This window comes from Paenibacillus piri (assembly GCF_004354045.1).
GTDB classification, from domain to species: Bacteria; Bacillota; Bacilli; order Paenibacillales; family NBRC-103111; genus Paenibacillus_S; species Paenibacillus_S piri.
Window position 1 is genome coordinate 1 of record NZ_SMRT01000010.1, and the last position, 57,671, is coordinate 57,671.

The 57,671-nt window shown below is 47.9% G+C and carries 49 protein-coding genes and 3 pseudogenes (1 of these 52 running past the window's edge); 17 read left to right on the forward strand and 35 right to left on the reverse strand.

The window, feature by feature from the left end; all coding sequences use genetic code 11:
* Positions 1 to 130: 130 nt before the first annotated feature.
* From E1757_RS19835 to E1757_RS36915, 4 genes and pseudogenes are all read right to left on the reverse strand, one after another.
* Positions 131 to 1,474: pseudogene (locus E1757_RS19835) on the reverse strand (IS1182 family transposase); the annotation flags it as partial.
* Between the two features lie 179 nt (positions 1,475 to 1,653).
* Entirely contained in the window at positions 1,654 to 1,968 is a 315-nt protein-coding gene (locus tag E1757_RS19840; protein WP_133231324.1) for a type II toxin-antitoxin system RelE/ParE family toxin, read from the reverse strand.
* Entirely contained in the window at positions 1,965 to 2,228 is a 264-nt protein-coding gene (locus E1757_RS19845; protein ID WP_133231326.1) for a type II toxin-antitoxin system Phd/YefM family antitoxin, read from the reverse strand. Before E1757_RS19845 ends, E1757_RS19840 begins: the two co-directional genes overlap by 4 nt.
* A gap of 90 nt (positions 2,229 to 2,318) precedes the next feature.
* Positions 2,319 to 2,453 (reverse strand): hypothetical protein, encoded by a 135-nt coding sequence (locus E1757_RS36915; RefSeq protein ID WP_281282512.1) that lies wholly within the window; start codon positions 2,451 to 2,453, stop codon positions 2,319 to 2,321.
* A gap of 109 nt (positions 2,454 to 2,562) precedes the next feature.
* Between E1757_RS36915 and E1757_RS19850 the strand changes: the two genes are divergently transcribed.
* Positions 2,563 to 2,787, forward strand: coding sequence for a helix-turn-helix domain-containing protein (locus E1757_RS19850; protein WP_133231328.1), 225 nt, complete (start codon positions 2,563 to 2,565; stop codon positions 2,785 to 2,787).
* A 112-nt stretch (positions 2,788 to 2,899) separates the two neighbouring features.
* Here E1757_RS19850 and E1757_RS19855 read toward each other — a convergent pair whose 3' ends face one another.
* Together E1757_RS19855 and E1757_RS19860 are read right to left on the reverse strand one after the other, a co-directional pair.
* Complete coding sequence (locus tag E1757_RS19855) at positions 2,900 to 3,217, reverse strand: hypothetical protein (protein WP_133231330.1); 318 nt, start codon at positions 3,215 to 3,217, stop codon at positions 2,900 to 2,902.
* Positions 3,218 to 3,288: 71 nt separating this feature from the next.
* On the reverse strand, positions 3,289 to 3,567 hold the full coding sequence (locus E1757_RS19860; protein ID WP_133231332.1) for a hypothetical protein: 279 nt from the start codon (positions 3,565 to 3,567) through the stop codon (positions 3,289 to 3,291).
* 172 nt (positions 3,568 to 3,739) lie between these two features.
* Between E1757_RS19860 and E1757_RS19865 the strand changes: the two genes are divergently transcribed.
* A complete protein-coding gene (locus E1757_RS19865; protein WP_246079323.1) occupies positions 3,740 to 4,003 on the forward strand; it encodes a helix-turn-helix domain-containing protein in 264 nt (87 codons plus the stop codon).
* Between the two features lie 86 nt (positions 4,004 to 4,089).
* Here the strand turns inward: E1757_RS19865 and E1757_RS19870 are convergent, their stop codons facing one another.
* The 5 genes and pseudogenes from E1757_RS19870 to E1757_RS19885 all read right to left on the reverse strand — a co-directional run bounded on the left by E1757_RS19870 (position 4,090) and on the right by E1757_RS19885 (position 9,318).
* Positions 4,090 to 6,042 carry a DUF2075 domain-containing protein gene (locus E1757_RS19870; protein ID WP_133231334.1) on the reverse strand — a complete coding sequence of 651 codons (1,953 nt, stop codon included), beginning with the start codon at positions 6,040 to 6,042 and terminating at the stop codon, positions 4,090 to 4,092.
* 19 nt (positions 6,043 to 6,061) lie between these two features.
* Positions 6,062 to 6,391 (reverse strand): nucleotide pyrophosphohydrolase, encoded by a 330-nt coding sequence (locus E1757_RS19875; RefSeq protein WP_133231336.1) that lies wholly within the window; start codon positions 6,389 to 6,391, stop codon positions 6,062 to 6,064.
* A gap of 73 nt (positions 6,392 to 6,464) precedes the next feature.
* Entirely contained in the window at positions 6,465 to 6,809 is a 345-nt protein-coding gene (locus E1757_RS35885) for a DUF2726 domain-containing protein (RefSeq protein WP_165972189.1), read from the reverse strand.
* A 188-nt stretch (positions 6,810 to 6,997) separates the two neighbouring features.
* A complete protein-coding gene (locus E1757_RS19880; RefSeq protein ID WP_133231338.1) occupies positions 6,998 to 8,266 on the reverse strand; it encodes a DEAD/DEAH box helicase in 1,269 nt (422 codons plus the stop codon).
* 276 nt (positions 8,267 to 8,542) lie between these two features.
* Positions 8,543 to 9,318, reverse strand: a pseudogene (locus tag E1757_RS19885) (Fic family protein).
* A gap of 125 nt (positions 9,319 to 9,443) precedes the next feature.
* Here E1757_RS19885 and E1757_RS19890 point away from each other — a divergent pair.
* A complete protein-coding gene (locus tag E1757_RS19890) occupies positions 9,444 to 11,003 on the forward strand; it encodes an SWIM zinc finger family protein (protein ID WP_133231340.1) in 1,560 nt (519 codons plus the stop codon).
* Positions 11,000 to 13,927, forward strand: a complete 2,928-nt coding sequence (locus tag E1757_RS19895; protein WP_133231342.1) for a DEAD/DEAH box helicase — start codon at positions 11,000 to 11,002, stop codon at positions 13,925 to 13,927. Before E1757_RS19890 ends, E1757_RS19895 begins: the two co-directional genes overlap by 4 nt.
* Before the next feature lie 69 nt (positions 13,928 to 13,996).
* On the opposite strand, the gene E1757_RS19900 is transcribed toward E1757_RS19895, so the two are convergent.
* The 5 genes from E1757_RS19900 to E1757_RS19920 all read right to left on the reverse strand — a co-directional run bounded on the left by E1757_RS19900 (position 13,997) and on the right by E1757_RS19920 (position 19,734).
* Positions 13,997 to 14,761: an SDR family NAD(P)-dependent oxidoreductase gene (locus E1757_RS19900; protein WP_133231344.1), complete on the reverse strand. Its 765-nt coding sequence runs from the start codon at positions 14,759 to 14,761 to the stop codon at positions 13,997 to 13,999.
* Positions 14,762 to 14,787: 26 nt separating this feature from the next.
* Positions 14,788 to 15,624 carry a carbohydrate ABC transporter permease gene (locus E1757_RS19905; protein WP_133231346.1) on the reverse strand — a complete coding sequence of 279 codons (837 nt, stop codon included), beginning with the start codon at positions 15,622 to 15,624 and terminating at the stop codon, positions 14,788 to 14,790.
* Positions 15,621 to 16,538: a carbohydrate ABC transporter permease gene (locus tag E1757_RS19910; protein ID WP_133231348.1), complete on the reverse strand. Its 918-nt coding sequence runs from the start codon at positions 16,536 to 16,538 to the stop codon at positions 15,621 to 15,623. Before E1757_RS19910 ends, E1757_RS19905 begins: the two co-directional genes overlap by 4 nt.
* 81 nt (positions 16,539 to 16,619) lie before the next feature.
* On the reverse strand, positions 16,620 to 17,936 hold the full coding sequence (locus E1757_RS19915) for an ABC transporter substrate-binding protein (protein ID WP_133231350.1): 1,317 nt from the start codon (positions 17,934 to 17,936) through the stop codon (positions 16,620 to 16,622).
* Positions 17,937 to 18,018: 82 nt separating this feature from the next.
* The gene (locus tag E1757_RS19920; RefSeq protein WP_133231352.1) at positions 18,019 to 19,734 is read right to left on the reverse strand and encodes a hypothetical protein; all 1,716 of its coding nucleotides are present in this window, start codon (positions 19,732 to 19,734) and stop codon (positions 18,019 to 18,021) included.
* A gap of 237 nt (positions 19,735 to 19,971) precedes the next feature.
* Between E1757_RS19920 and E1757_RS19925 the strand changes: the two genes are divergently transcribed.
* Positions 19,972 to 20,967 (forward strand): LacI family DNA-binding transcriptional regulator, encoded by a 996-nt coding sequence (locus E1757_RS19925; protein ID WP_133231354.1) that lies wholly within the window; start codon positions 19,972 to 19,974, stop codon positions 20,965 to 20,967.
* Between the two features lie 95 nt (positions 20,968 to 21,062).
* Here the strand turns inward: E1757_RS19925 and E1757_RS19930 are convergent, their stop codons facing one another.
* The 6 genes from E1757_RS19930 to E1757_RS19955 form a co-directional block, all read right to left on the reverse strand.
* Positions 21,063 to 21,884, reverse strand: a complete 822-nt coding sequence (locus E1757_RS19930) for a carbohydrate ABC transporter permease (RefSeq protein ID WP_133231356.1) — start codon at positions 21,882 to 21,884, stop codon at positions 21,063 to 21,065.
* Between the two features lie 3 nt (positions 21,885 to 21,887).
* Positions 21,888 to 22,772 carry a carbohydrate ABC transporter permease gene (locus E1757_RS19935; RefSeq protein ID WP_220446510.1) on the reverse strand — a complete coding sequence of 295 codons (885 nt, stop codon included), beginning with the start codon at positions 22,770 to 22,772 and terminating at the stop codon, positions 21,888 to 21,890.
* A gap of 89 nt (positions 22,773 to 22,861) precedes the next feature.
* Entirely contained in the window at positions 22,862 to 24,208 is a 1,347-nt protein-coding gene (locus E1757_RS19940) for an ABC transporter substrate-binding protein (protein WP_133231360.1), read from the reverse strand.
* Between the two features lie 227 nt (positions 24,209 to 24,435).
* A complete protein-coding gene (locus E1757_RS19945; protein ID WP_133231362.1) occupies positions 24,436 to 26,181 on the reverse strand; it encodes a cache domain-containing sensor histidine kinase in 1,746 nt (581 codons plus the stop codon).
* Positions 26,181 to 27,740, reverse strand: coding sequence for a response regulator (locus E1757_RS19950; protein ID WP_165972190.1), 1,560 nt, complete (start codon positions 27,738 to 27,740; stop codon positions 26,181 to 26,183). The genes E1757_RS19945 and E1757_RS19950 overlap by 1 nt, the downstream gene beginning before the upstream one ends.
* A gap of 152 nt (positions 27,741 to 27,892) precedes the next feature.
* Entirely contained in the window at positions 27,893 to 28,792 is a 900-nt protein-coding gene (locus E1757_RS19955; RefSeq protein ID WP_165972191.1) for a helix-turn-helix domain-containing protein, read from the reverse strand.
* Between the two features lie 142 nt (positions 28,793 to 28,934).
* On the opposite strand from E1757_RS19955, the gene E1757_RS19960 reads away from it, so the two are divergent.
* Together E1757_RS19960 and E1757_RS19965 are read left to right on the forward strand one after the other, a co-directional pair.
* The gene (locus E1757_RS19960; protein ID WP_133231368.1) at positions 28,935 to 30,212 is read left to right on the forward strand and encodes a DUF455 family protein; all 1,278 of its coding nucleotides are present in this window, start codon (positions 28,935 to 28,937) and stop codon (positions 30,210 to 30,212) included.
* Positions 30,205 to 30,504: a 2Fe-2S iron-sulfur cluster-binding protein gene (locus tag E1757_RS19965; RefSeq protein ID WP_165972192.1), complete on the forward strand. Its 300-nt coding sequence runs from the start codon at positions 30,205 to 30,207 to the stop codon at positions 30,502 to 30,504. Before E1757_RS19960 ends, E1757_RS19965 begins: the two co-directional genes overlap by 8 nt.
* Positions 30,505 to 30,750: 246 nt before the next feature.
* Here E1757_RS19965 and E1757_RS19970 read toward each other — a convergent pair whose 3' ends face one another.
* From E1757_RS19970 to E1757_RS19985, 4 genes are all read right to left on the reverse strand, one after another.
* On the reverse strand, positions 30,751 to 32,109 hold the full coding sequence (locus E1757_RS19970; protein ID WP_165972193.1) for an ABC transporter substrate-binding protein: 1,359 nt from the start codon (positions 32,107 to 32,109) through the stop codon (positions 30,751 to 30,753).
* Between the two features lie 146 nt (positions 32,110 to 32,255).
* Complete coding sequence (locus E1757_RS19975) at positions 32,256 to 33,911, reverse strand: response regulator transcription factor (RefSeq protein ID WP_133231374.1); 1,656 nt, start codon at positions 33,909 to 33,911, stop codon at positions 32,256 to 32,258.
* The gene (locus tag E1757_RS19980) at positions 33,886 to 35,670 is read right to left on the reverse strand and encodes a sensor histidine kinase (protein WP_133231376.1); all 1,785 of its coding nucleotides are present in this window, start codon (positions 35,668 to 35,670) and stop codon (positions 33,886 to 33,888) included. Before E1757_RS19980 ends, E1757_RS19975 begins: the two co-directional genes overlap by 26 nt.
* A gap of 82 nt (positions 35,671 to 35,752) precedes the next feature.
* Positions 35,753 to 36,553 (reverse strand): IclR family transcriptional regulator, encoded by an 801-nt coding sequence (locus tag E1757_RS19985; RefSeq protein WP_133231378.1) that lies wholly within the window; start codon positions 36,551 to 36,553, stop codon positions 35,753 to 35,755.
* A gap of 201 nt (positions 36,554 to 36,754) precedes the next feature.
* Here E1757_RS19985 and E1757_RS19990 point away from each other — a divergent pair, with 201 nt between their 5' ends.
* Both E1757_RS19990 and E1757_RS19995 read left to right on the forward strand, forming a co-directional pair.
* Entirely contained in the window at positions 36,755 to 37,912 is a 1,158-nt protein-coding gene (locus E1757_RS19990) for a mandelate racemase/muconate lactonizing enzyme family protein (RefSeq protein ID WP_133231380.1), read from the forward strand.
* 45 nt (positions 37,913 to 37,957) lie between these two features.
* A complete protein-coding gene (locus E1757_RS19995) occupies positions 37,958 to 38,893 on the forward strand; it encodes a dihydrodipicolinate synthase family protein (RefSeq protein WP_133231382.1) in 936 nt (311 codons plus the stop codon).
* Positions 38,894 to 39,064: 171 nt separating this feature from the next.
* Here the strand turns inward: E1757_RS19995 and E1757_RS20000 are convergent, their stop codons facing one another.
* The 7 genes from E1757_RS20000 to E1757_RS20035 all read right to left on the reverse strand — a co-directional run bounded on the left by E1757_RS20000 (position 39,065) and on the right by E1757_RS20035 (position 46,975).
* Entirely contained in the window at positions 39,065 to 39,364 is a 300-nt protein-coding gene (locus E1757_RS20000; protein WP_133231384.1) for a discoidin domain-containing protein, read from the reverse strand.
* A gap of 237 nt (positions 39,365 to 39,601) precedes the next feature.
* The gene (locus tag E1757_RS20010; RefSeq protein ID WP_133231386.1) at positions 39,602 to 40,585 is read right to left on the reverse strand and encodes a 2-dehydro-3-deoxygalactonokinase; all 984 of its coding nucleotides are present in this window, start codon (positions 40,583 to 40,585) and stop codon (positions 39,602 to 39,604) included.
* Between the two features lie 24 nt (positions 40,586 to 40,609).
* Complete coding sequence (locus E1757_RS20015) at positions 40,610 to 41,509, reverse strand: carbohydrate ABC transporter permease (RefSeq protein WP_246079324.1); 900 nt, start codon at positions 41,507 to 41,509, stop codon at positions 40,610 to 40,612.
* Positions 41,510 to 41,776: 267 nt separating this feature from the next.
* Positions 41,777 to 42,655: a carbohydrate ABC transporter permease gene (locus tag E1757_RS20020; RefSeq protein WP_246079326.1), complete on the reverse strand. Its 879-nt coding sequence runs from the start codon at positions 42,653 to 42,655 to the stop codon at positions 41,777 to 41,779.
* A gap of 587 nt (positions 42,656 to 43,242) precedes the next feature.
* Entirely contained in the window at positions 43,243 to 45,147 is a 1,905-nt protein-coding gene (locus tag E1757_RS20025) for an acyltransferase family protein (RefSeq protein ID WP_133231388.1), read from the reverse strand.
* 465 nt (positions 45,148 to 45,612) lie between these two features.
* A complete protein-coding gene (gene rsiV / locus E1757_RS20030; RefSeq protein ID WP_133231390.1) occupies positions 45,613 to 46,470 on the reverse strand; it encodes an anti-sigma-V factor RsiV in 858 nt (285 codons plus the stop codon).
* Position 46,471: 1 nt separating this feature from the next.
* Positions 46,472 to 46,975 (reverse strand): RNA polymerase sigma factor SigV, encoded by a 504-nt coding sequence (locus E1757_RS20035; RefSeq protein ID WP_133231392.1) that lies wholly within the window; start codon positions 46,973 to 46,975, stop codon positions 46,472 to 46,474.
* Between the two features lie 268 nt (positions 46,976 to 47,243).
* Between E1757_RS20035 and E1757_RS20040 the strand changes: the two genes are divergently transcribed.
* On the forward strand, positions 47,244 to 47,474 hold the full coding sequence (locus tag E1757_RS20040; RefSeq protein WP_133231394.1) for a helix-turn-helix domain-containing protein: 231 nt from the start codon (positions 47,244 to 47,246) through the stop codon (positions 47,472 to 47,474).
* Between the two features lie 65 nt (positions 47,475 to 47,539).
* Positions 47,540 to 47,839, forward strand: a complete 300-nt coding sequence (locus E1757_RS20045; protein WP_133231396.1) for a DUF3955 domain-containing protein — start codon at positions 47,540 to 47,542, stop codon at positions 47,837 to 47,839.
* Positions 47,840 to 47,922: 83 nt separating this feature from the next.
* Here the strand turns inward: E1757_RS20045 and E1757_RS20050 are convergent.
* Both E1757_RS20050 and E1757_RS20055 read right to left on the reverse strand, forming a co-directional pair.
* Positions 47,923 to 48,393 (reverse strand): annotated as a pseudogene (locus tag E1757_RS20050) (nitric oxide synthase oxygenase); the annotation flags it as partial.
* Between the two features lie 10 nt (positions 48,394 to 48,403).
* Complete coding sequence (locus E1757_RS20055; RefSeq protein ID WP_133231400.1) at positions 48,404 to 48,631, reverse strand: hypothetical protein; 228 nt, start codon at positions 48,629 to 48,631, stop codon at positions 48,404 to 48,406.
* Positions 48,632 to 48,829: 198 nt separating this feature from the next.
* Here E1757_RS20055 and E1757_RS20060 point away from each other — a divergent pair, with 198 nt between their 5' ends.
* From E1757_RS20060 to E1757_RS20085, 6 genes are all read left to right on the forward strand, one after another.
* Complete coding sequence (locus tag E1757_RS20060; protein WP_165972195.1) at positions 48,830 to 49,537, forward strand: GntR family transcriptional regulator; 708 nt, start codon at positions 48,830 to 48,832, stop codon at positions 49,535 to 49,537.
* Between the two features lie 104 nt (positions 49,538 to 49,641).
* Positions 49,642 to 50,742 (forward strand): ABC transporter substrate-binding protein, encoded by a 1,101-nt coding sequence (locus E1757_RS20065; protein ID WP_133231404.1) that lies wholly within the window; start codon positions 49,642 to 49,644, stop codon positions 50,740 to 50,742.
* An 83-nt stretch (positions 50,743 to 50,825) separates the two neighbouring features.
* Positions 50,826 to 52,472 (forward strand): ABC transporter permease, encoded by a 1,647-nt coding sequence (locus E1757_RS20070; protein ID WP_133231406.1) that lies wholly within the window; start codon positions 50,826 to 50,828, stop codon positions 52,470 to 52,472.
* A 12-nt stretch (positions 52,473 to 52,484) separates the two neighbouring features.
* A complete protein-coding gene (locus E1757_RS20075) occupies positions 52,485 to 53,576 on the forward strand; it encodes an ABC transporter ATP-binding protein (protein WP_220446511.1) in 1,092 nt (363 codons plus the stop codon).
* A gap of 38 nt (positions 53,577 to 53,614) precedes the next feature.
* Positions 53,615 to 54,565: a ComEC/Rec2 family competence protein gene (locus E1757_RS20080; protein ID WP_133231408.1), complete on the forward strand. Its 951-nt coding sequence runs from the start codon at positions 53,615 to 53,617 to the stop codon at positions 54,563 to 54,565.
* 219 nt (positions 54,566 to 54,784) lie between these two features.
* Positions 54,785 to 57,671: the 5' portion of a DUF2252 family protein gene (locus E1757_RS20085; protein ID WP_133231410.1), read on the forward strand. 2,006 nt of this gene lie beyond the right edge of the window; the window shows 2,887 of its 4,893 coding nt (coding positions 1-2,887); its start codon is at positions 54,785 to 54,787; its stop codon lies off the right edge, out of view.

Here is a 57,671-nt window from a genome sequence, read left to right on the forward strand (position 1 = left end):
GAGGCCACTGAAGAACTTACTGTTTTTCTTCTTCGGCGGCAAATTCATAATCAAAGAAGACATCTACCCAATTTTTTTGGGGAGATGTCTTCTTTTTTTTGATCCTATTCGGGGATATCAACCCTAAATTTCAATCCGTTAATTTCAATATTCGCTTGAGATTCACTGCAAATATGGCCATGGCTCCTTGCAATTGCATACCAAGCAAACCCGAGGATGTGGCTACATCGTACCCGTGTCCGTGTTTGAGTTCACTGTTTTTGGCTTCTATTTTGTAGCGTTCCTTGGCTTTTGCTTTGAAATACTCCGTTTCTTGGAACGCCATTTGTTCCGAATGCTCGTCAGACTTAATGCTCACAGAGTAGGTTTTGCTTTTGGCGCCCTCTTTGTAGCAGCCTTCCTTCAGCGGACAACGCTTGCATTTCTCGATGTCGAAAAAGTAGGTGTCCGTTTGGTTCGTGCCAACCTCTTTCTTGCCTTGCCGAGCCTTTCGGATAGCCATATGACCCGCCTTGCACACATACATGCCAGCATCTTTGTTGAACAGAAATTCGTCCTCTTTCTTGCGAGCTCCTTGCGTAATAAGTGGATTAAGTTTTGCTACAAGTTCAATCTCGTTGTGTTTCGCGTAGGCCAGGTTATCCTTTTCAGAGTATGCGGTATCGCCAATGACGGTTTTGACCTCCATGCCCGCCGCTTGGCTCTTTTCGACCAGTGCCTGCAGTTGCTTGCCATCATTCTTCTCGCCCGTCGTAATCACAGCTGCCGTAATGATTCGTTCTTCGGTCATGGCCAGATGCGTCTTGTAGCCAAAGAATGCGGAGTCCGCGCTCTTGTGTCCCATACGCGCATCGGGGTCGGCCGCCAGGCGAAGCTGCTCCACATCATCCTCGACAGTCTCCTTCAGCAGGTTCAGCGGCTCCGTAATCTTCGGTACTTGAGCGACTCCCGATTCCATCTCGATGAAGGTAATAAGTTTTTGGCAGTACGCAATTTCGTCCTCAAGCACGTCGCTCGTGTTCTTGGCCGGCATGCGAATTTGGACCGATTCATCCATGGCGTAAACGGCCTTCCGCAGTTTCCGTGCACGATCTTGCAGGATTTCCCGCGGYGACTTCTGGTTATAGCGCGCTTTCGAATGCGTAGCGTCAACGATAATAGAGTTACTTTTCATGATTTCCTTCTCGATGGCGAGGGCTACCGTCTTCCCGATAAGCGTGTCTAACAGGTTGATGTCTTTTAACCGCAGCTTGCGAAATTTCGTTAAGGAACTCGGGTCAATAACCGAATCCTCCGGCGCCATCCCCAGGAAATATTTGAACGACAGATCATACTTAGAGCGCTCGACAATGTCTACATCAGAAAGTTCAAAGATGGCTTTCAGCAGGAGATATTTAAACATGCGAATGGGGTCAATGGCGTTACGTCCATTGTCCAAACAATATTTTGCTTCCAGTTCCTCATATATGAACGTGATGCCTTATTTATTCGGCAAAAAAGGTACAGATTCCTTCATTTTCTTGAAGGACTGTACCTTTTTCATATGAATGGACTTTTTCAGTGGCCTCTTGCAGGCAGCAGGTTTTTTTACCTGTCTACCTTATAGGGGACCCTAAACTGTTGAGAGGACAGCCTTACCTCTAGCTCAAAATTTTATAATATTCTGCTCCACTCCCGCTTGCCATATACAATTCTAATGACCGTTACCGAGTCATGGGTTTCAGAAACTACATAGAAAACGATGTAGTTATCGACCAATAACATTCGGATTCCTTGCGAAGCTAACCGTTCATCGTTAACTAACGCATATCTATACGGCATTATCTCCAACTCAAATATGAATTCTCCGATTTTTGTAATCAAATTTTGAGCGGTAGATGGCTCCTTCAATTCTAATGCAATATATTCGGCAATTCCTCGCAAATCGGCCTCAGCAGGCTCAGTAATAACGATATTGTACCTTCTCACTTCGTGAATTCCTTTTGAATGTCTTGAAGGGCATTACGAAAAGGTCTTACTTTATTTTCTTTCATAGCCTCCATGCCTTCATCAAGCAACTTGTATAATTCAAATTTACTGACGAGCTTCTCATATGTCTCTATACTCATAACCGCCAAATCTCCGTGACCATTCTTTGTGATGTAAACAGGCTCATCATACTTATGGCAAAATTCGGAAATTTCGTTGTATTTGTTCCTCAAGTCTGAACTTGGTCTAATTGTAGGCATTTCAAATCACCTCATCGTATACTTTATCGATATTTTATCAAAATTACGATACATCTTCAATGATCTTTTAAAAGTACTCCTTATTGGCTTTCAAATGAACAACTTCTCTATGGCATCTGCCTGACCAACTAATCGGGCTACATCTTCAAAGCGTTCGGCCCGTCCGGCCAACTCATCGAACCTTCGGATCACCGTCTCTCTAATCCAATCTTGCTCAAAGTTCATATGATCCCCCCGTCAAAGATGAATATTATACGCAAATGCGTACCAATATAAAATATAATTGTATGGTACATTATCGCGTATAGTCAACGTTCACTTGGGGAGGTTCCGGATGACAAAGAAGGTCGTAGTAAAAATAACCGAGCTGCTAAAACAAAGCGGCATGTCCTTGAGGGAATTGTCCCGCTTGGCTGACGTTAGACACGCCGCGTTAAGCGAGCTTTCAAATGGCAAACGTTCCAATATCAACTTTGCGCATATAGAAAAAATCGCTGAAGCCTTAAGCATCAGCGATATTGGGGAGATTTTGGAATTGGTTGAGGTTGGGGAGGATTGAAAAAGAGCAGCTGCAGTTACGCAGCTGCCTTCTTACTCCAGAACGAAAATAATACTTTAAATCAATAATCGTTCACAGCTCACCAGGAAACAGCACGGCCGCAATAACAATGTCACTTCCAATGGTTTTGTAATAAATCCTGAACTTCTTGATGAGAACTCGTGAAAGCAAAGTCTTTCGGAGATAAGGTTTTTACCAATTCAGTCGTGGTCATGAACTTCCCTTGATTGTATGCATCCAAACTTTCATTGATCATCTGTTTTAGGTTTGGATTTGCCTCTACATCCGCGGCAATAGACTCATGATCTTCTTCCTGCAGAACAATCGTAAATTTCCCTTTACCAGGAATAAATATCTGACGAACAGAGTTTTCTCTGTTCATGGTTGCAATCTGTTCCATTAGGTCCTCTGTAGTACGAACTTCTTCCATGCCAATCACCACCATAAAATAGAGTGTGGCTACGCAATAAACGTCCGTTAATTAAGCTCCTTTACCACCATTTATCTGGATATCATTATAAAATGGAGCAGCTTCATTCCATCCTGAACCCCTTTAATATAAAGCCATTCCTTCTGCATGGCACAATGCTGCGTAGATAAGTCTAACAAATCTGTGATACATCGCTGATTGGTCCGATCCAATACATCCTTCAATTGCTTCTCTATGGCCTCTGCTTGATCGATTAATCGGGCTACATCTTCAAGACGTTCTGCCATTCCGGCCAGTTCATCGAATCTTCGGATCACCGTCTCTTTTATCCAGTCTTGCTCTAAACTCATATGTAACCCCTCCACCAAAGATGAATATTATACGCAAATGCGTACCAACTCCTCCACAAAGATTAATTCCTTATTTTTCGAATATGTATATTTTTTACATTTTGTTGAATACTTTATCTGTTGTTAGTTATTATATCAAATTGATAATGGTCTTAAAAGGAGAATTTTCCCGTTGAGCAGTCAGCCCGTTATCTTAAAACAGATCATCGGAAAAATCATCAAAGCTACGAGACTTAAACAAGGCATGAGCCAAGAGGATTTAGCTTTCGCTTGCGATGTGGACAGGTCTTACATCTCCATGATTGAGGTCGGCCGGAACGAACCTTCTGTCAGCAAAATATTTGAAATTTGTGAGGGATTAAAGATCAGCCCTTCCGATTTCTTCAAATTAGTTGAGGTAGAGTACAAAGAGCGGAAAAGGATCAATAACGAATAAAGAGCGAAACGGTAAGGGCTATAACCTTAACGTTTCGCTCTTTTATTATTGCAGCATACATACAGCGCGGCGGCAAAATTACTCCGTCACTCTGTCGTCTCATAAATGTTTGATTTCTCTGCTACTTTTAGCGAATTATCCATATATGGCATAAAGATGGTTTTCTGTTTTTTGCGCATTCTCTGAGTAAAATAATGATTTAAATATGGATCAACACAATAAATATAGCAGCCCTTCATCCCCCTCGTCATTAATGTTCGGTAGGTATTCTTGATAATTTGGTCCGCAATCTCAAGCGCTTCTTTCTTATTTTTCTTATATAATGATTTAAATCCGGAAAGTGATTTGTCGGTGTTCGCGCGTTTAAACGGATCTGTTATGATTCTCCCATCTTGGCATCGCATGTCCTCACCTATGATGATCCCAACATAATCAAACTCAAGGCCTTGAGAAGTGTGAATGCAGCCGGCCTGCTCTACAGAATCCGGATCTATCGCCCAGGTGGTTGTGTTGTTTAAATTCCAGCTCATATAAAAATGATGTTCTTCGATCGCTATATCGTAAACCTTGCTGTTCCCTTTGCCTTCTTTTTTCCAATCCCAGCAATATCCGGCGAGTATTCTTGCTTTATTATTGAATCGATTTCTTTCATAAATCTCTTCCCGGAGCTCATTAGGATCATCAAATATTTTAAAATCATATTCAAAATCAAATCCGTCAAAATTAGCCGTCTTTCGAATTTCCAACACATCATCCAACCAAGCTACATATCCGTCCGAACCGTTGCATCGAAACTGAGATTCTAATTCCATTTCCACGACCTCGGCATTATGCAAAAGCGCAAACTGCTTGATCAGTTCTTTATTACCAATATCATGCATCGAAATTTTTTGGTATTCATCAATAAAGAATACTGAAAATTTTGAGGCTCGAATAATTTCCTTCATTTGGTTTTCACCTTTATTTTTAAATAAGCCTGACTTCTCATTGAGTCGATGAGCTTCATCAACAATTAATACATCAAATTCATTCGGTAAAGATTCGTAAAATACACCTGAGCCCTTGAACAAATTATTGATAACAGATTTTTTATAATTTTGCTGTAGCTTTTTAGTGTAAACCTCTCTAGGGGCACTATTTTTGGTAACATATTGGCAAACCAGCTCTTTAGATGTCAATTTCACTAACAAATTAATTCCAAGTACAGATTTGCCGGTCCCTGGTCCCCCCACTACAATAAGCACTTGTTTTTTATCACCAGTTTGAGCTTTGGCAGCCATTTGTACGGCTGTCTCATAGACAACTTTCTGCTCATCAATCATAACAAACTCTTCATTTCCGTCGAGCATTTTCAGTAATGCGTCTTGCAATGATTTGGAGGGTTTGATCTTCCCGTGTTCAATAAGATAAAGCGATTTTTTTCGATCCGTTTTTTTAATATATAAAGAAATAAAGCCCCTAAGTTTTAGTGCATCTCCCTTAGTAAAAACCGGCGCCTCCATTAAATAGTTCTGATACAGCTCATTGGTGAGGGGGTCATTCTCAGCTTGAATATAATTATGTAAATAAGCACAAGGATACAAGAAGATCGGCTCATTTTGTACAGTTTCATTATATTCCGAAATCAATCTAGCATAGGACCACGCTTGGTAGGATGGATGGGGCTGATTAACCATTCTGTTCCCGATAAAAGTTTGGACTATTCCATCTTTATTCTCTACCAAACTTAAGCTTTGCCATTGTTTTAATTCAATGATGACAACGGAATATCTATCATTTTCATCGAGTCCGGACAATATAAAATCAATTCTTCGTGAAGTAGCCGGCACCTTGTATTCAATCGCAACAGCTATATCATCGGGGATCAAAGGCGTATTTAGAACCTTATACATATAATTCATGGAGTTGTTCCACGAGTTAATTTCACTCTTAGAAGTACCGCCTATTTTCTCCACAAATGCCTCATAAATCTTTACAGCGATACTATCCTCGGTTACGTGGTTCATAAACTCTTCTTTAGTTGCTTCATAAATAATCATCGAGTTAAAACCTCTGTTCTCAGCCCTCTGTATACTTTTTGGAGGTACCTTTGAATTTTTCGACAGGATACTTTACTTCATTTTTCTTCAATTTATCAAAAATAGCGGATTCGATATTGATATCTAAATCATGTGCCATCATTAAAGCATAAATCATGACATCCGCTAATTCATCTTTAATTTCTTCCCTATTCTCGAGGAGTGCAGCTTCACTGCTTTTCCATTGAAAATTTTCAAGTAATTCGCTCGCCTCTAAAGACAATGAAATAGCTAAATCTTTAGAGTTATGAAACTGTTTCCAGTCTCTTGCATCGCGGAATTTTATTATTTTTTTTATTATATGTTCCATGGAGGACACCTCACTATATTCATTTTCTTACTTATTGTGAAATTTCAAGACTTATGGCTCAGCTGAAACCGATTCATCCATAAACATCCTTCAATACCTCATTCAATTTATTCCTCAACTTCTCTTTCTCCCCACTACCTGTAGTTGGAAAGCGTATGTAAGGAATTTCATGCTTACTCAAGATACTATTTTTTAATCCGTCTCTTCTCAATTGCTCAGGATTGTTCTCATGATAGGCGAATCCATCTACTTCTACTATTAGCAGAGGTTGTTTATTTAACTTATGGCCAGCTTGTAACCCAGTATTACAATGTGCGAAAGGCAAGCCCTCCCTATTGACGAACACTGGAAAATAGTACTTACGACTTATTCCACAATTCAACTGGAAATTCCTTTTTTTAACGGGTTGTTCTACCATTATACAACATCTCAGCGACACTCAATATGTTAGCAAGCATATGTTTGCATAAAAAAACCTCCCAAGCGCAGCTTAGAGAGGGTTCAGGTATTATTACATCTATACAAGATTTTCATTGTGCCATCCTAGAAACTGCAAGGAAGACTGCCCGTTATTTCACTCTGGAATCTCAGCTAATCTTCACCTGTCTATCTACTTGTTTTACTACCTTTTCTAAACCGCTCCGACTTGGGCTTGGGCTTCGGATTTGCCTTGGGCTTGGCAGGTTTTAAGGCTGCTGATGCCGATATTCCCACCGTCTTTAGAGGGAGAGTGGTACTCAGCATCGGATAGGGATGGTCTTTTACTTCGAAAATGGTCTTTCTGATCAATTTCTCAATATCCTTGAGATACGGTATTTCTTCAATTTCGCAAAAGGAGATGGCGATTCCGCTCAGCCCTGCTCTACCGGTACGGCCAATTCGATGAACGTAGGTTTCCGGAATATTAGGGAGATTGAAGTTGATCACATGGGAAAGCTCCTCAACATCAATTCCTCTTGCCGCGATATCTGTAGCCACTAACACGCGCGTTGCGCCGCTCTTGAAATTACCCAATGCATTCTGACGTGCATTTTGGGATTTATCCCCATGAATGGCCTGAGCGGTAATTCCCGCTTTAGCCAGCCCGCGTGCAACGCGGTCAGCACCATGCTTGGTACGAGTAAACACCAGAGCTGAAGCAATGGATTTATCTTGTAGAAGGTGATTCAACAGACTTTGCTTGTTTTCCTTATCTACCAAATAAACGGATTGCTTGATTCTGTCCGCCGTAGAAGACACCGGAGTGATTTCTACCTTCACCGGATTGACCAGCAGCGATTTAACCAATTTGGATATTTCCGGCGGCATGGTGGCCGAGAAGAACAACGTTTGTCTTTTGGAGGGCATCTTGTCGATGATTTTCTTTACATCATGAATAAAGCCCATATCGAGCATCCTGTCCGCCTCATCAAGCACTAATATTTCGACATGACGCAGGTCAGCATGCTTTTGATTGATTAAATCGATGAGTCTGCCCGGAGTTGCAATCAGAATATCCACGCCTTGCTCCAGCGACTGTTCCTGCGCTTTTTGTGAAACGCCGCCAACGATAGCGGAACATCGCAAATGCGTGTATCTGCTGTACGCTTGAATATTATCAGAAATCTGAAGAGCAAGCTCTCTTGTCGGCGTTAAAATCAATGAGCGAATACGGCGCTGCGTATTGGGCTTATTTGGCTGCTCGCTTAACAGCTGGATAATCGGTACGGCAAAGGCAGCCGTCTTCCCGGTTCCGGTTTGAGCGCAGCCCAGTAAATCCCTGCCGGCTAAAACAGCCGGGATCGCCTGTTCTTGTATAGGTGTCGGCTTCGTATAGTTCTCTTTGCTTAGAGCCTTTAAAATCGCGGGTATAATATTCAAGTCATTAAATGTCATTTTGTCTCCTTAATTATAAAACATACGAATCATCTTAATCCGCAGCTTATTCATATCTTTTGTAACGTTTCCACAAACCGTTCCTTTATGTTATAACAAGTAATAATAACACAAAAGAATGCAAATAAGAAGCAATATTCTACCTGCTCCACTTTTGATCTCTCAAATTTATCATATCACTCAATAAAAGTTGACGAATCCAAAACAAAAGGATCATCCGTTACGGCGATCCCCCGAAAAGTTCATTAAAGCTTTGTTATATCAAACATGATCTTATCACTTCACCACAGCAATATACCTTCGTAAACTATCCTCAACACATTCAGCAATTAACTCGATAAAAGGGTCCAAATTGCCGTGCATACTAGCTGCTTCCAAAGTTTCATAATACTTGAGCCGGGACGCGCTTTCAGCTTTAACAATCGCAGGCGGAAAGCCTTCTTCCATTAATAACAGATTCATTAACAGCCGTGCCGTCCGGCCGTTTCCGTCTGTAAAAGGATGGATAAAGACAAACTGGAAATGCAGCCGCGCAGCCAGTTCAACCGGATGCAGTTGATCCTTATGCTGGCGGTACCAGTGTAACAACTGTTCCATCTTCTCTTGAACTGCCGTAAAATGTGGAGGATAATGTCCGGAACCTGAAATCATGACGTTGATCATCCGATACTGGCCGGCATTTTCATCATCGATGTTCCTGAGTACTAATTGGTGAATGGACTTTATAACAGACTCGGATATTTCATATGTCGGTTTACAATATCCTGAACATAGCTGATCGCCTCGGAATGATTAATAACCTCGAAATGCTCCCTGAGCTTTTTACCGCCAATAGTCAACCCCTCTTCCAAAACCAATTTGGTTTCCAGCAAGGTTAACGTATTTCCTTCAATGGCATTCGAGTTATACGTCCACTCAACGCGGTAAACCTCATCCAAATTTCTCACAGCGGCGGCAGGCAAAGGTCCAAGTAAATCCAACTCTTTTTTTAACACGTTAATATTTTCAAAATTCAAATCTTCCCCCCCTTGTCTACCGCCTATTATTACCATTATATCACATTTTCTCTGTCCCTAGTCTTTACTCGATTCCTCAAAACCTTTCAAAAATTTCGTATTTATATTCGTTTCACTTATAATAAAATAGATTCCTTTATTTCTTGGCAAGGAGCTTTGCTATGAGTACTATTCCTGCTTTAAACGACGAGCAATGGCTGTACCTGCTTGAGCATGCAGCCAAAGCTTTTAATGAGGTTACCCTGAACCGGGGGTTTACTTACTTTAAGCAGCAGCGCGTCATATCGCTGGTCATTTCGGAGGATCGCGCGGTTCAAGCGAAGGTGACAGGCTCGGAGGACTACTCGGTTACGCTAAAATTGAATAAGCTCGCTTCCAGCTCCTGCACTTGTCCGGTTCATACTTCCTGCAAGCATCAGGCGGCGGTTATGATGGAGCTTGCCGACCGATGGGGTTACCCGGCTTCACAGATTGTGAATGCCAAGCATCATCTCAAGCGGACCGTTTCGATTTCCTTTTCCAATTCGGTGCTTAAGCAATTGCCTGAGACAGATGTTTTCGGCTGGCATCAGTTCCTGGACCAATATACATCCCATATTACACCGTCTTATGATCTGGGAGTCTACGCGGACGTATTGCGGCATCAGGTGCAAGCAATCCGGAAAGCCGGCATTTCTTTTTCGGAGATGGACCGGATCTATTTCGAGCTGCATCAAGAGTTATTTATACTGCGAAAAATAAAAGAACACAGCACTCAAGCTACTGTAAGCTACTACACTTCTTTTTCGCTATACCGGCTTTATGATGAAATTCATATCTGGTTGCAGCGGAAATCAGCCTTACTCGACTTCACCCTCTCTGAAGAGCGTCTTAAGCAAACATTAAGTTATGTAAGACAGCGGATGGCCGAAGAAACCGATCATAAATATTTGGATTATGGTCTGTATACGGCGATGTGGAAATATTGGATATCTCCTCAGCCCGAGGCCGGCCACTGGGTATCACAGGAGATTAACGACATAGAGAAGCAATCAACCGGTTCGATGGCCGCTTCTCTTTCGGCAGCGAAAGCTTACTTGTACCTCCATCAATCCAAAAGCAGAGAAGCATGGGCGGCATTAGAAGCGGGCGGTACGTTTAATAAAGCGCCGGCGAGTCTGTTTCTTCCTTTCCTGAATCATATTTCCGATTCCAGTAATTGGGATAACCTGGTGGATTGGTTGATAAAAACAGCCTCTTTCTTCTATGGCCAGAGACCCAAGGAGCTTCATGCCTATATGGGTTACTGGAAGGAAGCTGTCGAGCATTTGCCTGAAGCTGAAAAACATTTGTGGGCCGTTCTGGAAGGAATGCTGCCTCACTCTATGCCGTTCATCGAAAATACGCTATACGAACAGCGAAACTGGAAGATGTGGGTGGAAATGCAAATCCTTCTGGATTATGACCCCCTCTATCATCGGGCCAGCGTTCTGCAGCCGATTGAAAAAGAAGCGCCTGGGCTCCTTCTGCCCTATTACCATCAATACATCGACCATTTTGTCGCGCTCAAAAATCGGCATGATTATAAAGTAGCGGTCAAGCTGTTGAAGCGGCTGCAAAAAGTGTACAAAAGGATGAAGCAAGTCGAACGCTGGGATCGCTTCTTCGCCGGTTTTACGGAGCGGCACAGCCGACTCCGGGCGCTGCAAGAGGAACTGAAGAAAGGAAAGCTGTTGGAATGAGCATAAAATTGTACGATATGACCTTGCATATGATTCTGACCGAGAGCGGGGATGCCTTGCTATGGGGGCTTCAGGACGGAAACGAGGTTCCCGGCGAAAGATTCCGCAAAATCATGTTCGCTTGGCACGAACCGTCGTACTACGGAACCATGCTGGAGCTGCAGCGGGCCGGGGAGCTGACAGTGACGGTGCTCCCTGCGGAAATGGTGCTCCCCTTCTTCGCCGAGCCGAATTTCATGGACATTCTCCGATGGGAAGGCGGAGACGAAGCCGTCAAGGAATTGCTTAAGGCGGCGCCCCCCCTGTACGGAGAAGCCAAAGCAGGCCGTTATTCGCCAAGCTACAGCTCGTTTCGGAACGGAAGACTGCAATGGACATGGGAAGCGGGAAACGAGGAACTGGCAGAGATGGATTGGGATAAGCTGAAAAGCCTGGATGCCTCGGGCGAGGAATTATCCGGTTTACGCTCGGCCTTTTCCGCCGCTGTTTCTGCGGAGCATTATGCGGACGAAGCCGCCGTGTCCGAGCTTCGGCGGAATTATCCCATGCTGTTTCAAGGATCCCAGGCGGCCGCCGCCTCAATCGATGCGTTAACGGAGGAGGAATGGCTCGTAGCCCTCGGCTGGAAGCCGGACACGGCTCCTTTTCGCCCGGTATTGCAGCTGCTGGAGCCGGATGAAGAGCAGCACGATTGGCGCCTCCGGCTGGTGCTGCAGGATAAAAGCGAAGGCTCGGCGCTCGCGCCGGTTCGCCTGACTTCAGACGGGCAGGCATACGGCACCTGGCCCGGCGAATGGAGCCCTATCATCCGGGAGCGCTCTCCCGGATGGGCAGCAAGGATCGCCGCCGCGCTGCCCGGCGGTCACAGCGGCGGCGACCTCTTCGCGGAGCCGTTAAGCGACGAAGCCGCTTGGCGGTTCCTGACCGCCGACAGCCGCCAATTGCTGAGCGACGGCTGGAGCGTCATGCTGCCCGGCTGGTGGGAGGCCGCTTCGAAACGGAAGCCGCGTCTGCGCGCGCAGGTAGCGTCCGGGGCCGGAGGCAGGGGCGAGTCGTTATTCGGGCTCAATTCGCTTGTCGACTTCGACTGGCGGGTTGCCATCGGCGACGCCGATCTGAATGAAGCCGAATTCGCCGAGCTGCTCAGCCGCAACGAACGGCTTATCCGCTTTCGCGGGGAGTGGGTTTACCTGGACCCCGCATTACTGGAGCAGATCCGGAGGCTCATGGCAAGCGTGAACCCGGAAGAAGGCTTGTCCTTGCAGGATGTTCTTCAGCTGCACCTGTTAAGCGAACAGGAGCAAGAGAACCCGTCGGGGAATGGGCGTACAGCCGGCGAAGCCGCGGAAGACGAAGAAGAGCAGCTCAAGCTGGAGGTTGAGCTAAACTCGCACCTCCTGGCGCTGCTCCGTCAGCTCGGACAGCCCTCCGAATTAAAAGAGCTTGCCGTACCGGACGGGCTGCGCGCCGAGCTGCGCGGCTACCAGCGTGAAGGCTTCACTTGGCTGAGCTTTCTTCGAAGGTTCGGACTTGGCGCCTGTTTGGCCGATGACATGGGACTCGGCAAAACGATTCAATTCATCGCTTATTTACTGCATCACCAGGCACAATCCGAGTCCCCCGCCCTGCTCATCTGTCCGACCTCGGTGCTTGGCAACTGGCAGAAGGAGCTTGCCCGCTTCGCTCCCGATCTGAAGGTTTTGCTTCATTACGGGAAGGGACGGTTAGACGCCGAGGCGCTTTCCGCTGTTTTGAAAGATACGGACATTGTCATTACTTCTTATACGACTGCGCTGTTGGATCAAGAGATGCTGCAGCAAATGTTGTGGAGCTCTCTATGTCTGGACGAAGCCCAGAACATCAAAAACGCGCAAAACAAACAATCGGCCGCCGTCCGCTCCATCCAAGCGCGGCACCGCATTGCACTGACGGGAACGCCGATTGAGAACCGGTTGTCGGAGCTGTGGTCCATCTACGACTTCCTCAATCCCGGTTACCTGGGGAATCAGCGCGGGTTCCAGCATCGATTTGCCAATCCTATCGAGAAGCATCATGATGAGGAGCGCACCGTGCAGCTCCAGAAGCTCGTCAAGCCCTTCATGCTGCGCCGTACCAAGAAGGATCCCGCTATCCAGCTGGATCTGCCGGACAAGCAGGAGATGAAGGTCTATATCAACCTCACCGCCGAGCAAGGAGCATTCTATGAGCAGGCGGTCAAGGATCTTATGGAGCGGATGAACAAGCTGGAAGGAATTGAGCGAAAAGGAGCCATCCTCGCAGCTCTGACCCAGCTTAAGCAGCTATGCGATCACCCTGCGCTGTGGGCGAAGGAAGCCGAGCTATCGGAGGAAGCGCTGCAGTCCGAAGAACAGCGGGAGTCGTTCATCATGAGGTCCGCGAAGCTGGAGCGGCTTGTTGCGATGGTCGACGAGCTCCGGGACGAGGGAGATTCCTGCCTGATCTTCACCCAGTACGTAGGCATGGGCCGCATGATGGCCGATGTGCTGCGGACGCATCGGAACGAGCCCGTGCTGTACCTGAACGGCAGTACGCCCAAAGTGGAACGCGATAAGATGATCGACAAGTTCCAAGCGGCAGACGGAGCCGGCATTTTTGTCCTTTCGTTGAAAGCCGGCGGAGTCGGCCTTAACTTGACGGCGGCCAACCACGTATTCCATTTCGACCGCTGGTGGAACCCCGCCGTTGAAAATCAGGCCACCGACCGCGCCTACCGGATGGGACAAAAGCGCAATGTGCAGGTGCATAAGTTCATCTCCGTCGGTACCCTTGAGGAGAAGATCGACGAGATGCTGGAGAGCAAGATGAGCTTGAGCGAGAACGTAATCTCCACCTCGGAAAGCTGGATTACGGAACTGTCCAATGAGGAGCTGCGCGATTTGTTTACGCTTCGGCAATCTTGGTGATATGCGGCCTCAACCGTTTTCCGCATCAAAGGGGCTATTCCCGCATAGGATAGCCCCTTTGTCACCTATTCAAATGGTTTTTCCGCTGTCGATGACGATGACCTCTCCGTTTACGAAATCCGAAGCGGGAGAAGCAAGATACACGGCCGCCCCAACGTAATCATCCAGCCGACCGATTCTTCCGAAAGGATGGTTTTTGACTGTCTTTTCTTTTTTATCGGGATTCTCGGCGTAATACGCTGCCGTAAAATTCGTTTCTGTCGCCGTCGGGGCAATCGCATTCACATTGATTTTATATGGGGCCCATTCCAGCGCCAGCCCTTTGACCATATGAATCAAAGCCGCTTTGCTGGCTCCATACACGGAGAAGTTAGCTCCCGCTCTAATCCCGCCTGTGGAAGCAATATGAATGATTTTGCCGCGATGCTTATTGATCATTTCCCGTCCAATCGCTTTGCTCAGGTGAAACGCCCCGGTCAGATTGACATTCAGCACGTGATTCCATTCCTCCGTCGTCATGTCCAGAAGCGGCTTTCTTACCGTGGCCCCCGTACTGTTTAACAGGATATCAATTTTTCCGAATTCGCTAATCGTGAGCTCCGCCATGCGTTCTACTTGCGCCGGAGATGTGATGTCGACATGCAGAGGCATTGCGCGTCCGCCCAGCTTCTCAATTTGATGGGCTTGTTCTTCTGCCGCAACCAGATTGAGGTCGGCTACAACGATGGTTGCCCCGAATTCAGCCATACTTAAAGCGGAAGCTCCCCCGATTCCCCCTCCGCCGCCGACTACCAGCGCTATTTTGTTTGTTATATCAAACATTTTTTTACTCATATCTACCCCTATTATTCTCCCGACTTTTAACCCTTAATTCCTGTCGTAGCAATACCTTCAACAAAATACCTTTGTGCAAGGAAAAAAATGATCACAGGCGGTATCAAACAAACGATCGACATGGCCATAAGCTGGTTCCATGCTACATTTCCTGTAACATCCATCGACATTCTAAGCGCCAAAGAAACAGGGAATTTCTTAACGCTGTTAACATAAATCAGGACGTTTAAGAAATCGTTCCATCGCCAAACAAATTGAAATATGGCTATAGAAAATATAGCCGGTGTACACAAGGGCATTATGATTTTCCATAGTATTGTGAAAGAGTTACACCCGTCGATTCTGGCAGACTCGTCCAGTTCTTTAGGAATCCCGCGAATAAATTGCAGCATCATAAATACAAAGAAGGAGTACGTGCCAAACAAGGCAGGTATAATAAAGGGATTATATGTATTCAGCCATCCAAAATTTTTAAATAAAATATACCTCGGTATGATGATTACCTCATTTGGCAGCATCAATGTTGCGATAACCAAAGAAAACATCGTCTTTTTAAAAGGAAAATGAAATCTTGCAAAACCATAGGCAACAATACAGCTTGATATAATCGTAAATACAACGGTTGGTACAACAAGTTCAAACGTGTTGAGAAAAAACGTGCTGTACGAATATTGCCCGCTGCCCGCCCAACCCTTGATATAGGAATCTATTGTGAAATTAGAAGGTATAAGACCGACATTTGTGAAAATTTCATCATTTGATTTGAAGGAAGAAGCTAAAATCCAGAAAAGCGGATAGATCATAATAACCCCTATACCTATTAGCAATAAATAGATTAACCCTCTATTTAAATTTTTTGTCATTTTGAATCTTCTCCATCCTCATAAAATGTCCAGTATTTGGAAGACTTGAATATCCCTACTGTAAAAATCAAAATAATGATAAACAGAATCCAAGACTGTGATGAGGCATATCCCATTTTTGTAAATTTAAACGCATTCTCATATAGCATTAGCCCATATAAATACGTCGATTCCAACGGGCCTCCATGGGTAATTACATAGGCTGGTGTAAATTCCTGAAACGCATGTATCATTTGCATAATAAGGTTAAAAAAGACGATAGGTGTAATAAGGGGCAATGTAATTTGAAAAAACACTCTTACTTTAGAAGCTCCGTCGACTGTTGCAGCTTCATATAGTTCATTCGGTATTTGTTTTAAGCCCGCCAGAAATAATACCATTGACGATCCGAACTGCCATACTGCCAGCAAACTTATGGTAAACAAAGCTATACCCGGATCGCCCAGCCAATTGATTGCATGAATATGCAGCTTGGAAAGAAATAAATTTACGAGTCCCGTCGAATTAAACAAAAATCCCCACAAAATCGATATGGCAATACTCCCGCCCAAGATAGAAGGCAAATAGTAGGTTGTTCTGAAAACACTGATTAATTTCAACTTCATGTTTAACAACATGGCTATAATTAATGCAAATATCAGTTTACTGGGGACAGACATAAGAACATAAAGAAAGGTTACCTTTAACGACTGCAGAAATTTTTGGTCTTCCGTAAACATGTAAATATAGTTATCAAAGCCTACAAACTTCATCGGTTTGAGAATGGAGAAATCTGTAAATGAATAAACGAACGACAGGATGAACGGATACAGTTGAAAGACCAGAAAACCGATCAGCCAGGGAGCTACATAAAGCAATCCTATCAAACTTTGCTTCTTTATCCGTTTTGTTTTCTCTAACGCGGTACTGTTCATCGGAATCAACCCTTCTAAACAAATACTTGATAAAAATTAGGAGCTGCGGAGCAGCTCCCGGCCTGAAACAGTCGAGCTATGTTACTTCTTGTTCACTTCTTTTATTTTGCTTGTTACATCTTTTATGAGCCCGTCTGCCGTCTGTTCAGGAGTTAGTTTTTGATAGCCCAGCTTATGAACATAATCTTTTAAAATCGTATCGATTTCCGCATTCACACTAAGACTGTTCTCAGGAGTTCCCGCAAAAGGCAGCGCTTGCTCCACCATTTTAGCAATATTGGGATTAATGAGCTTTTGCTCCTCGAGCAATTTGGCCGTCGGTTGCACAGCCGGTACCCCGTTCACATCCTTCAAGATTAAAGCGGCTTCCTTGCTGTTCATGAACCAGCTGATAAACTTTGCCGATTCATCGATATTGGGCGATTTGGAATTTATCGTCAATAACATGGAAGGCGATGTGATAATACCCGGATTTTTAGCGTCTTTGGCAACAGGGTATCTTGCAACATCCACATCAAATTTCGACGCGGCTTCTATAGAAGGAATCTTGGACGCGGAAGTCGGATATACAGAGTATGTTCCATTTAACCAGCCCGGAGTTTGATCCGCATAAACACTTTCATACTGAACCGCTTCCGGAAACGGAGGAATCACACCGTTATCAAGCATGTTTTTAATATAGGTAAACACATCGACAAGGTCTTGTCTTGAAAAACCAAGCGAGCCGTCATCGTTAATAATGTTGTTTCCCGTTTTTTGTTTCAGCTGTGTCTTTAACAAATAAATATAGTGGTCATTATTTAAAAACATCATGTATTTCGTTTTATCGGCTTGATGCAGCTTCGTACCGGCTGCCATTAATGCATCCCAGTCCCAGTTATTATTAATATCAATTCCTGCATCAGTAAGCGCCTTTTTATTGTACAGCAACCCCATACCGTTGATGCCGAGAGGAAGACCCAGCAAATATTTTCCGTCGCCGCCTTGAGCCGCCGCAAATTTCATATCGAGTCCGGACATATCGATTTTATCTTTCATCGTATTCATATCTACAAAAGGCTTGCCGTTAGCAATCAGATCCGGCACCCATTTATAGTCAACCGAAACGATATCCGGAGCCGTGCCGCCTGCTAACTGGGCCAGCAGCTTTTGGTAATACTGCGCAAAGGCACCGTATTCCCCTTCTATTTTCACATTAGGGTTCAGCTTTTGGTATGCGTCAATAGCGGCTAAGATCGCCTTATTCCGGTCATCCGATCCCCACCAGGAATAACGCAAAGTAACTTGCTTCGAACCGGCATTATTGTCGGCCTTTTCTTGAGGAGCATCCGGTCTGCCGCATGCTGCAAGCTGTAACAAAATAATAAAAATAAGTGCAAGTAATAAGGTTTTTTTCATCTTTTTTTACCTCCGCTATAAAACAATAATTTGTACTTCCGTTTATACACTTGCAATTTCGTCATACAAGCGGCGCATCCTATTATTGATCACTCCCCCGTCCCAATCTTCTATTCAGGTCACTGTGAAGTGCGGTCAAACGATCGGCGTCCAGCAGCGTATATACTCGATGATTAAAGTCCGTCGTTTCAAACAATTCATTGAATTGGCCCGCTAATTTCATCAGATCATCCAGACTTTTGTTTAACAGCCTCTCAGCCCCCTTAGCGAAGATTGAATCGCTATTCTCCGGTTGCTCCAATTTATATTTAGTCAGGATGACCGAATGTACAACAGCTCGGAAGGCCAGCACATATCTTTCGAAATTTTCAAAGCAATCGATCAAATATTGATGCGCTTCATGTGTAATTCCTTTGTGGCCTTCTCTAACTTGAAGCAATAATTGTCTGACAAGAGCTAACGCTTGATCCTTTTCTACCAAAATAAATTCAACATTTGCTTCATCCGTGTTTAAAGCAGCCGCTTTGGCAGGCACCCAATCCTTTAAGCTGTTTTTCTCTTCCGCTAACCAGAGGGCGTGCTCGAAGCTTATCGGCAGCTGGCTTGAATCAGAAAAGACGCAGTCGTTCACATAAGGTGTTCTTTTCGTTACTTCCCAGGTTTGGCCGACAATACTCTCCACCCAAACCGTTGTATCCCGTTTTTGATCCGCAGTCAGATCCGGTTTGAAAAAACTTTTATCCTCCAGCCACTGCCGGTAAATAGCGGTACTGTCCGCATCCAAATCATTTGCCAGAGCCGAGAAAGCATACAAATTGATAAAATTTAAAGTGTCAAAGGAGGTATGCCCATCCAAGCTTTCCCAATCCGTACGTATAATCACTCCCGCGGCCCCGTTGTCCTTCGCCAGTTTCAATCTTCTTCTGTAGTCGTCCACCATGATCGCCGCGCCGATTCCCCAGCCAAAATACTGCCCCATGGAGTCGTATTCGATCCATTGCTCATGCCCGCCCATCTTTCCGATCCTTGGATTGTCCGGGAATGTCGGATAGAAGTCGTGCGGGGTGTTTTTCAACGCGAAGGCAATCTCGGTCGGCAGCTGGTCCATAGCGTCTGCAATATCATGGTGAGCTTTCGCATCGAATACGAAATCGCGTATGATCAGTTTCTTGCCCGCCGCATGAATCGGTTCAAACATCGCTAAAGCCAAGTTCTTAAACCATTCTTGCCGGGTTGTATGCTTACACAGCTCACAGGTACAGCGGTTGGAGGTGATGGATACTTTGCTTTCACCTGTAGCAGGCGCTGTAATGATCCCTGCTATATCCGGAAATTCCTCGAAAAACTCCTGAAATTTAATTTTGGTGAAATCCCACCAGAACGGCTCGTTTGCGCAAATTTTCCCGTCCTTCACCAGCTCCGGATAAAACTCGAGAATAATTTCCGGAAAATAAAGCTCCTTATTTTCTATGTACACTTCGATGCCTTCGCGTTTAGCCATTTCGATAACCCGTTTCAAATAAGCCCTGCGTTGATAAGGTCCGCTTCTTCGTGTAGGAGTGTATTTGTACAGCACGCGAAAAATATCCTGGTACCGCTCGAAGATAGTATTGTACTTTTTACGTATGGCCCCAAAATATTTTCCCGGATAAACGATCAGGTCGATCAGATCGTTCCGGTGCAGCACCAATGAGTTCAAGTTATGCTCTTTCATGAAACGAAGCGATTTCATAACCCAGTCGTAATTCCATGCATGTTGGCTATGTATTTCCAGAGCGCGAAATTTAAATTCAGCCATGAAAGTGATGCCTCCAATTCTTAAAAAATACGTTATTATTATGCGATAACATCAGAAAAACCATAATATACAAGGTTTTTCTGATGTTTAATGTTTGTCCATTAATAAAAATAATAACGTTTACTTTTTTATTGTAGGCGATTATTATTGTAAGATCAACAACTTTTTTCCATTTTGAAAAACTTTATAAAAACGTTTATTATTATAGTAATCGTTTTCAACGGAGGAAATTATGAAATGAGTGTAACGATAAAAGATATTGCGCGGATTGCAGGGGTAAGCGTGGCTACAGTATCCAAAGCTTTAAATAACAGCCCTCTGGTGAAACCGAGTACCAAACTTAAGATCAGCCAGATTGCCGAACAAATGGGCTACCAGCCGAACATAGCCGCAAAAAGTCTGGTCTCCAAAAAGAGCCGTACCATAGGAGCCGTCTGGCCGAATGTAGATAGAGCGACCTTATCTACTCTGGCGACAAAAATTAATCAGGAACTGAATCAATGCGGTTACTCCATGCTCCTATCTATCAATCCTGCGGAATCTGCTATTCAGTTATTCAATCAGATCCAGGTCGATGCCATTCTTGTGTTCGATCGAAGCGATCCTACAAGTTATGCCGGCCCATATACATCAAAAGTCCCCGTTCTTTGTTATGGGGAACCGGCAAGCAAGGGATTTCCTTCCGTTTATGTCGATAGGAGAAAAGCCATTTTCAATGCAGTTCAATACTTATGGGGTCTCGGGCACAAACGGATTACTTATATTGGCGATGTTTCAAACCGCAGGATCAGCCAACAAGAGAAATATCTTGGGTTCACCGATGGAATTATCGAGTTCGGTCTGCCCACACATCCAAAAATGACTGTCAACTCTAATGGATTGGACTCGCACGAGGGTTATATAACAGCCAAACAACTATTGGCATCCTCCTATAAGCCGACCGCGATTATCAGCGGTTCCTATGATCTCTCCGTGGGTATACTACGGGCTTTGCAAGAGGAAAACATACGGATACCCCAGGATATCTCACTCGTCAGCTACGATAACATTCCCCAAATGGACAAGCTCCCCGTTCCCTTGACGGCGGTAGGCGGGCCGATTGACATCATCGCTAAAAAAGTGGTCGAATCGATTCTTCTCATGATTGAAACTCAGGAGCAGCTGCCCCTGATCCAAACTGTTGAGCCCGAGATTATCGAACGCGATTCCTGTCGTCCTCCGGTTTCGGAATAGCAAGATTCATGACATAAAACCTGGCGGAAAGATCGCCGCCAGGTCTTGTTATGGTGGAAACAACGGCTACCTCCCGCTAAAAATGAAATTTCAATTCACCCCTTCACGCTGCCCACCATCAATCCGCGAATCAAGCTTTTGGAAAAAACGGCAAAAAAAATCAGGACCGGCACCGTCGCAAGAGCAAGCGCCAAAATTTTGGCGGCGTAATCATTTCGGTACATATTTCCCAGCATCGAGATGGCAAGCGGGATGGTATAAAGCTCCGCCTTGTTCAAAACGACCAACGGAACGAGGTAATTATTCCAGGAGTGCAAAAACAAAATCAGAAAAATGGTCACGAGTGCCGGTGTAATATTCGGTAAAACCATCTGCCAAAAAATTCTCAGCTCGCCGCAGCCATCCATCCTGCAGCTTTCCATCACCTCATTCGGAATAGCCGTTTTAATAAACGACATGAGCCAAAAAACGGCAAACGCATTCACCATCGGAGGCAGGATCAGCGGCCAATGGCTGTTGATCATCCCCATCCATTTCATTTCCACCACAAAGCCTATGAGTCCCAGCTGATTGGGGACGGCCAATGTGCCGATGACGACCAGGAGCAGCATGTTTTTCAATTTAAAATCGTACTTGGCGAATGCAAACCCGGCCAGCGCGCTGACGAATAGGCCTCCGGCCGTCGCTATAATGGCAATATACAGACTGTTTCCGTAGAAACGGGCAAAGTCGGTGGCCATAACCGTCTTCCAGTTTTCCAATAAATACGTCCCGGGAAGGAGCTTCAAGCCTGTAAACAGATCTTCATTAACATACGTTCCCATGATCAGCATAAAATAAAACGGCGTTAAGGAAAATACCGCAAATAACAGCATGATCAGGTACATGAGTCCTTTGTTCAAGCGTTGGATCGTCATGCTTCATTCCCCCCTGTTAAATAATTTCAACGTCAGCATGGACAACACGAACATGAGAACAAAGGTGCCGTAAGCCATCGCAGAGCCGTAGCCGAAATTGAAATTGGAAAAGGAAATCTCATAAAATTTCATAACGATTGTCATGACGGAGCGGTCCGGGCCTCCGAGCGGCGTGGAAAACAGCAGCTTGGGTTCGTCGAACAACTGGATGCCGCCAATAATACTTGTAACAACCAGGAAGGTAATGACCGGTTTAAGCAGTGGAAGCGTAATTTTAAAAAAAGCAATCCTCGCCGATGCGCCGTCTATGGAGGCGGCTTCGTAAATATCTTCCGAAATCGCGGATAAACCGGCAAAAACAATAACCATTAAATAACCGAAATATTTCCAATAGACCAGGATCAGGATGACAAAGCGGGCTCCCCACACCGTACCCAGCCAGTTGATGGGATTGGCGGCGCTCTGAAACGATTGCAGCAGCATATTAACGGTGCCCGCCTGCCAGTCAAACATGATTTGAAACAAAATCGCAACTGCAACCGGAGTTGTAATATAGGGCAGGAAGTGGATTAACTTTAACGCCCCTCCCCATTTCCCTTTGAAGGAGTTTTTGATGATTGCCGCTAATAATAAGGCTGTAAACAGCTGCAGCGGAATAGCGACGACGATTAATAAAAAAGTGTTTAGCAAAGCCTGATAAAACGACATATCGGTCAATAAAACGGCATAATTGTCCAGCCCGACAAATTGAGCTTCATTAAAACCATCCCACTTTTGAAAACTGATGTAAAACGAGTATAAAATGGGAAACAGGCTGAATACGCCAAACAACAAAAAATAAGGACTAAGAAAAAAATAGGGCTGTATGTTTTTCAATCGGATTTGCATAAGTACACTCCGTTCCAACATGTTTTCCTATGGAGAAGGAGAGGAATGCATTGGATACGATCCCGCAGCATTCCTCGCAGTTTGACGTTCTATTTTTTTAATTCCGGCACCTGCGATAATATATCTTTTTCCATCGAGCTGATCAAGGTATCGACGGAAAGGGCTCCGTCCTCGTTCGAGTTCATTGTTTTTACCGCCAAATCGATGGCGCCAATGATTTCCTTATCATATTTCGTTACAGGCGGGCCGACGATCACACTCGGAGCAATTTCCGCAAATTTTTTCAAAACGTCTTGTCCTCCGAAGAAGGCGTCCGTTTTGGAATAAAATTTCGGATCCTTGTAGGTGGATTTCAGGGTGTTGAAGTATTCCAGATGGTCCCGATTGGAAATCGCCCCTTTCTCCGACAAGTACATCCACTTGATATATTCAAAGGCCGCTTGTTTGTTTTTTGCTTTTTGCGGAATAGCGACAATAGTGCCTCCGTTTAAAAATCCGCCGCCAGGAGCCCCCATAATTCCCCAATTGCCCGATCCGTTCTTATCATTTGCCTTGATTCGATATGTCGGCGCCCAGGTAGCGGCAGGATAAAAAATATGCTTTTTGGCCGCATAGGAGGCCAAATAAGCGGGTGGCGCCCCTCCTTCAAGCTTATCTACAATACCCGCTTTTTGCATGTTTAACGCCAGGGAAAAGATCGGTGTCAGCGATTCTTTAATGTTCAGCTTGCCGTCTTTAACCAATGGTATGGTGTTCTGCCCTTTCGCAATGCTGATGATTTCCGACACTCCCGTAAACATAAATACCGTTCCGCCCGATTGCTCCTTGACCTGTTTTCCTTTTTCCGTAAAAGCATTCCAGTCCTTCAACAGCTTTTCCAGCTCGACAGGATCGTCCGTGCCCAAATATTTTTTGGCCAAATCCCTTTTGTAGGAAAGCCCTGCAAACGGCGGCGATACTTCAATCCCTACCAGCTTCCCTTCTTTGGTCGTAGACAGCGGAATCATGAAATCGAGCAAATCTTCTTTTTTGACATTGTAAGGAGCACCGGATAAATCTTCCCAGATGTTGAGATCGATCAGTTTGCCGCGGTTCGCGCTCTCCAGCCAGACAACGTCAGGCAGGTCCGCCCCTGAAGCCATAGCAGTTTGCAGCTTCGTAACCATATCCCTCGATTCGACATTCGTAAAAGTTACATCGATGCCCGGGTAATCCTTGTTAAAGTCATCGATAATTTTTTTCTGGTTGTCTCTGGGCTCCCAAGTCCACACGGTTATTTGGGCTTTCATATCCTTTGGATTCGAGGGCGAAGCAGCCTGCGGATTGCTGCCGTTCGGAGAACTGGATGGCTTGGAATCTCCCCCGCCACAGCCTGCGAGTAATGCGAAACAAATGCTGAGTACCGCCAATTTGCTGAAAACGTTTGCTTTCTGCATTGTTCAATAACCTCCCTTTTTGATAGAGCAGCCTGATGTGAACGGCCTTTATTAATGTTAGGCTCATTGTAAGCACTTTCAAATATAACGTTTTTAATAAAAGTTGCACTTTTTTTATAATGATAGAAAGAATAAGTTTCAGCGGAGCTGAAGCTTTCTGTCATTTCAAGAAAACCTACCTTTAAATCGCGGTCGCTCATCTTGGAAAGGCCTCGATAGAGGTTTTCTTACATCGTTTCAAGCTCCAGCGGTAGCGTAAATGAAACCCGGGTCCGATTTGCGGAATTGCTCTCGATTTGCAGCGCGCAGTGTTCGCCGAAATGAATTCGCAGCCGCTGATTCACATGATGAAGACCGATATGATCGATGGATTCCGATATATCCCTGGTCAGCATTTTTTGGATGTCCGCCATCCGTTCAGGTGAAATGCCGATACCGTTATCGGCTACTTCAATATGCATCATATCTTGATCCCGCCGTATCGCTAACGATAACGTACCTTTCCCCTTCCCCGGCAAAATACCGTGAAAAATGCTGTTTTCCACAAGCGGGTACAAGATCATCCTGGGGATTTTACACAGCATCAATGAGGGATCGACATCTAACATAAATTCAACCTTTTCTTCATAGCGGTAATGCAAAATATCGACATAGTTCTGAATATAAGTAATTTCTTCCCGTATCGTCACCATTTCGTCCGGCTGCATTTTAATCGTTTGCTGCAAAATCATAATAAACGATCGGGTTAATGTGATAATATCGTCGGCTCCCGTTTGTCTTGCCAAGTAAATCACGCAGTTTAAAGTGTTATAGATGAAATGCGGATTGATCTGCTTCATCAACAGCTGCAATTCCAGCTGCCTCTCCTTTTGTTCCTTTAGTTTCGACTCATCCATACTCCGTTTAATATCCCTCACCATGGAGTTGAATCCGTTGGCCAGCAGCTCGATCTCGTCTCCGGAACGAATGTGGATTTCTTTGTCCAGCTTCCCCATGGAAACCTCCTTCATCGCCCTGTTCAACTGCATGATGGGTCTGGTTACTTTGTTCACGACCGGAAACATGAGGAGCATAAGAACCGGCATGCATATACATAAAATCAGCATAAAACGGAAGCCGATATTGCGGATCTCCGCGTTTATCGTATGTTCCGTAATGGAGCCCACTAATGTCCAATCCGCTCCCGCAATCCGTTGAACGATGAAATGACGTCCGTCCTTAAGCAAGGTTCCGGGCGCCAGCTCTCTTAAATCGGTTAACAGTCCATGCACGTCTTTCCCCGCTGCGCTGGTATAAATCATTTGATCCGGCCGAATTAAATGCAGCTCATTCATACTGCCCATTTTTTGTTGGAAAATTTCTTCCAGAACTTCGTATTTCAAATCAATGACCAGCTTGCCCAGCACCCTTTCCGGGTTGTACTTGTCATGGATGGTGATGATGTAGCTGATCACCTTGGAGACCGAATTCGGGTGGGAAGGTCCGACGGAAAAATGCACGGCAGTGAAGCCGGATGCTTGCTCCGCTCGCGCAAATTCGGAGTACCAATCGCTATTACCGGAAAAACCGGAGTACTTGTTGCTTATGATCCGGTTATTGCTGCCAATAATATAAATATCGTCGATAACGTTGTCGCGAAGCGCAAAATACATGCTTAGCTGCTCGTCGATTTTGCGGATGTTCGTATAATAATCGTATTCGTTCATCGAATGGGAATCTTTGATTCTCAGCGCCTCTTGGATTTTCTCGTCGATAATAATATTTTTGGCAAATTGTTTGGAGTAGTCCAGAAAATAATGGATCTGCTGCCCCAGATTAGCAACAATGACGGTATTGTCTTTGACAACAATTTGCGACAAAATGCCGTACATGTAGGCGTAGATCGAAATACCGCTGAATAACAAGGCCAGAAATAGAGCTATGAATGAAAGCATGGCGATTTTGGTCTTGATGCTGAAGTTGCGGAATCTCATTATTCGCGGCTCCTGTATTCGTAATCGGAAGGATTTTTACCCGTAATTTGTTTAAAGATACGGCAAAAATATGCGGTCGTCTGGTAGCCCACCATATTCCCGATTTCATATATTTTGTAAGATCCGGTCCGCAGCAGAGCTTCGGCTGTATGAACCCTGTGCTTGGCCAAATACGACTTATACGTTTCGCCGACCTCTTTCTTAAACAACAGACTGGCATAAATAGGGCTTACTTCCATGACGCGAGAAAGCTCCTCCAATCCGATGTCCTTGTTGAAATGGGTGTGGATGTAATGAAGCGCTTTCAGCACCTTTAAACAATATTTGTGGTTATATTCTTGACGAAGTTTATCAAACAGAATAAGAAACCAGTCATAGATCTTGTAAACGCTGCCCAACCGGTACACTTCCTCATGCATCTTATAGGGGTCGTACTGATCGGCCCGCTCCCGATTACGCTCCGAGACAAAATCGCGGACAAACAGCAGCAGCCCGTCCACGGCTTTATTCAGCATAGTAAGGTCCTGCCTTTCTACCGTATGGTCAAGCAGCAGTTTTTTCAAACAGACTTGCACCTGCTCGTATTCGCCTTGATAAAAATGGTGCTTTAAGCGATCAAGCGTTGTTTTTTGGAGGGTAAGCCCGCTTAGTCCGGAAGATTCAGGCGGAATGCCCGTCACGATCGCCTGACCTTTGTAAAACACCTTATACTTCAATTTAGCCGCTGTCTGCCTGTATAAGCCCGATATGGATTCACCAGGCGATGAAAGTCCGCTTACCGCCACCGCAGCTGTCATTTGATGCTTCATTTTCATGCTTGCCTGAATGTTGATAACCATGGTACGCACTTCCTGCATCATCTGGCTTTCGCCGGCTGCACCGTCCGCTTTAAGTATGCATACGTATTCACGCTCGGCCATTTGCATCAATTCCCATAGTCCGGGCCCGGTCATATGATCGCCGATAATACTCGAAAACTCGCGCTCCGAAAGGACTGGCACGGTCATGGATGCTTTCTTCTCCGATTCATGTTCGTCCTCTATATCAAAAACGATTAAAATAAAGCTTCTCTTCAAAATAGTCAAATCCAATTTATCCAAAAGCTCTTGTTCCGCTTCCGCATCCATATTACTCTGCATCAGTTGTATCATTGTCTTGCTGCGTTCAATTTTCCTCTCCTCCCCGATCTGCTCGAATAACTTGTTCAGGTAATCGAATAAAATAACGCTATCCATTTCGTGTTTCAACAGGTAAGCGTGTACGCCGAGATGAATTGCTTTTTGGGCCAAGTGAAATTCCGCATACGAGGACAACAAAATAATTTTCGTTTCTTTGCTGTCCCTCAGAATACATTCGGCCAATTCAATCCCGTCCATTAACGGCATTTTAATATCGGTAATGACGACATCGGGACGGTGCTCGTTAAACTTTTCCAATGCTTCCTTGCCGTTTGCGGCTTCCGCCACGATCTTGTACGCCTCGTCCGCGCAGCCGATCATATATTTGAAATCTTTGCGCACAATCGATTCATCGTCCACGATCATAATTTTAAGCAACATTTTCACCCCGTTTCCTGGAATATTCCGAGACTGCATATATTTATCCGATTACGACTTTATCGGGTTAAGACCCCCACCTCTAAGGTGGGCCTTGAATCAGGTGGGGTTGAGTCCCCATCTGATTCCCCGATGTTCAGCAAAGCTGAACGAGTTCACTTAGACGCGTTCCGGTATTTTAGAGGAGACAAACCCACGGTATTAAGAAAAAATTTGCTGAAATGCGCCGATGAGGAGAAATCAAGCTTCGTTGAAATTTCTTCGATGGTCAAATCCGTATTTTGCAGCAGAAGCTTGGCTGTACGCGCTTTTATTTTCGTAAAATATTCCCGTGGCGCAATACCGTACACTTGTTTGAAGCAGCTGCTTAGGTAAGACCGGTTCACGCCCACATGCTTGGCCAATTCGTTGATCTGAAGCCGTTCACCGCTGTGCAGCTCCAGCTGATAGGCAACCTCGTGCGCCAAATTGATCTGCGAGGCGTTCATTTTGTTATGTTCCAGCAGTTTTGTATCCTTAATAAAGTAATCCGCCAACAGGCCGATAAAATCAAGAATTCGCATCTGCATCCGCAGCAGTATGACCGAGGAAGCCAACCGTTCCTCCACCTCTTTGATCAGTGAATCTTCATGCTTGATCAAGGTTTCGCCAAATTCTTCGATAAACCCCTTTACCCAGCTGCTGACGGAAAATATTCCGGCCTGATCCGACTGCGTGCGCTCCTGTGACGGAATCAACGGGTTTGCCGCGATTTGAAAAATAGTTTGCACCTCCTTCATATCCACATCGAAATGGAATACGAAAAACTCGGTATCTTCTGAGAGAGGAGCCGTATGGTGGTATAAACCGGACTTCACGATGAGCGAATCGCCTTCCTTAAGCACAAAGGGTTGGCCGTTAACCCACTGTTCCATCGAACCTGAAGCGCAATAAATAAATTCAAATATAAAATGGCGGTGATTCGGGTAAGTCCAGCCTTTTTCAACCTTTGCATAATGCAAGCTTTCCAGCAAAATTGAGGTATACAGTTTAGGGATACGAAACAGTTGTTCCATAAAACACCTCCACATAAGAACAAATATATAATATGTTTATAATACACACAACAAATATATAAAAATAACAAACATATGTAAATGGCTTTTTTATTCCCGTCTTGCTACCCTTAACCTATCCACAGAAAAAGGAGCTGCGAATATGTCTGAGCAAGTTATAGTTATGGGAAATCCGGGTAAAAGAAGCGTCGAGGAAGCGTCCTCTATGATTAAAAGGCTGTATTTTATCGAGCGCGAGCTCATGCGGACATTAGGAGGCTATGTCGTTAACGTGAGCGATTGGGAGCTTAAAAAAACGCTGCCCAGACATATTTGGGAGGATTCCTTGCGGGCAGATGCCTTGAGAACCCGGGTGCTTGAAATGCGTTATCCCCGGCGCGATGTCGATAAAGATCACGATCCGAAGCTGGAGCTGTTCCTCTCTTCGCTGATCCGCTGCAGCAACGATTCGGAACTGCTTGCAGGCGTGTACTTGGTGACGAAAGAAGCGCTGCTTGCTTTATATGAGAGCTATTTGCAGGATGCCGACCCGCTTGACGATGCCCCTACGATTGCATTTATGAAAGGCTTTATCCCTCAAATACAACACCAGTTGGCGGAAGCCCGAACGATTTATTCACAATTAGCGGAAGACAAATCCGAAGCCGGGCAGTGGCAGAGGCTGCTGGAGCAATTTCTGATCAACAGCGGAGGATTGTCAGGCAAGGATCACGGAAGCGGTGAAATTCCGGCATCCATCGCGGGTCGCAGCGATTACGTGCCGCCGCTTGCTCCAAAACGCGATCCGCGCTTCACATCGGCCTTATACCATATGCCGCCCAGGCTGCCCGAAAAGTTTATTGAACGACAAGTATGGCAGGGGATCAATCATGTCAATGAAATATGGGCTGCGGAAATTCCCGATCTGGTCCTTTGGAAATGGAACGACATGCCGTGGGAGTTTTATTTGGAATGCGCCCGGTGGGCCTATGACGAATCGCGCCATTGTATGATGGGGGAACAAAGGCTGAAGGCCTGGGGCTTTGAAGCCGGCGTGGATTATCCCGTTATAGCCGATCATTACCGGTCTGTATCGGATCAAGGAGAATTGGCGGTTTTGGCTCTGCTGCACGCGCTGGAGACGAACGGCCCAAGCTGGAAATCCGGTTTGAAGGCGGACTTTGAAGCCGCGGGAGATACGGCAAGCTCGCAAGATTTCGATTATGATTGGGCCGATGAAAGCATCCACCTGCTGTATGGATACAAATGGGTGCTGCACCGGCTGGACAATGATTTGGACGCGTTGGAGGATTATAAAATAGAAGTCAAAGAAACGTGGCAAAGCTGGATCAAGCAGCGGCATCAGGAATGGAATTATGAACCGTTCAATTCCCGGCTGCAGCAGAAAATCGCGGAGATTGAGGCGAGACTTCATGGCTGATTTTACCGTGCGTTTGATGCCCTCGAATCAAAGCTTTACAGTCAAGAACGGCGAGCTCATTCTGGATGCGGCCATCCGGCAAGATATCGAAGTCCCCTACTCCTGCAGAAATGGAACATGCCGGACTTGTTTGTTCGAGGTGAAAGAAGGTTACGTCCAGCAAGAGGATGCGGATCTATGCATGATTTCCGAACAAGAGCTGGAGGAGAACCGCCGTCTGATTTGCATGAGCTTGTGCAGGAGCGATGCCATTCTTGAGAAGGCTTCGCCCCGCAGACGGCGACAAGTCTAGTTTGCCGGGGCAAGTAGGTCTGTAAAGTGAACTCGTTCAGCTTTGCTGAACATCGGGGAATCAGATGGGGACTCTACCCCACCTGATTCAAGGCCCACCAGCATTTGGCGGCGCGTTCGGAAACGAGCACCTTATAGCGAGGTATTTTTACCATGCTGAACCTCACTCAAGGTGCCCGAAAAAAGACAGAGCCGCAACCTCATTGTTGCGGTTCTGTCCGTTTTCGCTTCATCAATAACGCCTAGTCTACTTGCCGGACTTGATGGCGTCGTCGGATTTTTTCTTCATGTTTTTGATCGCGTCATCGACGGATTGTTCCTTCAGCAGCGCCTTTTCCGATTCTTCGGTCATGATCTGCAAAATTTTGGCCGCTCCTTCAGTCCGTACGCGATCCAAATTGCGGTGCATCGGGTTGTTCAGCACGTACTTCTTGAACGAATCCAGATCAAACAGCTTTTCGCGTTTGTCGCCGAGGAAATACTTGGTAATATCGTCGGTATTCGCTTTTTTCCAGGCCGGAATACGCACGGAGTTGATCATCGGATAGTAACCGTCGGTGGCGTAATATTTCAGGAACTGATATGCCGCTTCCTTGTTGCTTGCCTGCGGCGACATGGAAATCCATTCGCGCAAACCGCCGCTCCATACTTCACTTTGCTCAGGTGTTAACGTAGGCATCGGCGCGAACGCGGTCACGAAATCGTGCGGGTTTTTCTCGGGATCGCGGATATCCCGCAGCAGCGAGTTGTAGTTGTTGATCATCGCTACATGGCCTTTCGTAAACTCGGAGGACATGTCCATTTTGGAAGCCTTCATCTCGATCAGCGGCACTTGCGACTGGTCGATGTTTTCCATTTGGTAGCGGATTTGCAATGATTTCAGGAACGCCGGATCGTCGAAGTTGGACTCCGGTTTGCCTTCCTTGTACGTGTAGTCGCCGTTCAGCAGCGTTTGTGCCGGGCTGGCCCAGTGATATCCCGCCGTCGCCTCGATGGAGCCGTAAATCTTGTTGTTGCCTTCGCCTTTGGTCAGCTGCTTGGCGATTTTCATATAATCGTCCCAAGTCCATTTGTCGGGAATTTTAATGTTAGCGGCGTCTGTCATATTTTTGTTGTACATGATAAATGCGTTAGAGCCGCCAAGCGTAGGCATAAAATAGCGCTTGCCGCCCGTTTCGTACGGATGCTTGCCGAAGTTTTCCTCAAGATTGAAATTTTCCTTGTCGAGGAATGGGTCAAGCGGCTCCAGCAGCTTGCTGGAAATCCGTTTTTGCATCGTTTCCCAAGCGTAATTGATGTACACGTCGACGTTTCCGGCCAGCAGCGCCGCTTCCAGCTTCGTATTGCCGCTGTCGTCATTCACGAACCGGGTGTAAGTGACCTGGATGTCAGGATGCGCTTTATTCCAAGCATCGACCAGTTCCTGCGGTCCGGTTTCCGGCGGAATGGCTCCCCAGAAATTCAAGTGGGTCACTTTCTTTTTCGGCTCGGCTCCTTGCTTCTGATCTCCCGACGCGGCTTTGTCTCCGTTGCCGCATGCCGCTGTAGTGACTATGAGCGCAATTGCCAGAACGCCAAACGATATTTGTTTTAAATGCGTTTTCAAAATGTACTAGCCCCTTTCCGTTTCTGTGATGTTACCAACCGGCTTCATGCGCCTTGGTTGAAAGTATACCGCTTTGGGGGTGCAGGGCAGGATAGAAGATTTTTTTACAAAACGTGCAATTTATTTGGATGGGACGATGAAATTTTTTAGATCGCGCTTCCGTGCCGGGTAAACTGGGCGCGGTATTCGCTTGGCGTCATCTGCAGCTGTCCGCGGAAAATTTTGCGGAAATAAGCGACATCGTTATAGCCGACCTCCTCGGAAATTTCCGTAATATTTTTCGAGGAATCTCTCAACAGCAGCTGCGCTTTCGTCAACCGGTAATGCGTCAAAAATTCGCTGAAGCCTTCGCCCGTCTCTTTCTTGAACAGGTGGCTGAAATACGTGCTGTTCAGTCCGATATGCTGCGCAACGTCGACAATGCTGATCTCATCGGCATAATGCCGTTCGACATACCGCTTCGCCTTCTTGATTTCTTCGCGCGAGCGCAAACCTTTGGACAGCTGGCGGATCAGCTCCTCCATCCGGATCGTATAGTCGATATACCAATTCCGCATATCCTCCAGCGTTTCCAGCGAATGAATTTGCTCAAACGGACTGACCGAACGGTCATGCGGCTCCTTCGCCGAACCGCCGTAGCTTTTGTACATCCTCAGCCATGGAATGACCCATTCGGTGAAATACGATTTCACATCTTCTGCGGGCCAAGCGCCTACTGCTTTGATCCGCTCGATACATTCCAGCACGGTGATACGCGCTTTTTCAAAAGAAAAGCTGTCCAGATAGACAGCCATCGCCTTCTCATCGAGCATGGCGGACAGTGGCCCCAGCCCGTTATCCGCCGCGGCATCATCCCCGGTCAGATCGGAGTCCGAGTAGAACTGAATGGAACCATGGCCGCGGTAAAATTTTTGTTCAAGCGCCGACGCGCTTTGCGAATAACCTGCGTAAAAGTGCTGAAACATATTCATCCGCTCGCCGATGCCGATCGAAACCGAATAGTTCAAAAAGAGCAGCAGCGAATGCTGAATCTCCTTGGCGAGCAGGAAGGCGGATTCGTCGCTCCATCCGTCGCCCACAGCGCATACCGCCAAATATTCATCCTCGTCCAGCTCCACCACATCCGTAGCGACCTCTCGGCCCAGCACTTCTTCCACGATATTGATCACCGAATATTTTAAAAGGTGGCCGCGCAGCTTCGGATCGTTCTTGTCCAGCCTGTACGGGTGGTCGCCGCGAATAGCCATCGCGATGTGCTCCCCCGGAGCAATCCGCAGCTTGAGACGGCCGCCGAGCTTTAAGGTTTGATGTTTATCGCGAACGGCAATCCGGTAAAAATGCTCCTTCAGCACCGCTTGCTCAGGCTGCAGCAGCTCCTCCGCCTGCACGGCGGGCGCGGCTGCTCCCTTTCCCGCGGCGCGCAGCTGGTCCAGCTCCTTGCCCACTTTTTCCAAAATGCCGATCAGGTTATCCGGATTAAACGACAACTTCAGAAAATAATCGTTGACGCCGAAGCGGAATGCCTGCTGCAGCACATCGAATTCGTTGACGCAGCTGAGCACGACGATTTTCAAATCCGGCCAGCGCTTTAACGCCTGCTCGATAAACGCAAGCCCACCCATCTTGGGCATCCGCATATCCGTCAGCACCACATCGGGGGCAAGCTGCTCGCATAACGCCAGCGCTTCTTCTCCGTTGCCCGCTTCGCCGCACAAGGTGAATCCAAACTGCTCCCATTCGATAAACGATTTTAATCCGACCCGGACGATCATCTCGTCATCCGCGATAAGCACTTTGTACATAGAGGTGTTCCTCCTTTCCCATAACCAGAGGCAAAACAATGCGCACAACGGTGCTGATCCCCTCTTCGCTGGCAAACATCATCCCGTATTGCGGACCGTACAGCATTCGGATCCGCTCCTGCACGTTGCGCAAGCCAATGCCGGATATTTGTCTATGTTCGGGAGTATCCCCGGCCGGCTTCTTCGCAAACAACTGCCGCAGCTTCTCTTCGCCGAATCCTTTTCCGTTGTCTAACACAAACAAGATCAGCCTGCCGTCATGGGCTTCCGCTTCGATCCTGATTTCCCCGCGGATTTCATGCTGCTCGAAACCGTGCAAAATCGCGTTTTCCACAAGCGGCTGAAGCACGAACTTCGGAATCATCGCCTGCTGCAGCTCATCGGGGACAAGGATCGACAAACTGACCCGTTCCCCGAACCGCGCGTATTGCAGCTTCATGTAATGCTGCACGTAATCGATCTCTTGGCGAAGCGAGATGCGGTCCTCCACCCGCGAGGTGCTCATTTCCAAAATTTTGCCTAGCGACGAAATTAAATCCGCCACATGATGCGCTTTGCTGATGGAAGCCGTCCATTTGATCGAGCTGAGCGTATTAAACAGGAAATGTGGGTTCACCTGAGCCAGCAGAGATTCGTAATAAATTTCCGATTTTTTGCGTTCCTCTTCGCGCAGCTGCCCGAACAAATCGCCGATTTGCCGAACCATCCGGTTGAAATGAAGCGCAATATGGCTGACCTCGTCTTTCGTCGTTATCGCAACCTCTGCGTCCCAATCGCCTTCCCCAACCCGCTTCATTGCCCATCTGAGCTTCTTCAACGGCCGGGTGATGCGGCTTGTGACAAGCGCAGTGACGCCGATAAACACCAGCAGCGAAATGAGCGAAAATAACGTAAAGCTTTTCATCAGGAATCGGATGTCCTTGTACAACTCCGCTTCATCCAACAGCTGAACGACCGTCCAGCCCTTCAAGGGCAGACCTTGGGAAATGACGCGAAACCCGCTGCGGTTGAATTGATGAATATCGACCGAGTTCCAGCTTATATAATTGCTCTCCAAATCGCGCTTCAACTCGTCCGGCAGCTCTTCGTCATGACCGTAAATAAGCTCCCCCTGCTCGTTGTAGATGAGCGTTGTCCAGCTGTTCTTGATTTCAGAGAGCCACTTGTCGATCTGCGATTGCTCGATGCTTGTGCGCAAAACGCCGGAGTTTCCTTCTATAGCCTGCGCCATGGAGACCATCGGGGATTTGGTGCTGCTGTTACGCAAAAAATTGTCCTGCAGCGGCATCCACACCGGGAAAGGCGAATGCTTCACGGCATTGGCGTACCATTCGCTTGCCGTTTGACCTTTCCCCGGAAGGGAGGACCAGTTGCCGAACACCCGGCCGTCGCGGGTGACCAGCGTAAAATAGATGCTGCTCACCCGGCCCGTATTCTGAGCCTCGTCGAAGGTACGGTCCAGCGTGTCCATATCGAGCTGGTACTGCCAATTAGACTCTCCGCTTCCCCGCTCCAATATTTGCTTTGTGGCCGGATTCAAGATAATGCCGTTGGATACGCGGACCAGATCGAGCAGGCGGCTCCCCACCAGCTGATACATTTGTTCAAACGATTTATTGGAATAGTCCTGTACTTTTGACTCCAACGTATTGCTGTACTGCTGATAGAGCAGCAGAAGCGCCAAATAAATGGGGATCAATACAAAAATGACAAAAGCGCTGATAAGTTTGATGGAAAGGGAAGAAAAAATTTTCATCATGATCCTCCTCCCGGGCGGTTTAAGCCGATCCTGGTTGTGAGTAGGGGGAGCCGCGAAACAACAGCTTTCTGCAAATTCCCGTCTAGAAACGGGAGTAGCCCGCGGTAATATAACCCATCTTCATCGAAATGCGGTCCGTCGCCTCAATCAATATGGCCGACAGCTCCGATTCTCTGCGGGACAAATCCATTTCCGACAGCGGACCGGAGATGCTGATGCCGCCGATCACCTGCCCGGACCGGCCTCTGACCGGCGCCGCGATGCAAGCTCTCCCCAGCGCCAGCTCCTCGTTCTCCACCGCATAACCCCGCTTGCGGATTTGCTCCAATTGAAGCAGCAGATCGTCTTGAACGGTAATCGTATTTTCCGTGTACCCCTTCATGCCTTCTTGTTCGAGAATTTGCGCCGCCTTGCCAGGGTCTGCGTAAGCAAGCAGCACCTTGCCGATCCCCGTGCAGTGAAGCGGATTGCGACGGCCGATCATCGTAAACATGCGCGGCGATTTATGGCTGTCCACGTGCGCCAGATAAAACATTTGCCCGCCGTTCAAAATGGCCAGATTCGCGCCGAGACCGAGTTTTCGTTCCAACTCGTGCAGCTCGGGCAGCGCTTGTTTGCGAATTTCATAATGATTGAGGGCGATGCCGCCCAGCGATATAATTTCCGGGCCGAGCCGGTAAAAACCGGTCAACTCGTCTTTTTCCACATAACCGAGCGTCACCATTGTGGTGAGCAGCCTCGATACGTTGCTTTGCGTCAAATTCAGCTTTTTGGCGAAATCGACTCCTCTGAGTTCCGGCTGCTCGTCGGAAAAGCACGATAAAATCGCGAGCGCCCTAGTCACGCTTTGCGTAAGCATCGTAGCGGTTTGTTCCTGTTTCAAAATACCACTCCTTCATATCTGTCCTGTCCTTCTTCGCGATAGTGGACAGGATGCCGCGAAGAACGTACGGACATATGTCTACAATGTCATTGTATAATCATCCGATACGATATTCAATTTTATTATTGAATAATGTCTTATCGTATTATACAATATATTTGCACATTATGAAATACAATTTACGAAAAGAGGGTGAAGTCAATGAAAATTCAAAGCATTGAGGTGTATCCGTTAAAAATCCGGAAAGGGCCCGTTTATTTGGGCAATTCCAGCGGGTTAAGACAGGATAACGATTACTATATCCGGCCTGAGTACCGCTCCATTTATTCCCGCAACCTGGAAACCTTGCTGGTGAAGATCACCACGGACAGCGGCATTTACGGCTGGGGCGAGGCGCTGGCGCCGGTCGGTCCCGAGGTGACGGGAGAAATCATCAATCGGCTGTTTGCCCCATTCTTAATCGGCTTGGACCCTAGGAACATCGACGTCATTTGGAACAAGTTGTACGACTCGATGCGGGAACGCGGTTATTTTTCGGGATTTATGGTGGATGCAATTACGGCAGTCGACGTTGCGCTCTGGGACATTCTCGGGAAATCCGTCGGATTGCCCGTGTATCAGCTGCTCGGCGGAGCTTACCGGAAAGAGATTCCCGCCTATGTCTCCGGCATCCCGCGGGAAACAAAGGAAGAACGCATCCAGCTGGCGCTTGAATGGAAAGCAAAAGGGTTTCAAGCAATTAAACTTCACCTCGGCTATGGCGTCCACAAGGATGCGGAAATTGCCGGATACATGAGGGAAGCGCTTGGCGGACGATTCCGGCTGATGGTCGACGCTCACTGGCAATATTCGGTGTCGGAGGCAATCCAGCTCGGCCGGCGTCTGGAGAAGCTTGGCATCGAGTTTCTGGAAGCGCCGACAGCGCCGGAAGATGTGGACGGAACAGCGGAGGTCGCCCGAGCGCTCGACATGGCTGTCGCGATCGGCGAAGCGAAGCGCACCCGGTACCAGTTCAAAGACCGCCTGCTGAAGCGAGCGGCGGATATCCTGCAGCCGGACGTCGGGCGCACCGGTATTACGGAAATGAGAAAAATCGCCAATTTGGCGGAATCGTTTAATATTCCGATCGCGCCTCACTTAAGCGTCGGACAAGGGATTTGTATTGCGGCCACCTTGCACAACAGCGCCTCGATCTCGAACTTTCTGATTCTTGAATACCAGCCGACGGTGATGGAGATCGCCAATACGCTGCTGAAGAAGCCTATCGTTTGCGAGAGCGGCTACTATCAACTGCCCGAAGGCCCCGGCCTTGGCGTCGACATCAACGAAGACAAGCTGCGCGAGCTGATGAGCGAGTAAATTCAGACTATCATCCATCATTTTTAATATACGGAGGGAAATAACATGAGCAAAACTGACGTGAAACTCGAGGGAATATATCCGATACTGGCCACACCTTTTAAGGACAACGGAGAAGTCGACGAAAACAGCCTGCGCGAGCTGGTTCGCTTCCAGCTTCACGCGAAGGTGGACGGCATCGCCTTGTTTGGGATGGCCAGCGAAATGTATACACTGCTGGAAGAGGAAAAATCGCGTATCGCGGAAATCGTCGTCGACGAAGTGAAGGGCCGGGTGCCGTTGGTGTTCGGAAGCGGTCATACCGGGCTTGAAACCGCCGTTCAGTTGAGCAAAAGAGCGGAAAAACAAGGCGCCGACGCACTGATGGTGCTGCCGCCGTATATGGCTAAGCCGGACGGAACTAGGCTGTACGATTATTTTGCCGCAATCGCCAAAGCAGTTACGATTCCGATCATGATTCAAGACGCGCCGCTGGCGAGCGGAGTCAATATGCCGGCGCCGCTGCTGGCCCGCTTGTCCAAGGAGTTTGAGAACATCTCTTACGTGAAAGTGGAAGCACCGCCTACATCGCTCAAAGTGACGGACGTGCTGCAGCAATCGGACGGACGTTTGACCGTATTCGGCGGCATGAACAGCATGTATTTCTACGAGGAATTGGGAAGAGGCGCCGTCGGCACGATGCCTGCCTGTGAATATCCGGAAGTATGCGTCAAGATTTATCAGTCGTTTAAAGCGGGCGATCTCGATACCGCCCGCAGAACGTTTTATCAATATTTGCCGTTTATGAGAATCGGTACGATCCCTGGCTTTGCAATGTCGGTACATAAGGAAGTGCTGAAGGCGGGAGGCGTCATCGAATCCGCTTATGTCCGCAATCCGAATGCGCCGATGGACGATCTGCTCCGCCGCGAGGTGATGGATACGCTAAAAGATCTCGATCTGCTGGCTCTCCGCTGGAGAAAAGCGAGAAACGAGCGTTAATCGATTTTGCATACATGCAAAGTTGCCCTGCCATTTGAGACTTCATCTCGAATGCAGGGCAGCTTTTTTTGGCAACTATAAGAAATGTTACCTGCGTTGGGCGAATATCCGGCCACCGCAAAGCCGGGTGTAGAGACTCACCGGGACTTAAGCGCCGCTTACCTTCCGAAGCTATTCGAAGATGCGGATGTCCTTCACCTTCACATAGCCGTTATCCGTCGAACAAAAACGGACGTTGCTCGTCGTCACTGAGGTGAACATTTGAACGACTTTGGTGCTTGTGTTGCCGGTCACGGAAGTGCCCGGAATATCGACCCAAGCCGTGCCGTTCCACGACTGCAGCTTGAAATTGCCGACGGCTTCGCTGCTTCCTTTGCCTGTCGTAATTTCCGCGCTTTTAATCGTATAGTTCTGCCCCAAATCGATGGCCAGCCAGTGAGGCCGCTTGTATTGGTGCTGAGCCAGCGCGATTCGTCCGCCGAGATGCTATCCACCGCATTAACCGCGTCCAATATGTGGCTCAGCTTCATAATCAGCAGCAAAATCATCACGGTGCGGATGCCGGGCAATGTTACATGCCACAACAGCCACCATTTAAATTTCTGTCCTTCCGCCTCCTTCTCAAATTAAAAAAACCTTCAATGCAGACATCATGCATATGTCTGTACTGAAGGTTGGGATAAAGATTGCTTCAGGATCCGTGTAGCACTAGGCTTGCCCCGCGTACTGCCTGTAGATGGCCACCGCGCCTTTGGCGCTGAGCAGATCCGATTGCTCGTCCGAGATGACGTCGACCGTGAGGGACGGGTACGTTTCCCGCAAAACCGGCGCAAATATCGACGGGAACAGCTCTTTCCCGTACAGCACAATCCGATTGGTACCGTGAACAATCATTTCACCGACCATCTGCAAATCGAGCGCCAGCAGGGTGCCGAGGAAGAAGCTGGACGCTTCCTGCTTGCTCCGTTTTTCCATCGTATCCAGCACGCGTGTGGAAAATAGCGCCCGGCCAAAGCCTGCTTGCCCGGCGATTTGCAGCCCCTGGCGCACCCAGTCCAAATCCGGCGCGATCTCATCAACCGGCAACAGGCTGCTTTTGAGAATCGTATTTTGCGAGATCGCCATCATCATCTCGCCCGTAATCGCCGTCCTGCAGCCCGTAATGCTGCCTTCTTCAAGCAGAATACATTTGTGATGGGAGCCGTAATGCATAAACAGGACCGATTCGTTCCGCTGATCTCCCAGACTATCCAAATAACCGAAAATTTCCGCCTCTTCCCCGCGCATCATATCTTTGTCCTGCAGCCGGGTTTCCGCTTGAAAACCGGTTTTCACCCCGGGAATAAAGACGAACGGCCGGTCCGTAATGCTTGTAAATGCCTGCGGCACAAGCTGTGAGGCAAGCTGATCCGCGTTCATCGGCGCCTCCAAATGAGGAGTTTCATAAAGCCCCATATTGGAGGAAATCATGCCTGAAGCCACCGCCGCATCGATCCGCTCGGCAGTAATGCCCGTATTCTCCAGCAGCTCTTCGATGCATTCTTTTAAAGCCCGCTCCAAAACGTCCTTGCTTCCGGTCATCGCAACGTCTCTTGCGCCTATCTGGCGTTTGGCTGAGGCAATAATCGTCTCGCCGTCCGTCAGGCGAATCCGGCTAGTTGTCGTTCCTGCGTCAATCACAAATAACAACATGTTGTCGTTCTCCTCGCTTGTTTATTATCCTTTAATCCCCGAGCTTGTAACCCCTTCAACCACATACCGCTGACCGAGCAAAAACACGATAATGATCGGAATGATGCTTGCCGAAGCGGCCGCCATCATCCCGTTGTAGTCGATGTTGCTTTCCAGCACGAACTTGTTTAGTCCCAACGGAATCGTGTAAAGCTTCTGGCTGTTCAGAAAAATAAGCGGATTCTCGTAATCGTTCCAGTTCCAAGTGAAATCCAGAATCATAAACGAAGCGATCACCGGCTTAGCCAAAGGCAGCATAATTTTCCACCAGATGTAGAAATGGTTCGCGCCGTCTACCTTCGCCGCTTGAATCAGCTCATTCGGGAACGATACGAAAAACTGCCGCATCAAAAACACCCCGAACACGCTGAAGCACTGCGGCAAAATAAGCGCCCAATGGGTATTATAAATACCCATCCAGTCGAACATGATGAACTTCGGCACGAACAAGATCTGATTGGGCACCATCATCATCGAAATGTACAGCAGAAAAAACGCATCCCGGCCTTTGTACTCCAGCTTGGCAAAGCTGTATGCGGCAAGGCTGCTTAAAAAAGCGGCTAAAATGACCGGGATCAAGGTTACTTTCAGGGAGTTCAAGTAATACGTAATAAACGAGTCGCTGCCCGACCAGACGTTGATATGATGTTTGAAGTCAAATGTGGCGGGAATCCACTGCACCGGGTAATTAAATACATCCGACGCCTTTTTAAACGAGGTCGAGATCATCCATATAAAAGGTATGATCATCTCGACGGCAATAACGAGCATGACGATGGTCAAAATCCACTTGCCCAAAAGTCCGGCAGCGGACAGCTTGTCCTTTTGGACTGCGGTTCGTTTCACCGCCGGTTTCGAGCTTGCTTTCATTGTATTTGCAGACATGGCGTTCCTCCTAAGAGCTTTGCGAAGCAAAGCTGACTTCGTAAGCACTACTGAGCTTTGCGAAGCAAAGCTGACTTCTTCCATTGCGAAAGAGATTGCCATGCCGCTTCAGACATCTTGTTTTGAATTCCTTTTAGCATAAGGGCCTTCGGTTCGTAGGGATTCAAAGCCAATACTCGCCGGCAAGGCAATTCTCTTTGTCCATTGCACTTCGTTTTTTCCCGGATGTTCTTTCGTTCAACTTAAACAGCTTCGCAAACAATTTAATTAATAATGTACCCACCGTTTTTGGCCTTGCCACTGGATGACCGTTACAATCATAATCATCACAAACAGCACCAGGGACATAACGGACGCGTATCCCATGTCGTAGAACCGGAACGCTGTAGTGTAAATGTAATAACCCAACACCGTAGTTGAATCTCCCGGCCCGCCCTGAGTCAGCGCATTCACGATGCCGAACACCTTAAACGAACCAATGATACCCGTCACCAGCAAAAAGAACGTACCCGGAGACAACAGCGGAAACGTGATATAGGTGAACTTTTGCCACCCTTTGGCTCCGTCCACTTCCGCAGCTTCGTACAAATCCCGCGGAATCCCCTGCAGATGCGCAAGGTAGATGATCGTGTTGAAACCAATATGCGACCAAATGTAAATGATGATAAGCGCTGGCAGCGCCCACTTCGTGCTGGCCAGCCACATCGGCGGGTTATCGACGCCGAACGCCTTGAGGAATCCGTTCAGCGGGCCCTTGCGCGGTTCGTACAGCAGCATCCAGACAAAAGCGACGGCGATCCCGTTTGTAACGTAAGGAATAAAGAACATCGCGCGCAGCGTTTTTTGAATAAATACCTTATCATTCAGCACAACCGATACGATAAGCGCAAGTGCGACGGCCAGCGGCACGCCGATCACCGTGTACATGACATTGTTTTTCAGCGATTTCCAGAACGTCTCGTCGCCCGTCAATTGGGCGAATTTCTCCAGCCCGACGAATTTCATCTCCACAAGTCCGGCCATATGGTTCCATTCCATAAAACATAAGGCGAATGCAAAAAGGCACGGGATCAGCATAAACACCGTGATTCCGATCAAGTTGGGAGCGATAAATAAATAGCCCAGCAGTTTCTCTTGTTTGTTCACAATCAGCCCTCCCTTGGTTTATTTCTATGGTAGCATCGACTGAGAATGGCTGAAAATGAACATCGTTTTGAAATAAGGGGGAAAATATTTAGAAGTGGCGGCTATTTTGTCCACGTATACGTTTGAAACATAAATTACGTATATTATTGATAAAAACAAATATGACTACAAAAAGAGCCATGCTGGAACATGGCTCTCTTGTAACAAGCGGCGGAAGCCTCGGCGCGCATAGTGAAGCCTAGGCGGAAACCACCGAGGCTCTAATCTTAACGGTGGTTTTTCCGTTTGCGCCTACGCATCCATCGATTCGTCCACAATTACGGACGCTAAGCGGGCATGATCACAAGTGCTTTTCGGAGAGGTACATCCTATGAATATCTTCTTTCTGAAGCGGCACGCTAAAAATCCGAACATGCCGGATCGCGCCTTGAAAAGCTCCCTTGCCTTCGCTGTCTCCGAATGCTTCGGTGCCGAATCGGCCGCCATATCCGCCGGGGCTCTCATGCCGATCGATGATCTTTTGCGGATCCTTCATAATCCATAAAGGTGCGATTTTACCTTTAGGTCTATTGGCAGCGGCTTCTCCTTTAACGGCCTGTTACCGCCGAATGGTTTCCGGCATTCGTGCTTTGTTGCGGCTTGATCGTCTCCGCTACCAGCGAAGCATATACCTTCGCGCCTTCCTCGACAAGATGGACGCCGTCCCGTGAGAAATATGAATTGTCGGCGCTGGCCGTGTACCAGTCGACGAGCGTCACGTTGGAGAACTGTTTCGCCGCCTTCGCCAAGGTCGAATTGACTTCGCTTTCCCACGGACGCGGTACACGCGTGTTTACGAGCACAATTTGGTGAACGTCTTCAAGCGAATGCAGCAGCGTAACGAGCGTCTTCTCCGAAAACGTTCCGTTCGTGCCGAGCTCGATGATGACAACATCGCCTAACTCGCCCTTCGACTTGAACTGATCAATTACGTCCTTCGCCTGAGACATCTGTCGGCCCACTTTGCCGTCGATCGTGATGCCCGGAAGAAACTCGTGTAGATACGGGGCAATGTCGAGCATGACCGAATCGCCGATCGCGGTCACTCCCTGCCCCGCATCCGGCTTCGGCATCACAACGGGCTCTTTCGAGTCGTTGTTTGTCCCAGGCTGCGCTGTGCCTTCAAGTTCCGGACGTTCTACGTCGGGCCGAGCACCGTCGTGCTTGGGGTACGTCGACGCTGTCGTATCCGTTTGAAGGTCGCCACCGCCATACGAAACAGAGCCAGCCGTCGTGCCGGATGCACAGCTTGTCATGCCGATCAAGGACATCACCAGTACGAGCAGCATACATACTGAAGCGATTTTACGGCAGGCTGGTATACACTCCCACCGCTTTCCCCGAGTACGCATCTGTCTCCATGCTTTACCCAAAGCGCCGTTTCGAATCGGCTCCTCGATAAACCGCCACGATAGCGCGGCAAGTATAACACTGACTCCCACCTGCAATGCGCTAAGAACAATATCGGTCCCGCCGGTGTTGACCGCCGGACTAGTCAGGACGGTAACCGGATAATGCCAAAGATAAATGCCATAAGAACGAACGCCAAGCCATCGCAATGGTTTCCAGCCCAGTGCTTTGCCCAGCCGGCTTACCGGATGGGCAAGTGCCGCCACAACCACGGCCGTGGCAACGGATAAAAGCACAAATCCACCCCGGTAAAGAAAGCTGTCGTACTGATCGGTCAGCCGGATCATAACCACAATCGTCACCAGACCGGCCCCCCCGATGCAATCAAGGACCAGGCGCGCTTGTGCCGAAGCCTTTACGGAGAGCTTGCGGCTCGGCCAAATGATGGCAAGCGCGGCGCCGATGAGCAAGGCGAACGCTCGCGTATCCGTACCGTAGTAAACCCGGCTCGGGTCTGTACCCGGCTCGTAAAGTAGCGCCATCACTAGCGCCGAAACAAGCACTAGTGCGAGAGTCACCCCGAGAAGCCACCATCGCCTCGGCGCGAAGCGAAGTCCGATAACGAGAAGCAGCGGCCATAACAGGTAGAACTGCTCCTCCACCGCGAGCGACCAGAAGTGGCCAAACGGGGAAGGCGGACCGAAGCTTGAAAAATACGAAACCTCGTGAAAGATACGCCACCAGTTGTTGACATACAGCAACGTCGACAGAACATCCCCACGCAGCGATACCAGTTGGGAACGATCGAATAGTGTGATCCAAACCATGACGGCCGCAATCATGGCGAGCAACGCGGGCATCAGCCGCCGTACCCGTCTTAACCAGAAGTCTTTCCAATCAAGACGCCCGTTCCTTTTCCATTGGGCAATGAGGATGTCCGTGATAAGGTACCCGGACAATACGAAAAACACGCCGACACCCAGCAATCCCCCGGGTGCCCAACCGACATTGAGGTGATAGACGATGACGGCAAACACGGCGAGCGCCCTCAGTCCATCAAGTCCGGGCATGTAGCGGCCATTGCCGTTCAGCGGCTTAGGCATAACTTCCGCCTTCCCCATCTATATCATCGTTTGTTGCGAATGGCGAGAATCGTTCGTTTGTCATGCAGTTCGCCGCTGCGATCCGTCTACTGCTGTTCTGCTTCATTCGTTTCATACCATTCATCTGTATTCTGTCCTTTCAATCACAATAATGATAGGTTTTAACTAAGCTGACGGGTGACTACTAGAATACATGTACAACAAATCAGATACATGTACATCAGAACGATAGTGTACACAGTTTCGGTGCCGTCGGCTTGTCTTATTCCGAGCGCATCCACTTACGGTAAAGCAGTTTTACGCGGAGGAGCGGGCATGATAGGCTGATCGCCGGAGCAAGAAAGCCTTGCGAAGACATCATGCCCGCTGGAGGTTCCGTGTCAAGCCACGGCACAGCAGTTACCGGATTCGTTTTCAAAGGTTACAGACAAAGCTTAACAGACACCTGTGACTCGAATTCGATTTTTATTTGATATATTCTTTACTTACTAATGCATCCGCAATCAAATTGGTCGGTATAATAAACTCACGTACGCCCATAGACCCTGGTGCGACCTCGTATTTTTCAAAGCAGATGACAAGTTTGCCATCATTATTAATATAGAAGCTTTGATCTTTAGCAATGGTTTCAAAACTCATTGAGCCTTCTACCCAATAAACCTTATTAGGGTCTGCCTTCATCTGCTGTCTCATCTGTTCTTTAATATTATTGGTAATTAGGCTTATATAGCTGTCATCCTTAAATAAACTCGGCAAGGTAATCAAAAGCTGATTTTTCTTGTCTATTGTGTCATAGGTATATTTTGAGTAGGAATTAACCGTGCTTACAACATATCTTCCAATTGCAAGAATCTGATCATTGTCGGTTTTGACATCATAACCGCTTTTTACACCTACATGACCCCCGCCATTTTTCTTTAATTCCTCCATCTCAGCCGTGAAATCGTTGTACAGTTTTTTACTCTCTTCCAGGTATTTGTTGTTCAAGGTGGCTTCTAAGGTTTTGTTTTCCATGTTGGCAACGGCAGGTACTTTAATATCGGCTTTGGCAGTTTCTTCATCTACTTTAAATTCTGTAAAAGTTAGTACCTTGACGAGCGAGCCAACCAATGGCACTTCCGATAAGGCATTTGCAAAGGTGGGGCTAGTATTAATCCCTGTTATTAATATAATAGCCGCTGCACCAATCCCAACGAGACTCTTCATCCTATTCACGTGTCTTTTCTTGCGTTGCTTAAGGGCTTTCTTCACAACGAAATCCAATTCATTGGGGATAGGCGTATTCTTATATTTTCTTTTCAATTGTTCCAGCTGTTCGCTCATGTTACTTTACCTCCTCAAAAAATTCATTGCTCATTTTAATTCGAAGTTTGCGGAGTGCTTGATACAATCGTGTTTTTACGGTATTGATATTTTCGTTCATCACTTCCGCAATTTCTTCAATTTTTAAATCCTCAAAATATCTAAGTACAACAACAGTCCGAAAGGCATAGGGTAATTCCTCCAAAGCCTTCTCCAGATCAATGTCATGGTAGACGTCTTCACTAGTAGGGCTATGAAATTCCAATGTTTTATCATCCACAAGTTGAATCTTCTTTTGTTTTCTCAGGAAATCGAGCGATGTATTCACCACGATCCTGTAAAACCAGCTTTTCATCGATCCTTCGGATTTTAAGGTTCCTGATGATGACAGGGCCTTATGGATAGACTCCTGAACGATATCAAGTGTATTTTCTGCATTCTTTACATAACTGAAAGCTAATCGATACACATTCTCCTGATTTTCCGTAATAAAACGAATAAGTAATTTTTCCAGCTTCTTATCCATTTAATGCCTCTCTCCTTGATACGCGCGTATCATTTGCTTGCCTTACATAAATAAGACGTATGAGGTACCCTAAAAAGTTTGTTTTTCGATTAATGAGGACAGAAATTCTCAAGTTCTATTAGCTCATTGAGCTACTCCAGCTGTCACCAAAATTGTACATGGATCAGGCTTGTGGAAGTTGATATACGATTAGGATACCAGGTAATGATCGATTGTATAACATGTGCAAATCAAATCGGAAAATGATTTGGCAGTCTGAGGTGTTCATATGGCGATCATCATCAATATCGATGTTATGTTGGCAAAAAGAAAAATGAGCGTAACAGAACTTTCCGAGAAAGTGGAAATAACGATGGCTAACCTTTCCATATTGAAAAATGGAAAAGCGAAGGCGGTTCGCTTCTCAACTTTAGAAAAAATATGTGAAGTGCTGGATTGTCAGCCAGGGGATATACTGGAGTATTCAAAAGATGCTACAAATAAACTATTAACAAAGTAGTACCTGATGGTTGAAGATAATCATTTATTTTTTAATCATTATTATTTATGAAGGTTGTGATGAATATGAAAGTTGCAAAGTATCTTCCAGCTTTAATGCTATTTATCGCAGGAATCGGTTGTCTAGTCGCCCGTAGCAATATCGGTACTGAAATTGCTCCAGATGGTACTCTTTTAGAACCATTTTTTCTCATCCCCATAGGTTATCATAAATCTTTATATTTTACCCTGATTGAAGGAAGAGAACGACGTACGAGAACGTATTCTCAGTTCTTCATTTCCCATGATGAATTCGACTTGTTGATATACACAGAGAACTTGGCACGTTTTGCATTAAAGTCTGGCTCACGACGTTGTAGATTATAACGCACTTTATGGGGCCAAAAAGCATTGGAATCAGTGAAGCTCAAAATATCAAAGACTATGTGGCCACCATCCGATCATTACTTCTAGTAGACGGTGATCCGCCACTCGAATTGCCCGTTTAGCTCATCTAGAACGTGTACAAGCGATTCAGATTTCAGGTTGAAACTGCTGAGAGCAAGTACATATTGCTCTGGCACGTCAAACCACCTGGGAATACGATCGTCGATTTGGATGACTATTGGAAGTACATCAAATTGCGTTTCGTTCCCTTTCGAGCCAAGCCGATAACAGGCTTTCGTCAAACGGATAGAAGCAGGATCGCCGACAACCACGTCTTTTCTTTCGTAGCCTGCATATCGGATTAATTGATGATTCCAAATCTGAATTTTTGAACCATTCCGTTCCTGACGAAAAATGGTAATTGCAGGACGAACTTTTCCGTTATTCGTCGCATATTGAATATGACGGAAAAGCGCGGCTGCCATGTCAACTTCTGAATGTACGATTCTGCCATCGAATACTTCTAGAGACTGCCAAAAAAGTCGTCCGATGCAACGGCTACTGTTACCGCTTCATTCTCCTGCCGCTTGAAGCCTTTTCTTTTCTTCTTTTCCTCGTCCACAGAGCACCTAACATATCTGCCGCAATTACACCGCCAATGAGGATGACAAAAAATAACCACCAGTATTGATTGAGCCCTGTGTAATAGTACAAAGCCAGACCTCCAATGATGAATATCCCTCGAAGAATATAGGCCAATTGTCTTCCTTCCGCGTAAAATGTACGTGCCATAGGTCACACTCCATTACAATGGTTTGTATAAGTCTTTCGGCACGAATGAATAAATTCCTACATTATTCCCAAATTTTTGAAGCAAACATCTGTGAAAACCGTCCTCCCATTTTACAAAACAACGAGCCCCGCTTATACTTTAGATGTCAGACAGCATCGGAAAAGGACAACGACGACTACATGGGAGGAACGATTCATATGGAGAAAAAACTGCTGTATCTCAAAGTCAAAGAAGAAATTGAACGAATCATAAAAGCCGGAGAACTGCAGCCCGGGGAACGACTGCCCTCCGAACCGGAGCTGGCCAAACAGTTCAATGTAAGCCGCCCTACGCTCAGGGAAGCGCTCAAGATGCTGCAGCGGGAAAAAGTGCTGATCAGCAAAAACGGCGTCGGCACTTATGTGAACAGCCGCCCGGATTTTATTATGAACCCGCTGAGCAGGCTGCAAAGCCTGGGGCAAATGATCAAGAACGAAGGGTATGTGGAAAGCGAATCGAACGTGAAAATTTATACCCGCGAGCCGGAGGAAGCCTGGAAACAGCAATTGCTGACCGACGAGCCGGTAGTCATATTGGAGCGCTCCAGAACGGCGGACGGGAACAAGGTGGCATTTTACTATAATATTTTTCCGCAAAGTTTGGCCGCGAATCATTTTGAGCAGGGATTTTCCGGAGCGATCTTCGATTTTTTAAAAAATAAGATGGGAATCGGCATCGCTTATGCGGTCACGGAAATCTGCGTATTAAACAGCTCGAACGAAATGGACCGGAAAGCTGTGGAAATGCTGGGCGACGACATTATTTTGCTCAAACAGCTGCACTTCGACGAAGCGGACAGGCCGGTCTTTTATTCCATGGATTATTTGAAAAATAGCGTCTTTAAATTGTTTATTAAACGGGAGTAGCCGGATTCCTTAAAAAAAACTTAACATTCATTTGATGCCACGATAATATTCACATTCTATTCTATAGATGTCAGACAGCTTGTCCAATAAAAAGGAGGATCTGCATGTTTCGGAATTGGAATGTGAAATTTGCAAGCATTTTAACGGTAATTTCCCTTGTAAGCGTATCGGTTTTATCAGGTTGTGGAACGACTGCGCCAAGCAAGGCTGAGACTGCGCCGGCATCATCGACGGGTTCGGGTTCAAATGTAAAAAGCAGCGATTCCAAAAAACTGGTCGTCTATGCCGCGTTAAATGAGGACGATATTGTTCAAATCCAGAAAAAATTTAAGGAAGATACGGGAATTGAAGTCGAGTATTTGCGCTTGAGCGGTCCGGGAGAGGCCAGCACGAGAATTCAGGCCGAGAAATCCGCTCCGAAAGCGGATGTGATGATTGGCGGTTCGGTTGAGTTTTATGACCCGCTTGGGCAGCAGGGCTTGCTGGAAAAGTATGCGTCCCCCAACCAGAAAGATATCGATAAGCAGTTTAACGACCCGAACGGGTATTGGCAGGGCTGGTACATGGGCGTTCTTGGCATCGTGCTGAACAAGGAGCGTTTCAAAAAGGAGCTTGAGCCGAAAGGAGTGAAAGAGCCGAAAACATGGGATGACCTGCTCGATCCCAATTACAAAGGATTATTTATTACATCCAATCCTGCAACGGCGGGGGGCGGATACATCTTCGCTGCGGATCAGCTGTTCCGATTGGGCGAAGACAAAGGATGGGGGTACCTGGAAAAGCTGAACGGGAACGTCCATCACTATACGCCCGGCGCCGTAGACGGCATCAACCTGACCGCGACGGGCGAATTCGTGGCCGCGATGTCCTGGGCCCATGATATCGTCAAATCGGCGAAGCAAGGTTACCCGATCAAGGTCATCGTGCCTGAGCAAACGGCGTTTGAAATTGGCGGCGCAGCTATTGTCAAAGGCGGAGCCAACACCGAGAACGCGAAAAAATTTATCGACTGGCTGCTGACCAAACCGGTCGGGGAGATGAATACAAAGCTGTCCAACCGTTATTCGGTTCGCAAGGACGTAGCGCCGCCGGAAGGCATGATCAAGGTCGAAGATGTAAAGCTGGTCAACTACGACAGAAACAAAGCGGCACAAATGAAGGCGGATGTGGTCAAGAAATTTTCCGACATGATCGGCAAAAAATAATCAACGTTCCATGGATTGCGCTATGCGGGAGAGCTCTTTCATCTTCCGCATAGATCCGTTTTGCAGAAAGGTGTGAACTTTGTTTGATTTCTTCACGCGCTAGAGAGGCATGGGCGGATGCCAAACGGTTAAAAGGCGACCCCTTGCTGGCCGCTGTCATTGCGATCATCACGGTGATTACCGTTTACTTCGTCATATGGCCGATTTTGAAGGTTGTCAGCTTTCCTCGTATAACCGACTATCAGGCGTTATTTTCCAACTCCAGGTGGGTTCAAGCCGCTTGGAACAGCTTGTTCATGACCGTGATCTCAACGCTTTCCTGTACGGTCGTCGCCTTTTTCTTTGCCTATGCCATTGCCAGGCTGGATATCCCCCTGAAAGGACTGTTTCGTTTTATTACGATCGTGCCGATCGTTTCGCCGCCATTCATCGTAGCTTTGTCCTACATTTTGTTGTTTGGACGGCAGGGGATCATTTCCAAGCAGTTGCTGCATATGAATATCGACATTTACGGGTGGCACGGGCTGTGGCTTGTGCAGACGATCACCTTTTTCCCATATGCTTATACCGTTATTTACGGCGTGATGAAGTCCTCCTCCATCCACCTGGAGTATGCCGCCTATAATCTCGGGGCTACCCGCTGGCAGGTGTTTAAAGATGTCGTTCTGCCTTTGTGCAGACCGGGTATTGCGGGCGGCTGCTTGATCGCAGCGATTAATGTTCTGGCGGATTTCGGAAATCCGATGATCATTGCAGGCAACTTCACGCTGCTGCCGACCGAGGCGTACATGCAAATGTCGGGCTGGTTTGATTTGTCTTCGGCGGCGATGCTTTCCACCGCGCTGCTCGTTCCCGCGTTCGGGCTGTTCCTGCTGAACCGAAGCTGGGTCGGCAAGCTGTCCTATATTACCGTGACGGGCAAGGAAAGCTCTTTGGCGCATTACCCTGTGCCCGCTTATGCCAAATGGGGCATCTTCGGCTTTTGCCTGTTGGTGACCGCCATCGTTCTAGCTGTTTATGGCGTGCTGTTTTACGGGGCGTTCACCCAAACATGGGGCTACGATTGGTCGTTTACGCTGAAAAATATGAGCTATGTCGCCGCCAAGCAGCGGGAAATCGGCAACAGCATCGAATATGCTTTGATCTCTTCCGTAGCAGCAGCGTTATTTTCCATTCCGCTCGCGTATATCGTTCAGCGGAAACGGATTGGGATCAACCGGATCCTGGACTTTATCGCGATTTTGCCGGGAGCCGTACCCGGCGTGTTTCTCGGGCTCGGCTTTGCCATGGCGTTCAACGAGCCACCGCTCGTCCTGACAGGAACATCCGCTATCATGATCATCGCCTTGATGTTCTGGAACTTGCCCGTTTGCTACAGCGCCAGCCTTGCCGGCCTGCAGCAAATTAGCGGCTCGCTGGAAGAAGCGTCGCACAACCTCGGAGCGGGGAGCTTCAGCACGTTCAGGAACATTTTGCTGCCTCTGCTTCAGGGACCTTTCTTCTCCGGCATGGTCGTATCTTTCCTGCGTTCGATCACATGCCTGAGCGTCATTATTTTCCTCTATTCCGCACAGACTTCGGTAGGCACGGTATCCATCCTCGGTCTAGTACAGAACGGCGCGTGGGGGAGCGCATCCGCATTGACCGTCGTGCTGATTTCCATCGCCTTCGCCATATTGGGGATCACAACGTTTCTTCTGAAAAAAATGGGTCATTCATTAAAGTTGTAACGGAGGCTTAGCATGAGCTCTATGGAGTCCATCATTCACATTAACAGCGTGTCCAAATCATTCGGTTCCTTTCAAGCTTTGCATAATGTCACGCTCGATATCCCGAAGGGCAGCTTTACGACGCTGCTCGGTCCTAGCGGCTGCGGCAAAACAACGTTGATGCGGCTGATCGCCGGGTTCTACGAGCCCGATGCCGGCGACATCTTCATCGAAGGGAACAAAGTGAACGGGATTCCGGCTTTCAAACGAAACACGCCGCTCGTTTTTCAGGAATATGCGCTTTTCCCCCATATGACCGTCTACGATAATATTTCCTACGGACTCAAGCTAAGGAAATTGCCGCGTGCCGACATCAAAGCGAAGGTAACGGACATGCTGGACATGTTCGAGCTGCAAGGGCTTGAGCACAGATATCCCCGGCAGCTGAGCGGCGGCCAACAGCAGCGCGTTGCGTTCGCCAGGGCGCTGATTACGGGACAGAACGTGTTGCTAATGGATGAACCGTTAAGCAATCTCGATGCCAAGATGAGGGTCGAGGTGAGAAACGAGCTTCGCGTGCTGCAGCAGCGAACCGGGATCACGGCTATTTTCGTCACTCATGATCAGGAAGAAGCGCTGTCCATATCCGATCGGATCGCGGTATTCAACGGCGGGCGCCTCTGCCAGGTCGGCACGCCTTGGGAAATTTACTACCAGCCGCAAAGCGCATTTGTCGCCGATTTCGTCGGCACGGCCAATTTTGTCGAGGGCGAAGTGGTCGGCTTTGAAAATACGGATATTATCGTAAAATGCGACGGCTTTGCTACCCGAATCCATAATGACTCCTATACGGTGCAGCAGGGCGACAAAGTTACGCTTGTAATCCGGCCGGAGTTTATCTCGATCCTTGAGCCGGGAGACGGAGATGCATCCGGTGACAATGTTTGGAGCGGGGCCATCGTTCGGCACAGCTTCTTGGGACGCATGACGCGGTATTGGGTGCAAGCGGGCGCGCTGCAGTGGATTGTCGATGACTCCAGTCCTCGTCTGCATGGCAATATGGAAGGGTTCGTCCGTCTAGTATTGGATAAGAAAAAAGTCCGTCTATTACCATCAGGCTCTTGAGCGGTAAGGCAACCCATTTGAAGAAAGGAGCTGTCGTAATGCAGGCAAAAGTGCAATTTCTTAATGTGGGGTGGGGAGACGCCCACCTGATCCGGCATCCATCCGGTGCGGTAACTTTAATCGACGGTGGAGACGGGAACCGCTCTCCCGATCAGGACCATCCGGAAGCGTGGATGACCCGAAACGGAATAGATAAGCTGGATTGGATGATCCTGACCCATATTCATGAAGATCACCAAAACGGGTTGCTGGATATAGCCAAGCGGAAAACGATCGGCCGGGCGGTGCTTCCTTATGAGCCGTTCGAGCTTCCGGAGGAAAAGCTTATTGAGCAGACCGGCAGCCCGATGGCGCTGCGGGTATACCGGATGCTCGCTTCCTATCTGGAGCTGATCGCCATTTTGCAAGAGCAAGGAACTGAAATCATATGGCGCAGCAGCTTCGGATCAGAGGACCGTTCCGTCGTATGGTCCGAAGACGGCATGACACTGCGCCATCTGTATCCGTGGCATGAAGACCCGCTTCCCGGCTATGAAACGATTGTGCAGGCTGCCCAGGCCGAGCCTGCCGCAGCGGACCGCCGTCCCGGCGAGCTGCTGGAAAGCTTCTTCGACCTTTCCAACCACGACAGCTCAGTATACAGCCTGTCCGCAGACGGACAAGCTTCAGACGAGGCAGCCGTCCTCTTTGGCGGCGACCAGCTCGAGCCTGGCTGGAGGCGTCTGTCGCAGCGCTCCAGCCTTGCCGCTCAAGTATGGAAAGTTTCGCATCATGGATTGAGCGACGGCTTCAATGCCGACATCCTGGCATGGATTCGGCCGCAGCATTGCGTGATCCCCATTCATGCGGAGCAAAGCAAAAACCTGCTACCCGAATGGAACCGGCTTCGCTCCGTCACAGAAGCCCCGTTCCATTTGACAGGGGATATGCGTCCGGGAGAAAACCGCGTGATCGTTCGCGGCACCATCCAGATTGAAATCGGGTATTGAAAAGCGCAGCCGGGCGGAGAATGAACATGGAGCTTCCGTCCCGGTCCTTCCAAATCGGCCTTCCGGCCGTTAGTCCCCCTCCCCCCCCGCTGGAAGCCTAGTGCTTTCAGCCTATTTTATTTGATTTTTTACATTGGCTTAATCTCTCTTTCCCTCTCATTTTACATTCAAATGATAGAATAGCTTGAGATTTTGAGAAGAGAGAGGAGTACGATCGATTTGAGGACATTAAATCAACGCTGGATGGCCGGCATCCTTTCGGCGGCAGTGGCTATTCAATCGCTGTGGACGATCGCGGGGACGAGCCACGCGGCAGCCGCGTCCGCATGTGTGGCCAAGACCGGCAATCTGGCGGCGAACGTGGTTATCAGCCAGTTTTATGGGGGAAAAGCGAACGATCCGGACAGTTTGTACGCGAATGATTTTGTCGAATTGTTTAATCCGACCGCTCAGACCGTACCGCTTGCGGGCTGGTCCGTTCAATTTGCCGATAACGATAAGAAAAATTGGAAGAAAGTCGATTTGGGCGCCAAAACACCCGACATTCCTGCATACGGCTATTACCTGATTGCTCTTGGCAGCAACGGAACGGTCGGCGTAGGGAAAGACCTGCCATCCTCGGATGCCGACGAAGCCTTTAAGCTGGACAACAACGTCGGCAAACTGATTTTATCGAATCAGTCCAATTTATTGACTGTCAAAGACCCGATGGCCGATCCGCTGGCAAGCAGCATCGTCGATTTTGTCGGGTACGGCATCGTCGACGCTTATTGCACCGCCCCGGCTCCGGAAGCCGGCAAAAAAAATACGCTGCAGCGCTTCGTATTCGATCCGTTGAATCCCGAGATTAAGAAAACGGCCTCAGCTTACCCGAACCGCGGGAACAACTGGGATACGAGAAATAACGGACAAGACTTCGAGAAGGTCAGCAGCGCAAAGCCGCGCAATTCCGCCAGCACGGCGGCGTATGCGATTGTGGACACCGATCAGACGGTGCGGATGAGCTCAAACTCCGCTGTAGATCCGGATCATAATACGATTCAGCTGAAGGCTGTCAACGGCAGCGTCAAGCAAGGTGCGTGGGGTGCCGGCGATTTTGCCGTAACCGGACTTCCCGCGGGCTTGACCGCGACGGCAAGCGCCAGCGGCGATAAGATCCGGATTACGATAACCGGTGACGGCTCCGGCCATGTCGCTTCAGATGTCAACCTTGCTTTTGTCGTTAATTCCGGCGCATGGAATCAGGCGAACAAGCCGGCCGCTGCCGTCATCGCCGACCAGGGGCCTCATACCGTTACGTTGGTCAAATTCACGCCCGCTAACAAGATCGCCGGCGCTCCGGAAGCGGCATCGTCCGAAATCCGCATGAGCGGCGCGAAGGAATTGAACGCCCAGTTTCGGATTAAACTGTCCGCCGGCGTTCCTTGGAACAGCGTCATCAGTTCTACCTATTACAGCTTGAACGATCTGCCCCCAGGCGAGTGGACGGTTGCGGCCGAGGGACGAAGCAGTGATAATACGATCCTTTTCTCCATTTCCGGCACAGCGTATTCGGCCGTGACGAACACGGTACCGTTCAGTGTAACCTTGAAGGCTCCGGCAGTGCAGGGTAGCGGCTGGCAGGATTCCGACCCGATCGCCGGAATATCCCTGCTCCGTTACAGCCAGCCTGTCCGTTCCGACGATGCGCGTAAAAATGAAGTGAAGCAAAGAATTGTAGCGGACAATACTTTCTTTAACGATCCTGCGGTCAAAGCCTATAAATACGGAAGCGATGCGATGGGGGCGAACGCATTCACTTTTTTCCGCGGCACGAACGCTTTATTCCGGTCGGATTATGCATCCGGACTCATCCCTTCTCCCGGCTCGGCTATCCCCGGCTGGAAGGAAATTTTAACTTACACGCAAGGCGACGCCCATATTCAAAACGTGGGAACCTTTAACGACAGCAAAGGCGCCATGGTGTTCGATCTCAACGATCCGGATTCCGCCGGCATCGGAAGCTTCTATAACGATTTGCTTCGTTTTGTCACGAGTATTTATGTCGTGAAATACGATAAGGACAGCACAGGCATCACCAATCTTCAGGAAGCCGATTTTCGCGCCTTGTCCCAAACCTTCCTGGATACGTACAAGAACACCTTGCTCGACATCCACAACGATGCCGGCAAAAAATCGGCCAAGCTGACGAGAAGCAACGTAACCGCCTATACGCAAAAGGTGATGGACAAGGTTTCAACCGGATCTTACGCCGATGCGCTGCAAAAGCTGCTGGGTAAGCGGGCGTTGAACGGAAAAATAAAAATCGCCGGCAACGAAGACAAGTATGAACCGGCGTCCGAGACCGAGATCGCGGAAGTGACAGCCGCCTGGGAAGCCTATAAGGCCGAACTCAGAAGCAATTTCCCGAGTCTGGACGACGCCCGGTTCAACTCTTATTTCACGATCAAAGACATCGCGCGGCGCATCCATCAGGGCATCGGCAGCATAGGCGTAGTACGCTATAACGTTCTGATCGAGGGACCGAGCGCAGCCGGTACGGACGACATTTTGCTCGATGTCAAGGAGCAGCTTCGGGATGCATACCTTTCCAAAGACGCGTATCTCAAAATGTCCCGGGATACCGACGCCTATCTGGGCGTATTGAAGAGTGGGGACCGTTCCTATCTGGTTCGGGAAGTATCGCCTTTTAAAGGAGACTACACCGATAAAACATTCTCGAATAAAACGGAGCTGGAACAATATTTAATCGATTCGGCGAAGGCTTATGCTTACGCGCACGCCCGTTTGAACAAAGTATCCGAACAATTGGACTACAAGTTCGAAGACCAATTTGCGGCGCAGCTCGTTCCGGTCTGGAGCGATTTGGAAACCTTCATGCTAAACGCCGCCGAGGATTACTCGCATCAGGTTGCCGCCGATTTTGCGCTGGTCCGCGACGACATGCTGGCCGGTAAGCTGATCGACGTTGCGACGCTGGACGGTTTGTCCGTCAATACAGGCGCTTTGTCCCCGTCCTTTGCAGCCGGGATTACCCGGTATAACGTCGCGGTCGAACATGCGGTAACTTCCATCGAGATCAAAGCGACAGCAACGGACAGCAAAG

Coding starts and splice junctions, on each gene's coding strand:
- E1757_RS20035 (WP_133231392.1), bottom strand. CDS start 46,975: ATGGATAAGAAGCTGGAAAAATTACTTATTCGTTTTATTACGGAAAAT.
- E1757_RS19960 (WP_133231368.1), top strand. CDS start 28,935: ATGTCTGAGCAAGTTATAGTTATGGGAAATCCGGGTAAAAGAAGCGTC.
- E1757_RS36915 (WP_281282512.1), bottom strand. CDS start 2,453: ATGAACTTTGAGCAAGATTGGATTAGAGAGACGGTGATCCGAAGGTTC.
- E1757_RS19855 (WP_133231330.1), bottom strand. CDS start 3,217: ATGGAAGAAGTTCGTACTACAGAGGACCTAATGGAACAGATTGCAACC.
- E1757_RS19900 (WP_133231344.1), bottom strand. CDS start 14,761: ATGAGTAAAAAAATGTTTGATATAACAAACAAAATAGCGCTGGTAGTC.
- E1757_RS20075 (WP_220446511.1), top strand. CDS start 52,485: ATGAGCTCTATGGAGTCCATCATTCACATTAACAGCGTGTCCAAATCA.
- E1757_RS20025 (WP_133231388.1), bottom strand. CDS start 45,147: ATGCCTAAGCCGCTGAACGGCAATGGCCGCTACATGCCCGGACTTGAT.
- E1757_RS19870 (WP_133231334.1), bottom strand. CDS start 6,042: ATGATTATTTATGAAGCAACTAAAGAAGAGTTTATGAACCACGTAACC.
- E1757_RS20065 (WP_133231404.1), top strand. CDS start 49,642: ATGTTTCGGAATTGGAATGTGAAATTTGCAAGCATTTTAACGGTAATT.
- E1757_RS19975 (WP_133231374.1), bottom strand. CDS start 33,911: ATGTACAAAGTGCTTATCGCGGATGACGAGATGATCGTCCGGGTCGGA.
- E1757_RS19980 (WP_133231376.1), bottom strand. CDS start 35,670: ATGATGAAAATTTTTTCTTCCCTTTCCATCAAACTTATCAGCGCTTTT.
- E1757_RS19940 (WP_133231360.1), bottom strand. CDS start 24,208: ATGCAGAAAGCAAACGTTTTCAGCAAATTGGCGGTACTCAGCATTTGT.
- E1757_RS19860 (WP_133231332.1), bottom strand. CDS start 3,567: ATGAGTTTAGAGCAAGACTGGATAAAAGAGACGGTGATCCGAAGATTC.
- E1757_RS19850 (WP_133231328.1), top strand. CDS start 2,563: ATGACAAAGAAGGTCGTAGTAAAAATAACCGAGCTGCTAAAACAAAGC.
- E1757_RS19955 (WP_165972191.1), bottom strand. CDS start 28,792: ATGGAACAACTGTTTCGTATCCCTAAACTGTATACCTCAATTTTGCTG.
- E1757_RS19990 (WP_133231380.1), top strand. CDS start 36,755: ATGAAAATTCAAAGCATTGAGGTGTATCCGTTAAAAATCCGGAAAGGG.
- E1757_RS35885 (WP_165972189.1), bottom strand. CDS start 6,809: ATGGTAGAACAACCCGTTAAAAAAAGGAATTTCCAGTTGAATTGTGGA.
- E1757_RS19905 (WP_133231346.1), bottom strand. CDS start 15,624: ATGACAAAAAATTTAAATAGAGGGTTAATCTATTTATTGCTAATAGGT.
- E1757_RS20060 (WP_165972195.1), top strand. CDS start 48,830: ATGGAGAAAAAACTGCTGTATCTCAAAGTCAAAGAAGAAATTGAACGA.
- E1757_RS19875 (WP_133231336.1), bottom strand. CDS start 6,391: ATGGAACATATAATAAAAAAAATAATAAAATTCCGCGATGCAAGAGAC.
- E1757_RS19845 (WP_133231326.1), bottom strand. CDS start 2,228: ATGCCTACAATTAGACCAAGTTCAGACTTGAGGAACAAATACAACGAA.
- E1757_RS19965 (WP_165972192.1), top strand. CDS start 30,205: ATGGCTGATTTTACCGTGCGTTTGATGCCCTCGAATCAAAGCTTTACA.
- E1757_RS19995 (WP_133231382.1), top strand. CDS start 37,958: ATGAGCAAAACTGACGTGAAACTCGAGGGAATATATCCGATACTGGCC.
- E1757_RS20080 (WP_133231408.1), top strand. CDS start 53,615: ATGCAGGCAAAAGTGCAATTTCTTAATGTGGGGTGGGGAGACGCCCAC.
- rsiV (WP_133231390.1), bottom strand. CDS start 46,470: ATGAGCGAACAGCTGGAACAATTGAAAAGAAAATATAAGAATACGCCT.
- E1757_RS19925 (WP_133231354.1), top strand. CDS start 19,972: ATGAGTGTAACGATAAAAGATATTGCGCGGATTGCAGGGGTAAGCGTG.
- E1757_RS19890 (WP_133231340.1), top strand. CDS start 9,444: ATGAGTACTATTCCTGCTTTAAACGACGAGCAATGGCTGTACCTGCTT.
- E1757_RS19915 (WP_133231350.1), bottom strand. CDS start 17,936: ATGAAAAAAACCTTATTACTTGCACTTATTTTTATTATTTTGTTACAG.
- E1757_RS20055 (WP_133231400.1), bottom strand. CDS start 48,631: ATGGCACGTACATTTTACGCGGAAGGAAGACAATTGGCCTATATTCTT.
- E1757_RS19880 (WP_133231338.1), bottom strand. CDS start 8,266: ATGACATTTAATGACTTGAATATTATACCCGCGATTTTAAAGGCTCTA.
- E1757_RS19910 (WP_133231348.1), bottom strand. CDS start 16,538: ATGAACAGTACCGCGTTAGAGAAAACAAAACGGATAAAGAAGCAAAGT.
- E1757_RS19950 (WP_165972190.1), bottom strand. CDS start 27,740: ATGTTGCTTAAAATTATGATCGTGGACGATGAATCGATTGTGCGCAAA.
- E1757_RS20045 (WP_133231396.1), top strand. CDS start 47,540: ATGAAAGTTGCAAAGTATCTTCCAGCTTTAATGCTATTTATCGCAGGA.
- E1757_RS19935 (WP_220446510.1), bottom strand. CDS start 22,772: ATGCAAATCCGATTGAAAAACATACAGCCCTATTTTTTTCTTAGTCCT.
- E1757_RS20015 (WP_246079324.1), bottom strand. CDS start 41,509: ATGTCTGCAAATACAATGAAAGCAAGCTCGAAACCGGCGGTGAAACGA.
- E1757_RS19930 (WP_133231356.1), bottom strand. CDS start 21,884: ATGACGATCCAACGCTTGAACAAAGGACTCATGTACCTGATCATGCTG.
- E1757_RS19920 (WP_133231352.1), bottom strand. CDS start 19,734: ATGGCTGAATTTAAATTTCGCGCTCTGGAAATACATAGCCAACATGCA.
- E1757_RS20040 (WP_133231394.1), top strand. CDS start 47,244: ATGGCGATCATCATCAATATCGATGTTATGTTGGCAAAAAGAAAAATG.
- E1757_RS19945 (WP_133231362.1), bottom strand. CDS start 26,181: ATGAGATTCCGCAACTTCAGCATCAAGACCAAAATCGCCATGCTTTCA.
- E1757_RS19895 (WP_133231342.1), top strand. CDS start 11,000: ATGAGCATAAAATTGTACGATATGACCTTGCATATGATTCTGACCGAG.
- E1757_RS20010 (WP_133231386.1), bottom strand. CDS start 40,585: ATGTTGTTATTTGTGATTGACGCAGGAACGACAACTAGCCGGATTCGC.